Here is a 56451-nt window from a genome sequence, read left to right on the forward strand (position 1 = left end):
CGCAGCGGCCGCTCAGAGGTGGCCGTCCAGGAAATTCCGTAGCTCGGCGATGGTCATGGGCTCCGTGCCGTGCGCCACCGGCTCTCCCTCCTTCAGCAGGACGCAGGACGGGGCGCCGGTGATCCCGTATCGCGCGGTTGCGGCCGGACAACGCGTGATGTCGACGCGGACGGCCGTCAGACGGCCCGTGTACTCGTCGGCGATGCCACCCACGACGAGATCCATCGCCCGGCAGGGTTCGACTGCCTTGGGCCATGTCCCGGTGAAGTACGCGAGGACCGGGACTCCGCTCATCCCGAGGATGAAATCGAATTCCGCGTCCTCACGGGGTCGGTGAACCCGCTTCGCCATGACCGCTCCTGACCTCACGTTCCGTCATTCCCTCCCCATCATCCCCCGCGCGATCTGCCGGGCCGGCCCGTCGGTCGTCCGATCGACCTGTCGGAGGGAAGGCACGGGGCGTCGCGGAACCACGGTGGTCCTCGGCGCGAGCGGCCCGGTCCCCGCCCCTGGGGGTGACCCCTGCCGGGCTTGTCCGGTCTTCACGGCACCCCCTGCCCTCAGCCGGTCAGGCACGGTTCCCGGACCGCTCGCGGACGTGGTCGTGGACGGTCGACGTACGCGTCAGCCGGCCCGAAGACCGACCGCCAGCGTCAGTTCGAGGACCCGGTGTGGCGATGCGAGATCCGGGAACAGCCCCCGCAGCTGCGACATCCGGTACCGGACCGTCTGGGGATGGACGAACAACGCCGCCGCCACCTCGTCCCGCCTGCCCTGATGCAGCAGCCACTCCCGCAACGTCTCCTCCAGCCGCCGTGCGGTCGCGGCGGGCAAGGTCCGCAACGGTGAGAGGGCTCGGGCACGCAGGTCCGCGAACGCGTCCGCGTCGGCGCTCAGCACCAGCTCGGGCAGGTGGTCCTCGGTGTCGCGAATATCAGAGGAGAGGGAGCGCGCGCGTATGGCTCGTGCGTACGAGGCGGACGCGCGAGTCCAGGGGCGGGCCGGGCCGACCACGGCGTTGCGGTCGGTCAGCTGCCGCAGGAGATGTGATCGGTCGGCATCGGGGACGAGCAGCACACCGGTGGCGTCCGGCAGATCGTCGAGGACGAGGGTGCTCGGGTCGAGTGCGCGGTAGACCGGCCGGGCCTGGTCGGCGGGCAGCAGGACCGCGGTGAGCGAAACCGGAGGCTGCCACCCGGCCCGTTGAACAGAGGCCAGCAGCACGTCGGGGCTCGCGCCGGCGAGGAGGTCGCGGGCCAGGTGTTCCAGGTGGCGCTCGTGGGCCCTGCCCCGGGCGGCCAGTTCGTCGGCGTGGCCCGCGGCGCTCGCGGCGGAGAGCTCGTCGATGTAGGCGAACGTCAGCTCGGCGAACTTGGCGACCTCGGCGGCGGGCAGGCCTGCGGGCACGGCACCCGCTGCCAGGCATCGCCAGGCCACGCGGGCGCCGACGCGGTAGGCGCCGAGCAGAGCGTCCATCGAACGGCCGTCGCGCACCTCGCCGCGGCCCAGCTCGTAGGCTGCCTCACCGGCGTCGCCGCCCGTGGCGTTCCCGCTCGCGAGGTCCAGGTAGTGCCCCAGGGCGGTACGGACGGCCCGGCGGATGGTGACGCCCATGCGGCCCGAAAGGGCGTTGGCGTAGGGAGGGACCTCGTCGATGATCGCTTGGACGACCTCCTCCGCGGTGGTCCTCAGCGCGGCCCGAAGTGCGGTGACCGTCGTCTCATCCAGGGCCAGTTCGCTGGCCCTCCGGATTGCATGGCTCACTTTTTGTTCCTTGCGAACAATTCAGTCGATCAGATTTACATCCTGTGGTCAGGACTTTACGCCTGGGGGCGCAGCAAGCTGGAGTCATGACGAGTTCAGCCCTTCGCAGCAGGGCGTGGAAACTGCTGGAGATGGTCACGACGCCGCTGCTGCCGTCGGACTACCTCGACCTGGTCAGCCCGCTGCGTACGGGCGCTGACCTGCGTGGGCGCATCGAGGCCGTGCACCCCGAGACGGGTGACGCCGCGACTGTCGTGATCAGGCCGGGACGGGGCTGGCGCGGCCACACAGCCGGTCAGTACGTGCGGATCGGGGTCGACGTCGACGGGGTGCGCCTGTGGCGTGCCTACTCCGTCACGTCGCCGACCGACCGCCAGGACGGCCGCATCACGATCACCGTGAAGGCGATCCCGGACGGCAAGGTCAGCACCCACCTGGTCCGCAGGGCGAAACCGGGCACGCTGATCCAGCTCGACCAGCCGACCGGTGACTTCGTGCTGCCGCAGGCCAAGCCCGCCAAGGTGCTCTACCTGACGGCCGGCAGCGGCATCACGCCTGTGATGGGCATGCTGCGCGACACCGAGATCGACGATGCCGTCATGGTCCACTGCGCGCCACAGCCGCAAGACGTGATCTTCCGCAACGAACTGCACGACCTGGTCGCGGACAAGAAGCTGCGGCTCACCGAATGGCACACCGACACGGACGGCATGCTCGACATCGCCCGTCTCGACGAACTCGTGCCCGACTGGGCCGAGCGCGAGACCTGGGCCTGCGGGCCCGCGGGCCTGCTCGACGCCGCCGAAGAGCACTGGACCGAGCACGCCGTACCAGAGCGCCTGCACACCGAACGCTTCCGCCCCAGCATCGTCGTCGCCGGCGACGGCGGCGAGGTCACGTTCAGCGCCACCGGCAAGACCGTCGACGCGGACGGTGCCACGCCGTTGCTGGACATCGGCGAGGAGGCCGGCGTGCTCATGCCCTCCGGGTGCCGCATGGGCATCTGCTTCGGCTGCGTCACGCCGCTCAGGGCGGGCGCCGTCCGAGACCTGCGCACCGGCGAGATCACCGAGGCCGAGCCGGGCGTCCTCATCCAGACCTGCGTGTCCGCCGCGGCGGGCCCCTGCGACATCGAACGGTAGGAGCATCTTGACCGCCATCGACCCCACCGCCCACCTGACCGCGGAGCAGATCGACGAGCTCGGTCGCGAGCTGGACGCGATCCGCGACGAGGTGATCGCCGACCGCGGCGAGAAGGACGCCGCCTACATCCGTAAGGTCATCTCGGTGCAGCGTAAGCTCGAGCTGGCCAGCAGGGGTGTGCTGCTGTTCTCGATCTTCCCGCCCGCGTGGCTGATCGGCACCGCCGGCCTGTCCGTGGCGAAGATCATGGACAACATGGAGATCGGCCACAACGTCCTGCACGGCCAGTGGGACTGGATGCGGGACCCGAAGATCCACTCCACCACCTGGGAGTGGGATCACGTCTCGCCGTCCGAGCAGTGGAAGCACAGCCACAACGAGCTGCACCACACGTACACCAACGTGATCGGCAAGGACAACGACCTCGGCTACGGCATCATGCGCGTCGACGAGGACCAGAAGTGGCACCCGTTCCACCTCGGCCAGCCGCTGTGGAACTTCATCAACGCCTGCTTCTTCGAGTACGGCATCGCAGCGTACGACCTTGAGCTCGGCAAGAACCTGCACAAGCGCCGACGCAAGAACCCGGAGTTCCGCGCACGGGCCAAGGCCGTGGGCCGCAAGATCCGCAAGCAGGTGCTCAAGGACTACGTGATACACCCGCTGCTGTCGGGCCCGTCGTTCTTCACCACGCTCGCCGCCACGTTCACCGCGAACCTGGTCCGCAACATCTGGACCCACTCCGTGATCATGTGCGGGCACTTCCCCGAGGGCGTGCAGGTCTTCGAGCGCCGGTCGATCAGGGGCGAGACGCGCGGACAGTGGTACCTGCGCCAGATGATGGGCTCGGCGAACATCAGCGGCAGCAGGGCCATGCACTTCATGACCGGCAACCTGTCACACCAGATCGAGCACCACCTGTTCCCGGACCTGCCGAGCAACCGGTACGCCGAGGTCGCGGTGAAGGTGCGCGCGCTGTTCGACAAGTACGAGCTGGAGTACGTCACCGGGCCGCTGCCCAAGCAGGTGGCCTCGGCGTGGCACAAGGTCTTCCGGCTCTCGCTGCCCAACAAGAAGCCCAAGGCCCATACGCCGGACCGCGACCAGGAGCTCGTCGCGGTCTGATTCCCGGTACGGGGTCAGATCCCTCGGCCGAACCGGCGGCACCGCCGGCTTCGGCGAGTGAAGGTGAGCGTGGACACGACGGCATCTCCACTTCTCCGGGTGCGCTCCTGTTGAGCGCGGGGCAGCAGTCCGCGATCCGAACCAGTCGTCCTCGCTGGTGCCGCGGAGGTTCCTCGGCTCCGCCCGCCGGGCACAGCAGCCGCGTTGGTGAGGAGTTGACGGATGGTCACCTTGCCGAGTGGCCGGTCCTGCACTTCGGGCCAGAGGGTGGTCGTGGGGGCAGGATGCCTGATCGGAGTACCATCCCCGCGAGGTTTTCCGGTCGGGCATCCGTGTGAGAGGGCAGGGCGAAATGGGTGTGGTGGAGAGCTGGTCCCGTGTGATGGATCTTCTGCGGCAGCACGCCCCGGCCGATCACGCGGATCTGCCCGGGCCCGCCACGGAGCAGATGCTCGCGGCCGCCGAGGAACGGATGGGTATCTCCTTCCCGCAGGATCTGCGGGCATGGCTGTTGCAGAACAATCTGGATCTTCCCGAAGAAAATGTGGACGACGATGTGGCATGCTGCGGCTTCGCCGGGTTCCCGGATGAGGGCACGTTCTTTCTGGGCATCCGGGCCGTGGAGGGGCTCTACGCGAACCGCTCCATGCCCGGTGGATTCGACCCTCCGGACCAGCCGGACAATCCGTTCTGGCGTAATGAGTGGATCCCGTTCCTGTCGGATCAGGACGGCTGGACGGGAAAGTTCATCGATGTGCGGGACGGGCGTGTCGGCAGGTGGTTCGTGGGTGAGATCACGATCACGGGCGAGTACGAATCGCTGGCTCACTATTTCGACTCCGTGGCGGAACTGCTGACGAAGATCGCCGATGGAAACCATTTGGTCTGTGAGGTCGCCGAGGGGCGACTCGTCTGGTCGTGAACCCCGTCGGCCCATCCTCCACCGGGTAACCCGGCGCCATATACGACGCCATCAAGTCCGCATCAGCCACTGCAGACAACGCGGACACACGCCACCGGAGGCCAACCACTCGTCACCGCGAAAAACCTTGGGGTACCAGCGCGTACTGCGGGCATGGCGTGGTGAAGCACTGTTTGGGAGCCGGCTCGCAGGTGTAGCCATCAGGTACCTCGATCCCGGCGCACCCATCGACCGCCGGCGGCGGGTGGCTTCCGTGGACCGGCCCGCCGGTGGTGAGGAGCAGCGCCACGACGAACAACGGGATCCCGGCGGAGAACCGTGCGAGGGCATCGGGTGTGCGGGTCTGCTTCATTGCTCCACTGGATCACACGGGCGGGTTGCGGGCCGGGAGCCACCGCCCGTACCGGTCAGGCGTGTGCCCTTGTTCGTCCTCTCCCACTCGTGGGCACCGAGTTCCGAGGCGGACCTCTACGACCGCCACCGGCAGTCCATCCTCACCGGGCCCGCTCTCCGGACCTGCGACGCGCAGGGCTCCGCGTCGCAGGTGGCGGCGTGGACGTCGCACCACACAGCTGCCCCGGAGCGCGATCGGACAACCGACCCTCGGTGAGCCACAACGATCGGTTGGGCACGCCTAGGGTGAAGCAGTGGACACCGAAGCACTGCGATCGTTCGTCCGGGCGGCCGAGCTCGGGCAGTTCCAGCATGCGGCCGACGAGCTGGGCGTGACACAGCAGGCGGTCTCCAAGCGCATCGCCGCCCTGGAGCGTGAGCTGCAGGTACGCCTGTTCACCCGTACCTCCCGAGGGGTCGAGCCGACGCTCGACGGCCAGGCGTTCCTCCCCCACGCGCGGAGCATCGTCGCGAGTGTCGAGCGCGCCGTCACCGCGGTCAGGCCGGGTTCGCGGGCCCTGAGGATCGACGTGCTCGGCCTGCGGAGTGCGCAGGCCGTCGTGTTGCACGACTACTGGCGGTCGCATCCCGAAGTCGATCTCGACGTGGTGACCCTCAGGGCCGACGACCCGCGCGTGGCGGTCGCCGCCGTCGAAGCGGGTGATGTCGACGCCTCGTTCCGTACCGTCACCGACCCGGCCGTACTGCCGCCCGACGTGTGCATGATGCACGCGTTCGACTCCCCGCTGGAACTGCTCGTCGGCCCGGGGCATCCGCTCGCCTCCGCGCGTGAGCTGAGGCCGTCGCAGTTGCGCAAGCACCGGATATGGGTGCCGGGTATCGCAGCAGGAAGCGAATGGGCCGAGTTCTACGACCAGCTCGTCACCCACTTCGACCTGCGCATCGACGCGGCAGGTCCGCACTTCGGGGACGAAGTACTCCTGGACGCCCTGGCGGACTCCTCGGACGTGGCCACCCTCGTGGGGGCACGCGACCGGTATCTGTGGCCGGAGGACCACGACCTGCGCCGCATCCCCCTGGTGAATCCGATGCTCGCGTACCCGCTCTCGCTCATCCTCCCCAGAACGAATCCCCATCCAGGGCTCCGGGGGATCATCACCCACCTCGGAAACCTGCCACGTCCCCATGGGGCGGTCTGGCGCCCGTCGTGGGCGGCGAAGCCATGACGGGGCGTCAGCGACACCGGAATGTTCGCGGGTCCGCAGCGCGACCGGTCGGCTGTATCGGCAGCAATGGCCACCGGTCCCCGGCGAGTCCTGTCCACCTACCGCTACACCAGAAAGGGGGCGCGGCGTGTCCAGCGACCGTCTCATGCGCATCCACAGCGCCGAGTTCCACGCGATGGCGGAACGGGTCCTGCGGGTCACCGAGCTCACCTCCCGCCTGAACGTCCTGCCCTTCGACGACGAAGCGGGCAAGGCGCGACTGTTCGAACAGATCCTCGGCAAGCCGCTGCCGTCGGGGGCCACGATCTATCCGCCCTTCTACACGGACCACGGCCTTCACCTCGACCTGGCCGAACGGGTGTTCATCAACCAGAACTGCACGTTCCTGGATTACGCGGGCATCCGGCTCGGCGCGCGCGTGATGGTCGGCCCGAAGGTCACGTTCATCACCGGCGGCCACCCGGTCGATCCCGCGGAGCGCCGGCTGTACCTCACCGGCGCGCCCATCGACGTGGCGGAGAACGTGTGGATCGGGGCCGGTGCCACGATCCTGCCCGGTGTCAGCATCGGGCGTGACGCCGTGGTCGCCGCCGGTGCGGTCGTGGCCGACGACGTCCCGCCGGCCAGTCTGGTGACCGGCGCCAAAGCCGCCGTGCACCGGAGGTGGTGACGGCCACTCGGGGCTGCACGGGCCGACACGTCCATCGCCGTGTCGGGCGGAAGGTGTCCGTAAGTGCCGGAACCCGCCGGCCCGGCGGACGGTGCCCGGTCACCGAGTCGGCGGGCCGCAGGCGCAACTCCTGGCGCCCCGACGGCGAAAGGTCGCAGATGAAGGAGCCGTATCGGAGCAATCCGCCACGGCCACTGATCATTTCCGGGGACCATGGGGAGGACCAGCAGGACCCCCACCTGACGAAGGGATGGACTCCGTGGAACTGGCCCGTACCGTGGCCCGGCTCGGCCGGTGGCTGGAGGAACATGCCCCCGGCGACTTCCGGCAACTCGCCCCGCCCGCCGACACCGAGCTGATCGCCGCCGTGACGGAGAACCGGTTCGAGCTCCATCAGGACGTCCGGACCTGGCTGGCTCTGCACGACGGCTCGGCCCTCGACCGTGCCGGTGTCGCGGGCACCTTCGTGCCCACCGACTTCCCTCTCCTCGGGGCGGTGGGCATCCGCGACGGGCTGCGTGCCATGGAGGAGGAGTCCGCCCGAGCGGTGGAGGACGACGAGGCCGCCGCGTGCGTCGCCGGTGTCAGGGCGGACGCGCGCTGGCTGCCCGTCGCGCTGAACCACACCGGCGGCCGGCTCGTGGTCGACCACCGGGAGGGCCCCGCGTTCGGCGCCGTCCTGGAGCTGGACCCGTCCATAGGGCTGAACGGGGTGAAGCGTTGGGACAGCCTGTCCCAGTTATTCGACTCGGTCCTGGATGCTCTCGTCCACGGCACGCCGATCGCCACGGCGAGCGGTTCCAAGGCCGTCCCGCGCATCGAGGACACCCGAGGCCTGCCACCCCATGTCGTCTGGGACATCCACCACGGCTGACCGGCCACGGGCGCGGTGCCGGTTGCGACGAGGTGGCCGGCGAGAGGGCTCCAGGCCGTGGACACGGACACACTCCGTGCACCCTGCGGGCGGCTCATCGCTGGTGGGTGCCGTGCCGACGGGGCCTGGGCCGCCGGCACGCGCCGACGTGACGTGTCGCGCGTCGGCGCGTCACGTCACGTCGCGTGGCTCCTCCGGTTCAGGCCAGCAGCTTCGCCTTGGCCCTCTCGTACTCGGCCTGGTCGAGGTGGCCCTTGTCCTTGAGCTCGGCCAGCTTCGCCAGGTCGTCCACATGGCTGTCGGCCTTGCCACCGCCCTCGGGCCCGGCGGCCTGCTTCACGTACTCCCGGAAGGCCGCCTCCCGGTCCTCGGCCTGCTTGACGTCCCGGCCGCTCATGCCCCGGCCCCGGGCGATCATGTAGATGAGCACGCCGAGGTAGGGCAGCACGATGACGAGGACCAGCCACCCCGCTTTGGCCCAACCGCCCATCGAGTGGTCCCGGAAGATGTCTGTGATCACCTTGAAGAGCAGGAAGAACCACATGACCCAGAGGAACAGGTACATCATGGTCAGGAAGACGTTGAGGAGCGGATAGTCGTCCACAGGCCTACTCCGTTCGTGCCGATCGTCCCTCATTCGTACCTCTACTCCCGTCCGCCCGCATCCTTGGCGAAAGCGGAAGCGGAAGCCGAGGGGGATCAGCCGGGAGGGCGTCCAGGGCGGCGCGCGGCTCGTCCCGGTCCGACCGGTCTGCTGCTCCGACGGCGGGGACCTCTCCCAGCGTCTCCCGGACTGCTCGCCCTGGGCCTGCACGGTCGTGAACGCCAGGCGTGCTCACGAGCCCCGGACACGTGCTCGAGGCGTCAAGGCGTGCAGGACGAGGGAGCGATCGCCAGATGGTGCGCCGGAGGGTGCGCGATGCCGAGATCGGGGCGCCAGACGGCGAGGATCTGGGCCGACGGGTGGAACAGCGGGCCCGGCAGCGCGTCGGGTTCGGTCCACCGCCACGCGCTGATGAGGTGCGGCTCGGTGACCTCGGCGACCTCCGCCCCCACCGCCACGTGCGCCGCCATGCTGATCCGGTTGATCCCGGCCACCACGTCGTGCACCATGGCGAAGATCGTCACGGCCTCCTCGGCCACGGTCAGGCCGGTCTCCTCGCGCAGCTCACGTGCCGCGGCCGCGGCGACCGACTCGTGCGTCGGATCGATTTTCCCGCCGGGCAGCTCCCACGTGCCGTCGCGGTGTCTGCCGAGCAGGATCCTGCCGTCCCGGGCCTGTACGACGACCCCCACCCCGAAGCCCGCCTGCGCCTTCGGCGGCAGGGTGTTGCGCGGGGCGGTGCTCACGGAGTCGGCTGCCATGCCTACTGCTCCCTGTACGTGTCGGGCCGGGTGCGGTGCCGGTGGGGCACCGCACCTCATTCTCCGTGACCGCCGCAAGCCGGTGCCGCGGGGAGGCGGTGTGCGGCCGGTCCGCCGGGGGTGTGACCGCTCCCGGGGCTCCGAGGGCAGCGCGTCCCTCCCCGGTACGTCCGCCGGGCCCCGGCCCCATGGACGCGTCCTGTTCCGTCTACGCGTCGGCCCCGTACGTCCCGTAGGCCGGGAGGCCTGTCGATTCGTAGATCTGGATCGCCAGTCCGCCCGGTGTCGTCGCACTGCTGAGCAGCCGCAGGCCGGCCGGGGCGCCGCCGTCCGGGAACAGACGGCGGCCCGTGCCCACGACCACCGGGGCGATCGCGAGGCGCAGCTCGTCGATCAGGCCGGCCGCCAGCAGCGACTGGGCCAGCCGTGCACTGCCGTGGATCTGCAGGTCACGGCCCGGCCGCCGCTTCAGTTCGGCGACCTGGGCGGGGACGTCGCCGGACAGGATCGTGGTGGGGTCCCACCCGGCCCGGTCCAGGCTGTGGGAGGCGACGTACTTCGGCAGGCCGTTCAACGTGCCCGCGAACGGGTGCTCGGTCATCTTCGGCCAGTCGCGTGCGAAGTTCAGATAGGTGCGGCGGCCGAACAGGAACGCGTCCGCCGTGCCGAGCCAGGTGCCCGCCACCCGTTCGAACTCCTCGTCCAGGTGCGGTACGAACCAGCCGCCCCGGGTGAACCCGTCACTGGTGTCCTCGTCCGGGGATCCCGGCCCCTGGCTGACTCCGTCCAGCGACAGGAACTCCTGCAGTACGAGTCTCATCGTGCACCACTCCCTCCGGGTCGGGGACGTGCGTCCCGCCCTGAAGACATCGTGCGGTCCGGAAACTCATCGGTGCGGGAGGAACCGCCGGTGCATACCACCGGCAGTCCTCGTCCGGGTCAGTCGGGCGTTTCGACGTACGACGCCAGGTTGGCCAGCGAGGAGGCGATCCCGGCTTCGTGGTCGGCCCGGCCGATGCCGGGCGGCACGTCCGTGGCCGTGACGGTGACCTCGGTCCCCCCGCCCGCAGCGGCCAGGCGCCAGGTCATCGTCATGGTGCCCGCGTACGACGGGTCGTCGGCTTCGAACACGGCCTGCTGCACCACGCGCTCCAGGGGCACCAGTTCGGCGAACCCGACGTCGACGACATCCGTCGCCTCCGAGGTCTTGCCCGGGGCCTCGGCGGGGTCGAGGTAGGTGAGGACCATCCGGAAGCCGCCACCGGGACGGGGATCCCACCGCTCGATCCGCCCGCGCATACCGTCAGGCGGCAGCCAGGCCTCCAGGGACTCCCGGTCGAGGAGGGCGCCGTAGACGGCCGCCGGTGGTGCCGCGATCACCCGGCCGACGCGGTCGGTTCTGCTCATGGCCCGATCCTAGGGGCTTTCGCCCGGGGCGGGCCCGTGTGCGGCCGACGCGTCCCGGCGTTCACACCACCAGGTTCAACGTGCTGGACGCGATGCCGAACCGGACTGTCTGACCCCAGGTCAGTTCGAGCGAATCAGCCTCCATCCCGTCGCCGAACACCACGATCCGGTCCGACTCGACCGTCAGCGACAGCCCGTCTCCCCGCCCCAGTTCGCCCGCGACCAGTGACGTGCCGGTCGCGGGCGACGGCCATGCTTCGCGCACGAACCAGAGCAGCCGCTGATCCGACGGCCCCGGCAACCGCAGCGCGCTGCCGCGCTCGGCCCACAGGGAGCGCAGCCAGCCCGTCGCACCCGTGCCGGTGCCGACGAGCACGCCCGAGGAAGCCTGCGACTCACCGGCGGACGGGGCGCCGTCCGGGCCGATGCGGTAGCGCGCGGTCTGGTGGCCGGCGGGACCGGAGAAGATCTCGTTCAGGGCGAGAAGCCGCTGGGTGTCGTCGGCGACGGCCTCGACCATGGTGAGCGGGTCCGGACGCCCCCCGGGCGCGACGGCGGCCCGGTACAGCGCCGCCGCGTCGGACACCCGATGACGTACGAGGACCCCCGGGTTGCGGCCGGGGTCGGTGTCGATCCCCACCACCGGCTGGCCGGACAGGTACTTGGCCGCGTTGGCGACCAGCCCGTCCTGTCCGACCACGATCACCACGTCCTCCGGACCGAAGAGGAAGCGGTCGAGGTCCGCGCGCTCCACCCGAGACCTGCGCCATTGCAGGGGCACCGCGGCGGCCGCGTCGGTGAGGGCCTGCCGCATCCGGTGATGCCGCCCGGCCACCTCGTCGATGGACCGGCCGCGGGTGGAGAGGAAGAACGCCGCCTGGCCGTGTGTCCCGTGCCGGGCGAGCAACTCCTCGTACTCGGTGGTGCGATGCACGAGGACCGCACGCGGGGCCAGACTCACGCCCGCGCCTCCGGGCCCGATCCGCCGAGCCGGGCGAGCAGGCCGGTGAGCACGTCGGGGGAGAGGGTGAGGCTGTCGATGCGGGGCAGATTCTCCGCCAGCCGGGTCGCGGCCAGGGCGTGCAGCGTGCGGGGGTCCACTTCGGCATGCGCCCGGAGCCAGGCCGTCTGGGCCTCGGCGCGGGCGGCGCCCAGGTCGCGGGCGGCCTCCGCCTCGGCTCGGGCCAGGCGCACCTTCCGGGCCGCCTCGGCCTCGGTGCGCACACCGTCGGCCGCGGACTTCTCCTCGGCCTCCCGGCGGGCGTTGATACCGCGCTGGTCCACCAACTGCTCCTCGCGGCGGGCCAGTTCGATCTGGCTGGCGAGCTCGTTCTCGGCGATGGTGCGCTCACGCTCGACGGCGACGGCCCGCCGTTCGTACGTCGCCCTGTCGGCCTCCTGCTGGATCTGCTCCCTGGCCGGGGTGCGCAGGGCCCGCTCCACCTCGGCCTCGGGGCGGATGGCGACCACGCGTACGGCCACGACGTCGATGCCTGTGGCGGGCAGCCGGGGTTCGGAGGCGAGGCCGGTGGCGACCCGCTCGCGCACCGAGGCCACCCCGTCCACCAGGGCCACGGCGAGCGGAGTGCGGGCCAGGACGTCCAGCGCGTGCTGCTGCGCGGTCTCGGTGAGCAGGGTGGCGATCTGCTCCAGCGGCGCGCTCCGCCAGGCCCCGGTGTCGGGGTCCACCGAGAAGTCGAGCCTGGTCGCGGCCTCGGCGGGGTCGCTGATCCGGTAGGTGACGGTCGCCTGGACGGTGACGTCCTGGAAGTCACCGGTCCGGGCGTGGAACGCCATCGCCAGCTCGCGGTCGTTCACCGGTACTTCGGAGAGTGCGGCGGACAGCGACCGGTACCAGAAACTGAGTCCCGGGCCGTCGTGGGTGAGCCGTCCCCGCTTGTGGTGGCGTATGTGCGCGGTGGGCGCGGACCGCAGGTGCCGCCAGCCGAAGCGCCTGGTGATGTCGGCCATGTCTGGACCCCCTCTTTCTCGTCATCACGACGATAAGCAATCGAGCGAATAGCGTCAAGGGGACGAGAAAGGGCCCCGGGGACGACATGCGGCCGGCCGGCCGTTTCCGTGGAAACGCCGGCCGGCCGGGTGTGCGCCGTCCCCGTCCCCACGGTTCGGCGCGGTGGGCCGTCGTCATCCGCTCGGACGGCGACCCACGTTCATCAGGACCCCGGTGGGGTCGGTGGAAGACCGAGTGCGGGGAGCACGGAGCACTCGATGAAGTCGGACAGGAACGCGTCGTCCGCGTGCCGCCCCTCCAGCAGGGGTCGGGCTCGCACGACGCCCAGCAGCTGGGCCGCGACGTACTTCGTCGCGGGGTTGTCCGCCGCGACCTCCCCGCGATCGACCGCGCGCCCGACCATGGCGTCGATCGCGGCGATGGACGGTGCGAGCAGTGTCTCGCGCAGGGCGCACAGCAGCTCCGGGCTCTGGAGCGCGGCATGGCTGAGGGCGTGCATGAGGGTGGTGTCGCCGGTGGACGCCTCGTCGATCAGCCGGGCCGCCCTGTGCAGGTCGCCGCTCAGGCTGCCGGTGTCGATGTGCGAGAGCAGGGTCCTGCGGGTGCTGTGCAGCGCGGCGACGACCAGCTCGGGCTTCGAGCCCCACTGGCGGTAGAGGGTCGACTTCCCGCATCGGGTGCGCGAGGCGACACCCTCCATGGTCAGCGACTCGTAGCCGCTCTCCCTGAGCAGGTCGAGCACGGCCGTGTAGAGCTCCTGTGCCCGCTCCGGCGTGATCTTCGACCGGCGTGACGCCAGTGCTGACTCCTGGGCGGAACCGGGCGACGACATCTGCTTCCCTCTCTGCGGATCTGCGACGAGGACCTCGATACGCCAGTGTACCGATACGCGTGTGTACCGATACGTTCGCGTATCGGTACACTGGCGTATCGATACGGCACGAGCTCGGCCCTGCCGTCACGACAGCACTTCGGCAGACAGGAGGCACGGGGGTGATACGCACCCGTAACAAGTCCGCGGACCGGGACCAGGCAGCTTCTGTCCGGCCTCCGCTCGTCCGCGAGCTCCTTCTCGTCGCCGGACTCTTCCTCGTCTACAAACTCGGCCGACAGGCCGCGAACGGCCATGTCGAGGAGGCGTTCCGCAACGCCGGGCACGTCTGGGACCTCGAGCGGACCCTGCACCTCCCCGGCGAGGGGGCCGTGCAGAGCGTGCTGCTGCACAGCCAGACGCTCGTCCAGGTGGCGAACACCTACTACGCGACCGTGCACTTCCCGGCCACCCTGCTGTTCCTGCTCTGGCTGTACCGGTGGCGCCCGCGCCACTACGTCTGGTCGCGGCGGATCCTCGCCGCGCTCACCGGCGCCGCGCTCGCCCTGCACCTGCTCTTCCCGCTCGCCCCGCCGCGGATGCTCCCCCCGGCAGGACTCATCGACACCGGCCAGATGTACGGCCCGACGGTGTACGGGGACACGCCCGCCACAGACTCGATGGCCAACCAGTTCGCGGCCATGCCCTCACTGCACTTCGGCTGGGCCCTGGTGGTCGCGGTCGGCCTGATCGTCGCCACCCGTTCCCGGTGGCGCTGGCTCTGGCTGCTCCACCCGCTCGTCACCCTGGTCGTCATCGTCGGCACGGCCAACCACTACTGGCTCGACGCGATCGTGGTCTCGGCGCTGCTCGGGGTCGCCTTCGCCGCGCTGCGGCTTCCCCGCCCCGCGCCGGTCCGCGCACCTCTGCCGTGGTCGTCGGCCCCGGTCCCCGCGCAGGCCTTCGCGGCCCCCGCGTACGCACGGTCCGCAGGGCCGCGATGAACGCCACACTGATAGCCGTCGCGCTGTCCTTCGTCTCCGCCGGCGCCTACGCGGCCGCCGCCGTGGCCCAGTCCCGGCTCGCCGGCCGCACCGAACCGTCCGACGGACTGCTGCGCCTGCTGGGCCGCGGTGCCTGGTGGTCGGCCGTCGGGCTGAACGCCGGCGGTGCGCTGCTGCACGTCGCCGCGCTGAAGTACGGACCGCTCACCCTGGTCCAGCCGCTCGGCGCGCTCACCCTGGTCCTGGCCGTCCCGCTCGGCGCACGCGCCGCGGGGCGCCGGGTCAGCCGCACGGAATGGCGCGGCACGATCCTCACCCTGCTCGGTCTCGGCGCACTGCTGGCCGCGGCGGGCGGCGCCGCGCCCCGCGACACGCTCAGCCTGGCCGAGGCCCTCGGCGTCAGCGGCGTGACCATGGCGCTCGTCGCCGTGCTCAGCCGGCCCGGCGCCCGTCCCGGACTCCGGCACGCCGCCGCTTCCGGCATCACCTCGGGCGTGGCCTCCGCGCTGACCCAGACCCTCACGGTCGCCACCTCCGGCCACGAGGGGCCGCTCCTCAGCTGGCGGCTGGTGACCGTGGCGCTGCTCGTGTCCGCCTTCGCCATGGGCGGCCTGCTGCTCTCCCAGACCGCATACCGCGGAGGCCTCGGCGCCCCGCTCGCCGTAGTCACCCTCGCCAACCCGGTCGCCGCCGCCGTGATCGGGCTGGCCCTGCTCGGCGAAGGCGTCCAGGGCGGTCCGGCCGGTCTCATCCCGGCGCTCCTGGGCGCGGCGGCCGCCGTACGGGGTGTCGTCCTGCTCACCCGCGCGCAGGCGCGGAGCGCCCCGGAGGCCGCCCACGCGAAGAGCCCTGCCGGCGCCGCGAGCGAACCCGCGCGGGTCGTCATCGGCAGCCCGCGGGCCCTGCGCAGGCGTGTGCCCCGACCAGAACGCGTCAGGGCGCACATCGGCAGTCCCTGATCCCGAACCCGCGGTGCGGTGGTGTCACCGCCCCGCCGCCCGACTGTGCGCCCGGCCCCCGGTGGCCGGCAGCGAGGCGTCCTCCCTTCCCTCTGCCGGGCTGGGAGGACGCAGGGTCCCGTTGGCGTGGCGGCCCCCGGTCCCAGTACCTTCCCGCTGCCCAGTGACGGACGTGCTCCTCGGGGGTCGTCGGTCGGGTCAGCGCGTTCGTACCCGAACGGTCTGGGTGACGCCGCCAGTGGCGCTCAGGTCGCCGAAACGGAGCGTGAGCTCGGAGCCCGTGCGGGCCTCGGCGACCGTGGCCGCCTTGGTCAGCACCGAGCGCACCCGACGCCTCCACGTGAGAGTGAGGGCCTTGACGGTGCGGCCGGGGTCCGCCACGCAGAGCACCGCCGTGCCATCGCGCTTCTCGTGGATCTGCACACTGACCGGCGCGTCGGCCGTCACCGGCCCCACAGTGCCCGATGCGAAGAAGTTGATCCCGGTGAAGCCGGCCGAGGGCACCCGGACGCCCTGCTGGGCGCCGGAATTGGCGAGGATGTCGAGCCAACGGCGGTCGGCCGCCCGAGTGGCGGTGCGGGACCGGCTCGCTCCCGGCAGCACGATGTAGGCGTACGTGGCGTCCGTCGGATCCTCGCCGTGGTCGGCGAGGAGGGTGAGGTAGCGGCGGGTGACCGGATCCGCGGAGCCACCGCCGTTGATCGCCTTCCAGGTGCCGGTGCGCTCCTCGCGCAGTCCGGTCAGCGTCGTGCCGCCGGGGAAGACGTAGCCCGCGTGGCCCGCCAGGTGCGCCCACCGCACCCGGTCCAGGGAGTCGGACCAGGAGCCGCCGGGCTGTGGCCGGCCGTCGACAGTGAGCTCCGCCGTCCCGCCCTCACCCAGCCCGCGGTTGTCGACGACGGTCTCGACCCTGCTGCCGTCGCGACCGGTGATACCGGCCCCCAGACAGACCACGCTGTCGCCGAGGAAGAACCACGACTTCTTGGCCTCCAGAGTCGAGGAGAGCCCCTTGAGGTGCTGGCCCAGACTCGCGTAGGTGCCGTCCGAGGCGCCGCCGGCCCACACGGCGTCGGGCCGCGCGGCGCCCCAGATGCCGCCCTCGCCGTCCGCGAGCGACGTGGCGGAGGCCGTGGTGCCCGGCAGGCGGTAGGGATCCACGGTCGGCCAGTAGCCGTCGCTGTACTGGCCCTCCCCCTCCGGTCCCCACCAATAGAGCATCCCGGAACCGGTGTGCCAGGCCCGCAGATTCTCGCCGTTCCCGTTCTCGTAGTACGTGATCCGGCTGGAGGCCATCGAGACGGAGGCGGTGAAGTCCTTGGTCCGGTGCACTGCGCGGTCCATGCCGGGGAACACTCTGTGGCCGCTCGTCTCCGGGGCGGGCCGGACCGAGGAGTCGTTGAGCAGTTCGACGACCCGTGACAGTGGCGCTACGCCGAGGGTGCGGCCGGTGGTGACCTCGCTGTACCGGTCCCGGGTGAACCAGCCCTTGGCCATCGCCCGCCAGCGGGCGTTCTCCTCGGCGCTCGCACCCTGCCCCAGGAGCAGGATCGACGCGATGACGGCGTGGCCGCGCAGATGGTCGTCCTGCTGGACCTTCGCCGGGTCACCGGCGACGAGTCCGCGGCTGATCGCCCGGCCCGAGACGCCGTCCATCATGAGCCCGTCGTGGAGGAAGGGCGCATAGGCGTGTTCCACGGAATCCAGGAAGATCTGCCGCTGCGGGTCGGTGATGGCCCAGGCGGAGTCGCCGAGCAGCGCGAACAGTTTGCCCAGTCCGTCGATGAGCACAGCGCCGTACGAACCTGTGTACGGAACCCAGGTGTGCTGAACCAGGGAACCGTCCGCGTACAGACCGTCGCCGGATGTGACGTACGGGAAGACCGGTGAGACGGCGCCCCTGGCGAGAGCCAACTTCGCCGCCGTGCCGTCGAGGGCGCCCCGCAGAGCCAGAACCCGGCAGAGGTCGATCCGGTTGGCACCGGTGCTGGTCCCTGTGTACCGCGCCACGGAGGAGTCGGGCACGAAGTGGTCGATGGCCCTGGCGGCCGCCGACCGGCGTTCGTCGGAGAGGTGGTCGTCGAGTATGAGGCAGATGTCCAGCAGCGCCTGGGGAGCGCCGATCTGCCAGTTGTACCAATTGCCGTACCGCGCCCGGGACTCGTTGTAGACCTGGGCACCGAGATGGTCGACGCCCAGGAGGACGGCGGCCAGCAGGGCGGGGTCGCCGGTCAGGCCGGTGCCCGGCTGTGCGAACGCCTCGGCCATCGTCTTCAGCTTGGCGTACGAGTTCTGGATCTGCGCCGAGTAGTTGTAGGACTCGGTGTCCGTGTCGGGGTCCGGGTCCGCATAGACGTTGCCGGGAAACAACGACCCCTCGGAAGGGGCCATGGCGGCCAGGTACCCGCGCGCTGTCGCCCCGAGCGCCGCGAGCTTCGTCCTGAAGGGCTCGGCGGCGGGATTGAAGCCCTGGCCGAGCAGCAGAGCCCGCCACTTCTCCCGCAGGGCCGAGAGATCGTCGGTGATCGGCGCCGCCACGGGCGTCATCCCAAGTGCGGCGGAACTTGTGGCGGGCAGTGCGAGAGCCAGCGCGCCGGCACCGGATGCGGTGAGAGCTCCGCGGCGTGACCAGAAAGTCGTCATGAGTACTCCGAGTTCGAAGGCGGACAGACACCGGGTAGGCGGTTTTTAGCACGCTTCGATCGAACGAACAATGGTGCACACATTATTGATCGATCGAACATCGGGTCGCAGGCTGTTCCGCCTCGTTCTTGTCCGGCGGCAGACCGGGGCGACTCGCGTCTCCGTCCTGTGGGTGCTGGTGGAGCCGCAGTGCAGCCGGGCGCGTCCTGCCTCGGCGGCCGACCGGGCGGCCCGACGCCGGTGTGGTGGTCGCGGGAAACTGACTGGATTCGATCAACAGGCGGATTGTTTGATCGAACAGTTGACTTCGAATGTTCCGTTCTCCAGGATGGCGGACCAACAGGCAGCCCTTGAGCGCCAACTCCGGCCTCCGAGGCTGCTCACTGCCGGCAGAGACCCCCGTCCTAAGGGACGTCGTCGCCCCTTTGAACGCACTCGTGCAGGCGGTCCACGTGCCCCGATGCCCGCTGCTTCGGCGGTTTCCTGGCCGCCCCCAGAGACAAGAGGCCCCCCACATGACGACCCGCGCCCGCAAACGCACCCCGGCGGACCTCGCGGCCACGGCCGCAGCCCTTGCCGCAGCAGCTGCTTGGACCTTGCTGTCTCCCGCTTCCGCCCAGGCGGCAGGCATCTGGGACGGCGACGCCTCCAAGGGCACTGGCGTCTTCGGAAGCGTCGAGTGTCCCGCGCCCGGCAGCCTGATCACGGCCGCCGGTGACAGCGCGCACGGCACCATATTCCGCTACACCAAGCCGGGCGGCGACATCCGCTGTGAATCGCGTGGCATCTCAGTGAACGGCTCCTCGCGCCACGCCTTCTCCGACGACTCCACCTACTACATCGGGTGGGAGAGCCAACTATCGTCCGTGAGCGGTGACTTCGTCGTCTGGCAGTGGAAGTCCTACCCCAACGCCCAACAGAACTACCCCCTCATCATGACGGTCAAGGACGGCTCGGTACGTCTCTTCCACGTCACCACCGGCGGAGACTGGACGCTGCTCTGGTCCGGGCCCGTCGCCGCCGGCGAGTGGAACGCCTTCGCCATCGGGATCCACACGTCCGGCTCGGCCTCCTCGGGCTGGGTGGAGCTGTACTTCAACGGTGGGAAGCAGACCCTCGCCGACAGCGGGACCCGGTATACCTGCCGCACCTGGGACAGCGCGAACGAGCCCAAGTGGGGCGTCTACGACCGCGACGACGGCTCCACCACCCTGATCAACCGCATCGACGGCCTGAGGATGGGCACGTCGTACGCCGACGTCAGCTGAACCCCGCACCGTTCACACGCCCGGCGGAGACAGAAGCCCACGGGGCCTTCGCCGGGCATCGGCCGTCGACTCACTCACGCACCATCCCCTCCGCAGGACCCTGTTCCCCCTCAAGCCGTCCGGGACAGCGCCTCGCCCCGTACGGGGTCGGCGTACGGGAGGCCACGGCCGTACCGCTCCAGTTCGTCCAGCGCGGCATGCGTCATCCTGGCCAGTTCGTTACCGAGCGAACCGGCAATGTGCGGGGTCAGCAGGACGTTGGGGAGATCGTAGAGCGGGGATGCGGGGGGCAGGACCTCCGGCTCGGTCACGTCGAGTACCGCGTCGAGCCGGCCGGACACGAGCTCGTCGGTCAGTGCCGCGGTGTCGACCAGCGAACCGCGCGCCGTATTGATGAGCGTCGCGCCGTCCCGCAGCAGCGCCAGACGGTCCCGGTCGAAGAGATGACGGGTCTGCGGGAGTTCGGGGGCGTGAACGGTCACCACGTCGCTGGAGCGGACGAGCGTGTCCAGTGACACCGCGACCACGCCCAATCGTGCGGCTTCCACCTCGTCGACGTACGGGTCGTACAGGAGGACGCGCAGGTCGTGCGGGCGCAGCAGCTCGATGACCCGCCTTCCGATGCGGGACGCCCCGACGACGCCAACGGTGCGGCCGTGGTTGCCGCCTGACCCGATCACGTCGATGGCGTTCACCCGGGCGCGCTCGCGCCGATAGGTCTCTCGGGCGGCCAGGACCCGTTTCCCGGCGAAGAGGATCGCCGCCACCGTGTACTCCGCGACCGGCCGGGCGTTCGCCCCCGCGGCCGAGGCGACGGTCAGCCCCCGTTCCCAGCAGGCCCCGGTGATGTGCTGTTTCACCGAACCGGCGGCGTGGACCACGGTACGCAGCCGGGGCATCAGATCCAGAGCCTCTGCCGTGAGGGGCGGGCAGCCCCAGCCCGTGAGGAGCGCCTCGGCTCCGGAGAGCGCGGACAGGGCGGACGGGTCCGTGAAGTCGTCGACCACGACCGAGGGATCGGTGTCGGCGACGACGGAGAGCCGGGCGAGCGACTCCTGGTCGAACAGCGCGTCCCTGACCGACGGATCCATCGCGAGGACCGTGCGCGGGCGGTGGTGAGGAGAGGGGGACGCGGACGTCACTTGACGGCTCCTGCGGTAAGGCCCGAGCGCCAGTAGCGCTGCAGTGCGACGAAGGCGATGGCGAGCGGAACGACGGACACCAGCGATCCGGTGATGACGAACGAGTAGAGCTGCGGTTCCTGCGGGAGCGTGGCGTTCCAGTTGAACAGGCCGAGTCCGACCGGGTAGAGCGTCGAGTCGTTCAGCATCACCAGGGGCAGGAAGAAGTTGTTCCAACTGCCGGTGAAGGAGAAGAGGAAGACCGTGACGAAGGCGGGGGAGAGCATCGGAAGGGCGACCGAACGGAAGGCGCGCAGTTCGCTCGCGCCGTCGATGCGTGCCGCCTCCAGCGTCTCGCCGGGGACGTAACTCTCCGCGAACACCCTCGCGAGGTACACGCCGAAGGGGTTCACCAGACCGGGGATCAGCACGGACCAGTACGAGTTGACGAGCCCGACCTCGGACGCCATCAGGTACATCGGCAGAGAAATGACGGTGTGCGGGACGAGGATGCCCAGCAGCACCAGGCCGTACAGCTTCTCCTTGCCCCACCAGTCGTAAGCGCGGAACGCGTAACCGGCCAGGAGCGAGATGAAGGTGGAGGCGAGGGCGCCGATGACCGAGTACAGCAGGCTGTTGGCGAGCCAGCGGCCGAAAACCCCGTCCTGGTAGGTGAAGAGGCCGGTGAGATTGGTCAACAGATTGAACTCGGCCGGCTCGAAGCCGGGACTGGCGAACAGGTCGCCGTTGTTCTTGGTCGCGTTGACCAGCAGCCAGCTCAGCGGCATCAGCGTGTAGACGGCGACGATGGCGAGCAGGGTGTTGACGACGGTCTTCGAGGCCCAGGCCGTGCCGGAGGGCCGCGGCCGCCGGGACGGGACGGTGCTGTCACGGACGGCCGAGGGCCCGGTGGGCGCGGGGGTGTGCGGGGGTGCGGTGGCAGCCATGGTCACGCCTCCTTCCAGCGGTTGCCGAACTTGGTGATCACGAAGGACAGCGCGGCGCCCAGCAGCGCCAGCAGCAGCGAGGCCGCAGCTGCGAGTCCGTAGTCGTGCTCGGTGAAGGCGGCCTGGTAGATGTACATCACCGGACTCCAGTCCTGTGAGATCGCGGACGACCGGCTGCGGAGCACCTCCGGCTCGTTGAAGAGCTGGATCGCACCGACGGCCGTGAAGAGCATGGTGAGGACGACGGAGGAACGGATCATCGGCAGCTTCACCGACAGGGCCGTGCGCAACTGGCCGGCGCCGTCGACCGTGGCAGCCTCGAGGGTCTCCTTCGGTACGGCCTGCAGTGCGGCGTAGAAGATCACCATGTTGTAGCCGATCCACTGCCAGGCGGCGGCGTTGGCCATGGAGAAGACCACTCCGTCCGGGCCGAGAAAGTCCCACTCGACGCCGACGGTCCGCAGGAGATCGACCACCGGGCTGAGTCCCGGCGTGTAGAGGAACCCCCAGATGATCGCGGCGATCAGACCGGGCACGGCATGCGGGAGGAAGTACGCCAGCTGGAAGAACTTCCTCGCCCTGGCCATCGCTGAATCCACCAGCAGGGCCAGCGCCAGCGCCCCGCCGACCATCACCGGGATGTAGATCAGGCAGTAGAGCGTGATGTGCAGGAATCCGCGGTGGAACGACGCGTCGCCGAGGGCGCGCCCGTAGTTCCCGGCGCCGACGAAGATGGTCTCCGTGCCGCCGAATCCGAGTCCGCTCGTGGCCTGTTCGCGGAACAGGCTCATCCACAGGGAGTACCCGACGGGGGCGACGAGCGTGGCGAGGAAGAGGATGAAGAAGGGGGCGACGAAGAGGAGGGGGATGGTGCGCTGCCCGCGGCCGAGCCGGGTAGTCATCGGCGTTAGCTCCTTGGAGGGGTCGGAGCGTCGGGGCGGGGCCGGTCCCCGCCCCGACGGCTCGGGAAAGCGGGGATCAGCGGGCGAGCTTCAGACCGCGGTCGGTGATGGCCTTCTCGGCAGCCGCCTGACCCGCCTGGAACGCCGGCCAGAAGTCGCCGGTCTTCTGGGCCTTGCCGAATGCCGCCTGCATCGTCATCGTCGTGGAGTTGTGCACCGGGCTCCAGGTCCAGCCCTTGGCGATGTTGGGTACCTGGGCCCCGGCGAGGGCGTAGATGTCCTGGCCGGCGAAGAACGAGGTGTCGAACGTGGAACTTGCGGCCGCACGGAGCTTTTCAGCAGCGGGCAGCCCGCTCGAGGTGCCCGCCGCGAGACGGGCTTCTACCGCCTTGCTGTCGGTGGTGGCCCAGGCGATGAACCGGGCCGCGGCCTCGGCCTTCTCGCTGTCCTTCGTTATGGCGAAAGCAGAGCCGCCGACAGCGCCGGTGACCGGTGTGCCCCAGTGGGGGAGCGGGGCCTCGGCCCACTTGCCTGCCTGCCCGGGGTACGTGGTCTTGATGGAACCGGCGCTCCACGAAGCCCCGATCAGTGCGATGGCCTTCGAGTCGGTGACCGCTTTGGTGGCCTCGGGGCTCCACCCCTTGTGGTTGAGGACCAGGTCGTCCTCGACCAGGTCCTTCCAGTAGTCGGCGACCTTCTTGGTGGCCGGGTCGGTGATGTTGACCTTCCATGCGTCACTCGTCGCGCTGTACCACCGGGCGCCGGCCTGCTGGGAGAGGCCGGCCCAGGTGGCGGTGTCGTCGCCCCAGAAGTCGAGCAGCCTCGCCTTGCCTTCGGAGGCCGTCCTGACCCTCTCCGCCGCGGTTCTGAACTCCGCCCAGGTGGCGGGGACTTCGATGCCGTACTGCTCGAAGAGGTCGCTGCGGTAGTAGAGCGTCTGCGGGCCGACGTCATACGGGGCGGCCCAGGTTCTGTCCCCGAGCGTGACCAGGCTCTTCACCGATTCGGGGGCGTAACCCTCGACCAGTTCGCCGAGTTCGGTGCTGGAGTCGCGAAGAAGCCCCTGGGTCACGAAGTCGGGCACGGCCTGGTACTCCAGGTTGACGACGTCCGGTGCGTTGCCCGCCTTGACCGCTTTGGAGATCTTGTCGTAACCGCCGTTGAGTCCGGCGGGGATCTCGGCGTGTGTGACCTTGATGTTGGGGTGCGACGCGTTGAACGCGGCTGCCATGTCGGCGGTGCCGGGCATCCATGACCAGTAGGTGATCTCCACGGGCTTCGCGGCGGATCCGGTTCCGGCGTCCGACGTGGTGGCAGTGTCCTCGCCCCCGCAGGCGGTGACGAGGAGAGCCAGGGAGGCGACCGCGGCCGCGAGGGCCGTGGAGGAGGAACGGGTGCTGGGCTGCATGGCGGTACTCCTACGAGAGACCAACGGTGGCGGCGAGCTGACGACATCTTTCGGCCAGGAACGATCAGAGTCAATAGAAAATGAACAAACGAACATCAAGAACCGATATTGATCGGATTCCGTGATGTGTGAAGGGTGGCCCAGCACCGTGCGCATGGTGCGGCTGTGCGGGAAGCGCGTGCTGCTGTCGCCCGGGTCGGGGCGCCTGGGGAGAGGCGCGCGCCGTGGTGTTCGAAACCGGACCCGGGCACGCCGGCGCCGGTGAACGCCGCACAGCGGGTCGATGCCGGTCGGGGAGGGGCGGTCACGCGGGGGTTCAGCCGAGCTCGGGAACGTCGCACAGCTCGACCATCGGTCGTTCGGCGCCGTCGAGCCCCAGGATCACGATGCTGTTGCGTACCGCGCGCAGGCGCGGCCACGGTTCGTACGGCGTCCGTTGCGGGGCCCCTCGCCCCCCGGTGGCGTTCCGGGCAGACGCCGTTGACCCGTGCCTGTCCCCGGGCCGCGTGAGGTAGGCGTCGCCGTGAACGCACATCGAGGAAACCCCGGTGGGACACAGACCCGATCAGTGCAGCGCACCCGGCAGCGGACGCAGGGGACGGCCGTCGAGGGAGAACCCCTCGGGCGGGATAAGGAACGTCGGAGGCTCGCTCGGGGGTGTACCGCGTGAACGGGGATCAGGTGGAGGCGCGGACGTGCAGCTCCGGCAGGATCGAGAGCAGGTGGCGGGGGCGGCTCGGGTCCGCGACGCGCTTGGCGAGCAGTTCTACGGCGGAGATGCCTACGGCGAGCTTCGGCGGGGCGATGGCGGTCAGTGGGATGTCGGCGAGGGAAGCGACCTCGTCGTCGTAGGCCACGAGCGCCAGGTCGCCGGGCACGTCGACGCCACGGGCCCGGAGGCGCTGGAGCAGCACGAGCGCGTCGTGGTCGTTGTGGATGAGGGCGCCGTCCAGCAGACCGGCGGCGACGGCGTCGGCGAACCCGCCGAGGACCTCCTCACGGCGGACGGCACCGCCGGCCGGTGGTGGCATGCGGAAGACGCCGTCGGCGGGCGCGTCGAGCCCGGCCGCGGCCAGGCCCTTCAGGTACCCGTCCACGAGGGGTTCGCCGTGCGGACTGTCGTCGCGCACCATGAGACCGATCTTCCGGCGCGTCGCGGCGAGGTGGTGAACGGCGAGCCGGGCGCCGTGGACGTGGTCGGTGACGACTCGCTCGGCACCGGAGATCTCGTCCCCCGGGCGGCGTTCCACCCATACGTGCGGGATGGACAGTTCACCGAGCCAGGACGACGCCGCTGTGATGTCACTGGCAGCGATCAGGAGTCCGTCGAGACCGTCGGCCAGCATGCGCTCGACCTGGGCGCGCTCCTCCTGCGGGCTGTACTGCGAGATACCGAGAACCAGCCGGATACCACGTTCGGCCGCGGCTTCCTGGGCGCCTTTGATCACTTCCGGGTAGTAGTAGTCGGCGGCCGGCACGATCAGGCCGAAGGACAACTGCCCGCGGCCCGGCGGGGTCCTGACGGCCGGTTCCGTCCCCGTGGTCGCGGCGCGGGCCGTCGGCAGGACGGCGCCGCCGTGCACGCGGGCGGCCAGACCTCGGTCCGCCAGCGTCTCGATGTCCCGGCGGACCGTGACGGGCGAGACCTGCAACTCCTCGGCGAACTCGGTGACCCGGAGCGTGCCCCGCTCGCGCAGCCTCCGCAGTATCGCCTGGTGCCTCTCTTCGGCATGCATGCCTCAGTACCCCCTCGTCGACGCGTGCCTGAGCGCCAGTCTATCCCTCTTGTGAGCACACGTGAACGTTTCTGTTCGAACTATCATTTCGTGAGTGGGTACTTCGTTCTGATGCTTTGCCTGCGGTCCAGTGGGCCCTTGGGCCGGGTGCGGCACGGTCGGTGAACCCCCGGGGATCGCCTTCGCGGGTGTTCCGCTCGTTCCTGCCGGGGATGGAGCGGTCCCGGCTCTTGGGGACGACGACGTTGCCCCACCGCACATCCGGGATCGCCGATCCGGAGCCCGGCGTCTCACCACTGACCGTCCACGAGCTCGTCAGACCCGGTCCGGCGCCGCGCCGGGCCCTTCCAGGTCGTCGATCGCCCCCGTCAGCCAGCCCGTCCAGAACGTCTCCAGGTCGATGCCCCCGCGCAGCACCAGACGCCGCAGCCGGTCCTCGTCCGCGGTCCGCTCCGGCGGGAAGTCCCGCTTCTCGATCTCCAGGTATTCCTCGAGCTGCCTCCGGTGCAGCGCGAGGTGCCGGTGCAACTCCTCGGCCAGGCCGGGCGCCCCGACCACCGCCGCCGCCCGCATCCGCAGCAGCAGCGGATCACGGACGGGCCGCGGGTCCTCGGCGAGCGCCACCCAGGCCGCAAGCTCCTCACGGCCCGCGGGCAGCACCTCGTACTCCTTCCGCTGTCCACGGGCCGGCTGTGCGGCGGGCAGCACCCGGATGTGTCCGGCCTGTTCGAGCTTCCCCAGTTCGCGGTAGATCTGCTGGTGTGTGGACGGCCAGAAGTAACCGATCGACCGGTCGAACCTGCGGGTCAGCTCCAGCCCCGACGACGGCTTCTCGAGCAGGGCGGTGAGGATCGCGTGCGGGAGTGACATGCAGTGCATCCTAAGGAGGGGCCGGTCAGGAGGTCGCCGGTCAGGAGGTCACAGGCCGGCGGCGAGCTCCGTGCCCTGGCGTATCGCGCGCTTGGCGTCCAGCTCGGCGGCCACGTCGGCGCCGCCGATGAGGTGCACCGGCCGGCCGGCCGCGCGCAACTCCTCGTAGAGCTCCCGGCGCGGTTCCTGGCCCGCGCACAGGACCACGGTGTCGACCGGCAGCAGGTGCTGCTCGCCGTCGACGGTGAGGTGCAGACCCGCGTCGTCGATCAGGTCGTACGACGCGCCCGCGATCATGGTCACGCCGCGGTGGCGCAGCTCGGTGCGGTGGATCCAGCCGGTGGTCTTGCCGAGTCCGGCCCCGACCTTGCTCGCCTTGCGCTGGATCAGATGCACCGTGCGGGACGTCTTCGGACGATCCGGCGCGCGCAGCCCGCCCCGCTCCGCGTAGTCGGTGTCCACGCCCCACTGCCGGAAGAACACCTCCGGGTCGAGGCTCGCCGCGTCGCCGCCGTCGGTCAGGAACTCGGCGACGTCGAAGCCGATGCCTCCGGCCCCGACGATCGCGACCCGGTCGCCGACCGGCGCCCCGTCGCGCAGGACGTCCAGGTAACTGACCACGCTGGGGTGCCCGACGCCCGGGATCGCGGGGGAGCGGGGCTCGACCCCGGTCGCCAGGACGATCTCGTCGAACCCGTTCAGGTCGGCCGAGCCGGCACGGGTGGAGAGCCGGAGCTCGACACCCTCCTCGGCCAGCCGCGTGCGGAAGTAGCGCAGCGTCTCGTTGAACTCCTCCTTGCCGGGGACCCGGCGCGCCACGTCGAGCTGGCCGCCTATCTCGTCCGCCGCGTCGAACAGCGTCACCGCGTGCCCGCGTTCGGCAGCGGTGACCGCGCAGGCCAGTCCGGCCGGACCGGCACCCACCACGGCCACGCGCTTACGGGTACGGGTCGGCGAGAGCACCAGCTCGGTCTCGTGGCAGGCGCGCGGATTCACCAGGCAGGAGGTGATCTGCAGGCTGAAGATGTGGTCCAGGCAGGCCTGGTTGCAGCCGATGCAGGTGTTGATCGCGTCGGCACGCCCCGCGGCGGCCTTGGCGACGAAGTCGGGGTCGGCGAGGAACGGCCTCGCCATCGACACCATGTCCGCACGGCCCGAGGCGAGGACCTCCTCGGCCAGTTCCGGGGTGTTGATGCGGTTGCTGGTCACCAGCGGTACGGACACGGCGCCGCGCACCTTCTCGGTCACCCAGGTGAAGGCGCCGCGCGGCACCGAGGTCGCGATGGTGGGGATGCGGGCCTCGTGCCAGCCGATGCCCGTGTTGATGATCGTCGCGCCCGCCGCCTCGATCTCGCGGGCGAGTCGCACGACCTCCTCCAGCGTGGAGCCGCCGGGCACCAGGTCCAGCATGGACAGCCGGTAGATCAGGATGAAGGCGCTGCCGACCCGCTCCCGGACCCGGCGCACGATCTCGACGGGGAAGCGGATGCGGTTCTCGTAACTGCCGCCCCAGCGGTCGTCGCGGTGGTTGGTCGCGGCGACGATGAACTCGTTGATCAGATAGCCCTCGGAGCCCATGATCTCGACCCCGTCGTAGCCCGCGCTCTGTGCCAGCGCAGCCGCCCGGACGAAGTCCTCGATGGTCTCCTCGACCTCGTCGTCGGTGAGTGCGTGGGGGGTGAACGCACTGATGGGAGCCTTGAGCGCGCTCGGTGCGACCAGGTCCGGGTGGTGCGCGTAGCGCCCGAAGTGCAGGATCTGCATCGCGATCCGGCCACCCGCCGCGTGCACGGCGGTGGTGACCTCCCGGTGCTGCTCCGCCTCGGCCTCCGTCGTCATCTTGGCGCCGCCGATGAAGGAACCGGCCCGCTCGCTGGGTGCGATGCCGCCGGTGACCATGAGGCCCACCCCGCCGCGTGCGCGCGCAGCGTAGAAGGCGGCCATCCGCTCGAAGCCGCGTTCGGTCTCCTCCAGGCCGATGTGCATCGAGCCCATCAGCACCCGGTTGGGGAGGGTGGTGAATCCGAGGTCCAGCGGGCTCAGCAGAGTGGGGTAAGGGCTCATCCGGGTCTCCTCGCACAGTGTCGTCGTGCCAGTTGTAGACGAGACGTACGTCATTGTGCAACTAGTTGCACAATGACGTACGTCGCACTCGGCCGCCCCGGGGCCCAGTCCTCGCAAGGGGCCGACCCCGAACGGCCCAGCTCCGCCGCACGCCGCCGCCCGCGCCCGACGACAGTGGATCCGTGCGGTGTGCGCACCTCTGCTCGATCCGTGTCGACGGGAGACCTCCATGACCTGCATCAACCGGCGTGACCTCGGACTTCTCGTACTCAGGATCGGCGCGGGAGCCGTCCTGGCCGCTCATGGCAGTCAGAAGCTGGCCGGCTGGTTCGGCGGCGGCGGTATCGAGGGCACCACCCAGGGGATGGAGGCCATGGGCTTCCACCCGCCGAAGTACAGCGCCATGGCCGCCGGCCTCGGTGAGGCGGGCGGAGGGGTCCTGCTGGCCCTCGGCCTCGCCACTCCGGCGGCCGGGGCGGCGGCGGCCGGCACGATGGCCGGCGCGGTCGCCGTCCACGCGCCCGCGGGCTTCTTCGCGATGGGCGGCGGCTACGAGTACCCGGCGTTCCTCGGCTTCACCGCCGCCGCGATCGGGCTGACGGGCGCGGGGCGCTACTCCCTGGACCACGCCACCCACCACGTCTTCGACCGGCCGTGGACGCTCGCCCTCGCCTTCACCGGCAGCGCCCTGGCCGCAGCCTCCGTCCTGAGCCGGCGTGCCAAGGGGCAGGCGGCGGCGGCCGTGGACGACGCCTGAGGCATTGGCCGGACGGCGGGCATTGATCGCCGCTTCGGGGGCAACCGCCAGTGCATGAATACGAACGTGGTGTCCACCAGTGGACGTGGTACTGCCAGACGCGCGGCGAACAGCAAGGCTGTGGCCGCGGGCGCCCGCGCAGGATTCGTGGCGCGCGGAGTGATCTACCTCCTGGTCGGACTGCTCGCCCTGCGCATCGCATTCTCCGACAGCGGAGGGAAGCAGGCCGACCGGGGCGGCGCCATCGCCGAGATAGCGGAGAAGCCGTTCGGAGGCGTCCTGCTCTGGGTGCTCGGTGTGGCCCTGGCCGGAATGGCCCTCTGGCGCCTGTCCGAGGCCGTCTTCGGTCAGGCCGGCCCCGACGGCGACAAGCCCGCCAAGCGGGCCATGGCCGCCGGCCGCGCCGTCTTCTACGGCTTCGTGTCGTATTCCGTGCTCTCCTACGCCGCCGGGGACAAGGGCAGCGGCAGCGGATCGAGCGACCAGCAGACCGCCGACGTCACGGCGAAGGCCCTCGAATGGCCCGGCGGCCAGTGGATCGTCGGGACAGCCGGCGCGGTCGTCGTCGGCGCGGGGCTCTGGATCGGCGTCCGAGCCGTGATGCGCAAGTACCACAAGCACCTGAAGATGTCCGAGATGACGAAGCGGGTGCGACGCGCCGTCGACTTCACCGGCGTGTTCGGCGGAGCCATCCGCGGCATCGTCTTCGCGACGGCGGGCGGATTCGCGGTCGCCGCGGCCGTCCAGCACGAACCGGGCCGGGCCAAGGGCATGGACGACACGCTGCGGTCCTTCGCCGAGACCCCCGCGGGACCCTGGCTGCTCGCGCTGATCGCACTCGGCCTGGCCGCCTTCGGCATGTTCTCCTGGGCCAACGCCCGCTGGCGGAAGGTCTGAGCGGCAGCCGCACCGGGTCGGCTCAGTCGAGTCCGCGGGCGTCCCTGAAACGGGCCAGCCCCTCGGCCAGGCCGACCAACGGCTCCGGATAGTCGCACCGGGCACGCTCCTCGGCCCCCAGCTTCCACGGCTCGTGGACGGCGCCGCCGTCGACACCCGCGAGCTCGGGCACCCAGCGGCGCACGTACGTGCCGTCCGGGTCGTACCGCCTGGCCTGCAGCACCGGGTTGAGCACCCGGTTCGGCCGGCTGTCCGTGCCCGTCCCCGCCATCCACTGCCAGTTGAGCTGATTGTTGGCGATGTCGCCGTCCACCAGCAGATCCAGGAAATGGCGCGCGCCCACGCGCCAGTCCACGTAGAGCGTCTTCACCAGGAAGCTCGACGCGAGCAGCCGCCCCCGATTGTGCATCCAGCCCTCGTGCAGCAGTTGACGCATCGCGGCGTCGACCAGCGGATACCCCGTGCGGCCCTCCCGCCAGGCCGCGATGTCGTCCGCCGCGGACTGCTCGGTGCGCCAGCGGTCGTGCTGCGAGCGGTAGTCGGTGCGGGAGGCCGATGGGCGGGCGGCCAGGACCTGGTGGTGGAACTCCCGCCAGCACAACTGCCGTACGAAGGCCTCCGCGCCCGGCCCGGCCGCGGTGCGGGCCCGGTGGACCAGCTCGGTGGGGGACAGCGTGCCGAAGTGCAGGTGCGGCGAGAGGCGCGAGGTGGCGTCGCCGGCGAGATCGTCGTGGCGCTCCTCGTACTGCCCGAGACCGTGCCGGCGCCATGCTGTGAAGCTCCTGCGTCCTTCTGCCTCCCCACCCTGGGCCAGTCCCGCGGACACCCCCGCGACCCCGGCCCGTGCCGGTGGCGCCGCGGACCGGGGTCCGGCCGGGACCCGCACGGTGCGCGGTGCGTCGAAGGGGGTGCGCTGCGGCGCGTCCGACCAGCGGCGGAAGTACGGCGTGAACACGGCGAAGTGGTCCCGGCCCGCACCCGAGGGGGTCACCGTGCCGGGCGCGACGGCGGTGATCACCGCGTCGTGGACGTGCAGCCGGCAGCCCTGGGACCCCAGCTCCTCGCGCAGCCGCTCCTCGCGTCGCTGGGCGTAGCCGCTGACACCCGCCGCCACGTGGACGTCACCCGCTCCGGTCTCGGAGACGATCCGGCAGACCTCCTCCGCCACGTCCCCCGAGCGGATCACCAGGCGTCCGCCCCGGTCGCGGAGTCCCGCATCCAGGTCCCGGAGGCAGTCGGCGAGGAACGCGCGCCGGTTGGGGGCACCGAAACCTGCGTCCTCGATGGCGTCGTCCAGGACGAACAGCGGGACCACCTCGTCCGCCGCCGCCAGGGCCGCGTGCAGCGGCGGATGGTCGTGCAGCCGCAGATCGGAGGTGAACAGGACGACCGAGACGGTCATACGGACCCACCTGCCGCTCGACGGCCCGCCGCCCGGGAGATGTTGCGCGCCATCCCGCCGAAGACGAAGGCGTGGAACGGCGACACGCTCCACCAGTACGCATGGCCCAGCAGGCCGGCGGGGTGGAACACGGCACGCTGCCGGTAGTGCGCCCGGCCGTCCTCGCCGGTCTCCGCGTACATCTCCAGCCAGGCCAGACCCGGCAGCCGCATCTCGGCGCGCAGCCGCAGCAGATGGCCGGGCTCGATCGCCTCCACGCGCCAGAAGTCCAGCGAGTCACCGACCCGCAGCCGTTGCGCGTCCCGCCGGCCCCGGCGCAGCCCCACCCCGCCGACCAGCCGGTCCAGCCGGCCCCTGACCGCCCACGCCCAGGGGAGCGAGTACCAGCCGTTCTCGCCGCCGATCCCCTCGATGACCTGCCAGAGGGCGTCCGGCGGCGCGTCCACATCGAGCTCGCGCACATCCGTGTACAGGCTGCCGCCCGCCCAGTCGGGGTCGGTGGGCAGCGGATCGCTGGGGATGCCCGGGGTGGACGCCGAGGACCACCGCGTCGTCACCCTCGCCTCGCGCACCCTCTGCAGGGCGAGGGAGAGGGCGGTACCGGAGGAGAACGGCTGACCCGGCCCGTCCGGCACGTGGTCGGCGATGTCGTGCTCGTGGCACACCACCTCGTAGCGCAGGGACTCCGCGAGCGGGCGGGCGATCGACGCCGGAACGGGGGTGATCAGACCGACCCAGTGGCTGGACAGCCCCGGGCTCAGCATCGGCACCGGCAGGATCAGCCGCTTCGGCAGCTTCGCCACCTGTGCGTACTGCTGCATCATGTCCCGGTACGTGAGGACGTCGGGACCGCCGATGTCGAAGGTGCGGTTCACTTCGTCGGGCATGTGCGCGCTGCCCACGAGATAGCGCAGCACGTCCCGGACCGCGATCGGCTGGATCCGTGTCGACACCCAGCTCGGGGTGACCATGACGGGCAGTCGCTCGGTGAGGTAGCGCAGCATCTCGAACGAGGCGGACCCGGATCCGATGATCACTGCCGCGCGCAGCGCGGTCGTCGGCACACCCGAGTCGAGCAGGATGCGGCCGACCTCGGCGCGCGAGCGGAGATGCGGGGACAGCTCCCTCGCGGGCACGTCGGCGGGGGTGAGCCCGCCCAGGTACACGATGCGCCGGACGCCGGCGGCACGGGCCTGCTCGCCGAAGATACGGGCCGCCGTGCGGTCCGTCTTCTCGAAGTCCGGCCCGCTGGTCAGGGCGTGCACCAGGTAGTACGCGACGTCGATGTCCCGCATCGCCGCGCCGATGGACTCATCGTCCGTCACATCGCCCTTGGCCACCTCCACCCTGCTCGCCCACGGGTAGTCCCGCAGCTTCTCGGGGCTGCGCGCCAGGCAGCGTACGGCGTGGCCGGCCTCCAGGAGCTCGGGCACCAGGCGGCCTCCGATGTATCCCGTCGCCCCGGTCACCAGGCACCGCAGCCCGTCGTCGTCGTTCGTGCTCTCCATGGCCTCTCCGATCCGGCTCGGATGTCCTTCGTCCACGGTGTCCCCCCGCGGACCGTTCCGCTTGTCGGAGATCGCGGGCCGGGATACCGGCCGCCGTCGTGGGTGCGCAGCCCGGGCGCGGCCGAAGCGCTGCCGCGGTGCGGCCGGGCGGGTGAGGTGGTGGGAGAGCGGGGCGTATGCCGCGTCCTCAGCGTGCCTCGGGCTTCTCCGTGGCGGTACCCCGGATGACGCCGGGCATGTCAGCCCCGGGACGCGTCCGGTCCGCGGGTATGGAGGAGGAGCCGTCCGCCTTCATGGCTTTCGCCTCGCTCTTGAGGATCCGGGCCGACTTGCCCAGGGAGCGGGCGAGTTCGGGGAGCTTCTTGGCGCCGAAGATCAGGATGACGATGACGAGGAAGATCGCGATCTCGCTGATACCGAACATGACGTCTGTGTCCTCCCCTGACCGGCCGGCTCGGCTGTGCCGGGCGGTCCTCGGTGTCCGGGGACCGCCCGACTGAATCTACAGCACTGTAGTAGCTGATGGCGGGGCGTTCCGGCCCTGCCGCGACGACTTCCGGACGAACCGGCGGGGCGCCGGCCGGACCTCAGTCCTCGCCGCCCTCCTCGTCCTCGTCGCCCTCGAAGAAGTCTCCCACCTCGTCGACGACTTCGGCGGCCACCATGCCCCCCACCACACCCACGGCGAGGCCGGCGGCACCGGCGGCGACGACCGTGCCCATGCCGGGCCCGGAGCGGTGCTCGTGGTCGTCGCCGTGTCCGTACGCCCCAGGGGTGCCGTATGCCGCGCGGGTCTCGGTGAGGGCGCGCATCCACGCGTCGACGTCGGCCTTCCAGTCGCGGTCGTGGACCTCGTGGTGTCCGACGGTGAAGTGCCCGACGGCGTCCCCTCCCCCGGAGAAGAGTCCGCCCCGCTTGTCCGCCTCCAGGACGACCTCCAGGCCGCCCGGGCCGGCCAGGAAGGTCAGCTCGACCTCGTTGACCTGGTGTGCGTACTGCGGGGCGGGGGAGAGCTCGATCTCCTGGTAGAACGGGAGCTGCTGGCCGGTGCCGCGGACGTGGCCCAGCTCCAGGTCGGCGGACCTGAAGCCGAAGCCCAGCTGCCCGAGTGCCTCGAGGACCGCCTCCTGGGCGGGCAGCGCCCCCACCGTGAGCCGGTCCAGGTCGCCCTTGTCCTTGGCGCCCGCCACCGCGAGCTCCGTGCGCACGCCGAGGACGATGCCGAGGTCCTGGCCGTAGAGCGCGGTGACCGGGGTCTCCCACGGCAGCACCACGTCGAAGGGCACCGTGACCTCGGCGCCCTCCGGAAGGACGAAGGCACCGCCGACCGTGAAGCGCTCGAAGGCGACCGTCCCCTCCGACTCGACCTCCTCGTGCTCGGCCTCGACGCGGGCGACCAGCTCCAGGGTGATGTGCTCGATCGTGAAGTCGGCGCTGCCGCCCGTCAGGCGGACCTCGCCGCTCAGGCTGCCGCCCGGCAGAGCGGTCGCGGTCTCCAGGACCGTGTCCACGGTCGGGCCGCCGACGCCGAGTGAGCCGAGCAGCTTCTTGAACACCATCGTGGCGTTCACTCCTTCTTCCGTACGCGGGAAACGCGTTCAGTCGCGTCTCTACACAACTGTAGAAGCATAGGGGGGAGATGATCGACGAACGCCCTATTATGGTGCGGTGGACAGTGCAGACGACGCTCGCGACGGATCACGTGCGGACGCGTCCGCCGGCCCGGGGCTCCAGGCCCTCGCGGTGGAGCTGCGCCGGATGAACGGTGAGATCAACCGTCTGGTCCACTCCTTCGCGCACACCCAGGGGCTGCACGCCACGGACGTCCAGGCGCTCGGGGCGATCCTGGACGCGGACGAGCCGCTGACCCCGGGCCGGCTGCGCGACCATCTGGGGCTGTCCTCCGGGGCGGTCACCGCCTGTCTGGACCGGCTGGAGCGCGCCGGTCACATCCGGCGCTCGCGGGACAGTGCCGACCGGCGTGTCGTGCACCTGCACTACGAGCCCACGGCCAGGGCCGCCGCCCGCTCGTTCTTCATGCCCCTCGCCGAAGCAGCGTCGGGGGCCCGCAGGGCGTCCGACGCGCAGGAGCTGGCCGCCGCGCTGCGCTTCCTCGCCCGTATGAATGAGGAACTGGCCCGGATGCAACCCCCCGGGCGCTGATTCACCCCTTCTGGTCATGGCCGGGCCGCCTCGGGGCAGTCGGGTGCCAAAAGCACGCTAATATATTTCAATCATTGAGATACTCGATGATTGAAATAGTTTCCCCCGACCCGGGAGCACCATGCCCATCGCATCGAGGCCGGTCCGCTGGCTCATCCCCGTATTTCTCGTCGTGGTATGGCTGGCCGTAGGCGGCTCGCTCGGCTCGTACGCCGGGAAGCTGGGCGAAGTGGCCACCAACGACCAGGCCTCCTTCCTCCCGCAGAGCGCCGAGTCCACCCGGGTCGTGGAGGAGCAGGAGCCGTTCAGCCGACAGGAGACCGTGCCGGCCATCGTGGTCTGGACATCGGACAAGGACGGCGCCGAGCTCGGACCGGAGGCACTGCAGGCGGCCACGGCGGCCCTGGCCTCGCTCAAGGGCGGGCCGGGGGTGGCGGGTGAGGTGTCCCCGGCGCTGCCGGCGAAGGACGGCCAGGCCCTTCAGGGCATCGTCCAGCTGGACTCCGGCCTCGAGGAGGAACTCCCCGACACGGTCGCGCGGATCCAGAAGGCGGCCGACGGGGTACCCGGAACGCAGGCCCAGGTCGCGGGCCCCGCAGCCAGTCAGGCGGACCTCTCCGAAGCCTTCGCCGGAATCGACGGCATCCTGCTCGGTGTCGCCCTGGTGACCGTGCTGGTCATCCTGCTGCTGGTCTACCGGAGCGTGCTGCTGCCGCTGGCCATCATCCTCGGGGCCGTGTTCTCCCTGGGTGTGGCCTGCGCGATCGTGTACGTCCTGGCCGATCACGACATCGTCCGGGTCGACGGCCAGGTGCAGGGAATCCTGTCGATCCTCGTCATCGGCGCAGCCACCGACTACGCCCTCCTGCTCACCGCGCGGTTCCGCGAGGAACTCGGCCGCCACTCCGACCGGTGGACCGCGATGCGCGCCGCGCTGCGCGAGTCCATCGGACCGATCGTCGCCAGTGCCGCAACCGTCGCCCTGGGGCTTCTCGCACTGCTCCTCAGCGACCTGACCAACAACCGCGCGCTCGGTCCGGTGGGCGCCATCGGCATCGTCTGCGCCGTTCTGAGCACGCTCACCTTCCTGCCCGCCGTCCTGGTCCTCCTCGGCCGGACCGCCTACTGGCCGGCCAAGCCCAAGGAGGGCGAGGCCGTATCCGGTTCGTCGGGGATCTGGGCGCGGATCGCCGCCCTCGTCGACCGCGCCCCGCGCAAGGTGTGGGGCATCACCCTGGTCGTCCTGCTCGCCTGCGCCGCCTTCGTGCCGACGCTCAACTCGAAGGGCGTGCCCCTCGAGGAGATCTTCGTCAACGACGCGCCGTCCGTCGCCGCCCAGCAGACCCTGAGCAAGCACTTCCCCGGCGGATCGGGCAGCCCCGCCGTGATGATCGCGGGCGCGGGTCAGGCCGAGAAGGTGGTCGAGGCCGCCGAAGGGGTCGAAGGCGTCGCGGACGTCTCCGTGGTGACCGCCTCCGGACGGCCGGGTGACGGGGAACCGCTCGTCGTGGACGGCCGGGTGCGCATCGACGCCACCCTGACGAGCGCCGCCGACAGCGACGAGGCCAAGGAGACCGTCACGCGCCTGCGCGACGCGGTGCACGCGGTGCCCGGCGCGGATGCGCTGGTCGGTGGAACCTCCGCACAGCAGTACGACACCCAGAAGACCGCGGAACACGACCGCACCCTCATCGTGCCGGTCGTCCTCCTGATCATTCTGGTCATTCTCATCGGGCTCCTCCGCTCCCTGCTGATGCCCCTCCTCCTCGTCGCGACGGTGGCCCTCAACTTCCTGGCCACCCTCGGGATCTCGTCGCTGGTCTTCCAGCACGTGTTCGGTTTCAGCGGCACGGACTCCTCCGTACCGCTGTACGGATTCGTCTTCCTCGTCGCCCTCGGGGTCGACTACAACATCTTCCTCATGTCCCGGGTCCGGGAGGAGTCCCTGATCCACGGCACCCGGCAGGGCGTGCTGCGCGGGCTGACGACGACGGGCGGGGTCATCACCTCGGCCGGTGTCGTCCTGGCGGCCACCTTCGCCGCGCTGGGCGTGATCCCGCTGGCGTTCCTGGTCCAGATCGCGTTCATCGTCGCCTTCGGCGTCCTGCTCGACACCCTCGTCGTCCGCTCGCTCCTGGTGCCCGCCCTGGTCAGGGACATCGGACGGGTCGCGTGGTGGCCGGGCAAGCTGAGCCGGGAGCCGGAAGTGCCTGCCGGTCACCACGGTCCCGGAGCGGAGCCCGCGGAGCGCCCCGCTTCCTGAAGCGGCGGGCGCCACGGCAAGGCCCGTGCGTGAGCCGTGAACGACCCTGAAGTGTCCCAGTGAGACATGTGTCCCACTGGGACACTTCTGGGTGTACGCTGCATCTGTGAACCGGACAGGAGACGTTCCCGAACGGCGCAGCCGGAAGGCGCGCAGGACTCGGGACGCGCTGGCGCAGGCCGCGTTCGAGCTGGTGCTCGAACGGGGGGTGCGCCATGTGACGGTCGAGGAGATCGCGCAGGCGGCCGACGTCGACCGGCGCACCTTCAGCCGCCACTTCCCGAACAAGGAGGCCGCCGCCCTCGACGCGGTACGGGGCGGCGGCGACCGGATCAACCGGGCGCTCCGCGCGCGGCCCGCCGCCGAACCACCGCTCACCGCCTATCGACGAGCCGTCCTCGACTGGCTCGACGACCCCGGCGCCGAGCCCTGGCACCAGCGGCCGCGCATCTTCGAGCTGCTGGTCATGGCCGAGGAGGAACCCACTCTGTACGCGGCGTACCACCACATCCGTGTGGACGCCCAGGAGGAGTCGGTCGCGATCATCGCGCAGCGGCTCGGCGTCGACCCGCTGCGGGACATCCGTCCCGCCGTGGCCGTCGCCGCGGGAGCCGGTGCGCTGCTCGCAGCCCAGGCGGCATGGGTCCGCGGTGGCCGGCCGGCCGCTCTGCCCGAGTTCGTCGTACACGCCTTCGACGCCCTCTCCGGAGACCTGCAGGAATCCCCGCAGGACGGGTCGGCGCCCCACAGCACCACGCAAGGAAGCACATCATGAGCACCAACCTCCCCACCGCCTACGAGGCGGAGTTCACCGGCAAGGTCGCCCTCGTCACCGGCGGTGCCTCCGGCATCGGCCTGGCCGTCTCCCGTCGGCTGGCCGCGAGCGGAGCGGCCGTCGTCGTCGCCGACTACGACGAGGAGAGCGCCCGCAAGGCCACCGCCGAGCTGGAGGCCACCGGAGCCCGCGCGGCCGCCGTCGCCCTGGACGTCACCGACCCCGCATCCGTCGAGGCCGGCGTGCGGTTCGCCGTCGACACGTTCGGCGCCCTGCACCTCGCCGTCAACAACGCCGGAATCGGCGGGCCCGCCCTGCCCACCGGCGAGTACGGCATCGAGGACTGGAACAAGGTCGTCGCCACCAACCTCAGCGGCGTCTTCTACTCGATGCGCTACGAGCTCCCGGCCCTCCTCGCCGCGGGCGGAGGCGCCGTCGTCAACATCTCGTCGATCCTCGGCACCAACGGCTTCGCGAACTCCCCGGCGTACGCCGCCGCCAAGCACGGCGTCGTCGGCCTCACCAAGACCGCCGCGCTCGAGTACGCCGCACAGGGCGTCCGCATCAACGCCGTCGGTCCCGGCTTCATCGACACCCCGCTGCTCCGCAACACCGACGGTCCGGCCCGCGACCACCTGATCTCGCTGCACCCGGCGGGCCGCCTCGGCACGTCGGAGGAGGTCGCCGAGCTCACGGCGTTCCTGCTCTCCGACCGCGCTTCCTTCATCCACGGCAGCTACCACCTGGTGGACGGCGGCTACTCCGCGTCCTGAACCCCGACTGGCGCACAGGAACCACGGGGGGCACAAAGGTAAGAGGGACAACGAAGGAGAGCCATGAAAGCCGTCCAGTACCGTGCCGTCGGCGCCGCCCCCGAGGTCGTCGAGATCCCGAAGCCCGTACCGGGTCCCGGCCAGATCCTGCTGAAGGTCACGGCCGCCGGCGTCTGCCACTCCGACATCGCCGTGATGAGCTGGCCCGCCGAGGAATTTCCCTACGAACTCCCGCTCACCCTCGGCCACGAGGGCGTCGGGACGGTCGCCGCACTCGGCGAGGGGGCCCAGGGCGTGTCGGTCGGCGACTCCGTGGCCGTCTACGGCCCCTGGGGCTGCGGTACCTGCGTGAACTGCGCGGAGGGCCGGGAGAACTACTGCCTGCGCGCCGCCGACCTCGGCATCAACCCGCCCGGACTGGGCAACCCGGGTGCCATGGCCGAGTACATGATCGTCGACGACGCCCGTCATCTGACGCCGATCGGTGACCTGGACCCCGTCAAGACGGTCTCGCTGACGGACGCCGGCCTCACCCCTTACCACGCGATCAAGCGCTCGCTGCCGAAGCTGCTGCCCGGCGCCACCGCGGTGGTCATCGGCACCGGGGGCCTCGGCCACGTCGCCATCCAACTGCTCCGGGCCATGACAGCGGTCCGGGTCATCGCCCTCGACGTCACCGAGGAGAAGCTCGCCCTCGCCCGTACGGTCGGCGCCCACGAGACGGTGCTCTCCGACGAGCACGCGGCCGCCAAGGTCCGCGAGCTCACCGGAGGCATCGGCGCCAAGGTCGTGTTCGACTTCGTCGGTGCCCCGCCGACCGTGCAGACGGCCGGTGCGGTCGCCTCCATCGACAGCGACATCACCATCGTCGGCATCGGCGGCGGCATGCTGCCCGTCGGCTTCGGGGTCCTGCCGTTCTCCACCTCGGTCTCCGCTCCGTACTGGGGCTCCCGCAAGGAACTCGCCGAGGTGATCGAACTCGCCCACGCCGGTGCGGTCGACGTGCACGTCGAGACCTACTCCATCGACGAGGCCCCGCTCGCCTACGAACGGCTGCACGCCGGGAAGATCAACGGACGCGCGGTCATTCTGCCCAACGGCTGACCGGGACGGACCCGGCAACACGGAACACGGCCGAGGCCGGCGTGCGGGTGCCGGAGGCCACCGACCGGCGCGGAGCGGGCCGAGCGTCGTGCCGCCGCTGCCCGCCGCCCCGCGGAATCCTTGCCGGACGGGCCCGCGACAGCGGCCCGAACAGGCTTTCGTGCCTGCATCTGGTCCATACCAGACCCTTGACACGGGTAGCGTTCACTTCTTAAATCACGTAGTGAAGTAAGTCCCCCTCAGGGCGAGTCGTCACCGCCCACTCCTGGTCGGCGCAGTACGAACCTGAATCGGCACCCGTTCCGTTCAAGCCTGTCATGCGCATGGCTTGTGGGTGTACCCCCACACGTTCCTCGAAGGGAGACCCATGGACGCCTCACGCCTTCCCCGGCGCCTGCTCTCGTCCCTCGTCTCGGTCCTCGCTCTCGCCACGCTCTCCACCGGCATGGCGCAGGGAGCACCCGCGCCCGTGGAGAAGCCTCCGGCGTCCACGGCCGCCGCGGCGGCCGCCGTCACCTTCGCCGACGAGTTCGACGGGCCCGCGGGCTCTACCGTCGACGGCTCGAAATGGCAGACCGAGACCGGCGACAACGTCAGCAACCACGAGCGGCAGTACTACACCGCGGGCAACCGCAACGCCGTCCTCGACGGCCAGGGGAATCTGGTCATCACCGCCCGTCGTGAGAACCCGGGCAACTACCAGTGCTGGTACGGGCGGTGCGAGTACACCTCCGCACGGCTGAACACCGCCGGCAGGTTCACCACGACGTACGGCAAGATCGAGGCCAGGATGAAGATCCCGCGCGGCCAGGGCATATGGCCCGCGTTCTGGATGCTGGGCAACGACATCGGCCAGGTCGGATGGCCCAACTCCGGTGAGATCGACATCATGGAGAACGTCGGCTTCGAGCCGGGCACCGTCCACGGCACCCTGCACGGCCCCGGCTACTCCGGCTCGGGCGGCATCGGCGCCGGCTACACCCTGCCCGGCGGTCAGGCGTTCGCCGACGCCTTCCACACCTTCGCCGTCGACTGGAGCCCCGAGGCGATCACCTGGTCCGTCGACGGCACCGTGTACCAGCGGCGCACCCCCGCCGACCTCGGCGGACGGCAGTGGGTCTTCAACAAGCCCTTCTTCCTGATCCTCAACCTCGCGGTCGGCGGCTACTGGCCCGGAGACCCCGACGGCAGCACGGTCCTCCCGCAGCAGCTCCTGGTCGACTACGTCCGGGTGAGCACCGACAGCGGCCAGCCCGGTGGAGGCGGTCCCGTCACGGGCCTCGCCGGCAAGTGCATGGACGTGGCCGGGGCCAACAGCGCCAACGGCACACCCGTGCAGCTCTACGACTGCAACGGCACCGCCGCCCAGCGCTGGACCGTCGGCTCCGACGGCACGCTGCGCGCGCTCGGCAAGTGCCTCGACGTGGCGTCGGGCGGAACGGCGGACGGTACGCCCGTGCAGCTCTACGACTGCAACGGCTCCGCCGCCCAGCAGTGGGCCGTCCCCGCGGCCCGCGACATCGTCAATCCCCAGGCGAACAAGTGCCTGGACGTGAGCGGCAACAACTCGGCCAACGGGACCCGGCTGCACATCTGGACGTGCACCGGGGCGGCCAACCAGAAGTGGACGGTGACGCGATGACGACCGGGCTCCCGCGCAGGCCCGCGGTGCGCGGGGCCCTGGGCTTGACGGCCGCCGCCGTTCTCCTCACGGGGCTCACCGGTGCGACTTCCGCACCATTCTCGGCTATGCCCAGCAGCGCCGTCCGGCCCGGCTGACCTTCTGGTCGGTCAACCGTGACCGGCCCTGCACCGGCGGCGGCGCGGACACCTGCTCGGGCGTTTCCCAGCAGCCGTGGGACTTCACCCGTGTCCTCGCCCAGTACACCGGCTGACCGTCCCCGCCCGCCCCCGCCCTTCACGCCCCCCACAACCCGCCGCCCCGCCGGCACAGGAGAAGACGTGCTCCGATTCCCCCGACCACCCCTGGGCGGCCGCCGCCCGTCACCGAGCAGGATCACCGGGCCCTGGATCGCCGCCTTCGTGGCCGCGACCACGGCCGCCTCGATCCTCACCGCCGTCCAGCCCGCCCGGGCCGCGACGCCGGAGGCCGCACCGGCAGCCGCCGCCGCCCTGCCCACGAGCTGGTCGACGGTGGTGAACGCGGGCAGCGGCAAGTGCCTGGACGCCCGCGCCGCCGCGACCGCCAACGGCACGGCGGTCCAGCAGTACGCCTGCAACAACAGCACCGCCCAGGAGTGGAGCTTCACGCCGACCGCCGACGGATTCGTACGGATCAACAACCGCAACGACGCCAAGCAGGTCGTGGACGTCAGCGACACGTCCTCGGCCGACAACGCGGCTGTCCACCTGTGGACGTACGGCGGTGGGAACAACCAGCAGTGGCAGGCCGTCGACGAGGGCGGCGGTGCCTACCGCTTCGTCAGCCGGCACAGCGGCAAGTGCCTCGACGTCCCGTCCGCCTCGACCGCCGACAGCGTCCAGCTCGTGCAGTACACCTGCAACGGCTCGGCGGCCCAGCGCTTCCAGGTGGCGCCCGTGAACACCCCACCCGGGGACGTCGACCTCGGTCCCAACGTCGTCGTCCTCGACCCCTCGATGCCGTCGTCCGCGATCCAGAGCCGACTGAACTCGATCTTCCAGCAGCAGGAGACGAACCAGTTCGGCTCCCAGCGCTACGCGGTCATGTTCAAGCCGGGGACGTACAGCAACGACGTCAACGTCGGCTTCTACACGCAGGTCCTCGGCCTCGGACAGTCGCCCGACTCGGTCACGATCAACGGCGCGGTGCACGTGGAGGCGGACTGGTTCCCACCGCAGAACGCCACCCACAACTTCTGGCGCGGTGCCGAGAACCTGTCGGTCAACCCGACGGGCGGCACCGACCGGTGGGCCGTGTCACAGGCGTCCGGATACCGCCGCATGCATGTCCGCGGCAACCTGGAGCTGAGTGACGGCGGCTGGTCCAGCGGCGGATTCATGGCCGACAGCAAGGTCGACGGTCAGGTGCGCTCCGGCACCCAGCAGCAGTGGCTGACCCGGAACTCCCAGCTCGGCAGCTGGACCGGCTCCAACTGGAACATGGTCTTCGTCGGCAGCCAGGGCGTGCCCGGCAACACGTTCCCGAACCCGCCCCACACCACGGTGGCCCAGACCCCGACCGTGCGGGAGAAGCCCTTCCTGTACGTCGACGGCGCGGGCGCCTACAAGGTGTTCGTCCCCGCCGTGCGGACGGCCTCCTCGGGCACCAGCTGGGCGAGCGGCAACGCCGCGGGCAGCTCGCTCGGCCTGGACCGGTTCTTCGTCGTCAAGGCGGGCGCGACCGCCGCGCAGATCAACGCCGCACTGGACGCGGGTAAGAACCTGCTGGTCACACCGGGTGTCTACCGTCTGAACCAGACGCTGCGGGTGACGCGCCCCGACACCGTCGTGCTCGGCCTGGGGCTCGCCACGTTCATCCCCGACAACGGCGTCACCGCGATGACGGTCGCCGATGTCGACGGTGTGAAGGTCGCCGGGGTCCTCTTCGACGCCGGGACCACCAACTCCCGGACGCTGATGGAGGTCGGCCCGGCCGGGGCCGCAGCGGACCACACGGCGAACCCCACCTCACTGCACGACGTCTACTTCCGGGTCGGCGGAGCGGCCGTGGGCAGGGCGACCACCAGCCTCGTGGTCAACAGCGACGACGTCATCGGCGACCACCTGTGGATCTGGCGCGGTGACCACGGAAGCGGCATCGGCTGGAACACCAACACGGCGGACACGGGACTCGTCGTGAACGGCGACGACGTGACCATGTACGGCCTGTTCGTCGAGCACTACCAGAAGCACCAGACCGTCTGGAACGGCAACGGCGGCCGGACCTACTTCTACCAGAACGAGATGCCCTACGACCCGCCGAACCAGGCCGCCTGGATGAACGGCTCCACCCAGGGCTGGTCGGCGTACAAGGTCGCGAACTCCGTCACCAGCCACCAGGCGTACGGGCTCGGCAGCTACTGCTTCTTCAACGTGGACCCGGGCGTGACCGCCGAGCGGGCCTTCGAGGTCCCCGATCACCCGAACGTGCGCTTCCAGAACATGGTGACCGTGTCGCTCGGCGGCACCGGGACCATCCGGCACGTCATCAACGGCAGGGGCGGCCCCTCCAACGCGTCCACCAACGTGGCCAACCTGGTGAGCCACCCGTGAGGCGGCTCGCGATACGGCTGCTGGTCCTGCTGGCGACGGTGCTGGGGCTGACCGCCGCCCCGGCCCACGCCTCAGCCGCGCCCCGGGCTGCGGCGCCCTTCAAGGTGGTCGCCTTCTACAACGGCACCTGGGACGCCGCACACATCGACTTCGTCAAGGAAGCCAACGCGTGGTTCCCGCGGGCCGCAGCGGAGAACGGCTTCACCTACACGGCGACGACCGACTGGCAACTGCTCGCGAACGGAGGGGTGAACGACTACCAGGTCGTCCTGTTCCTGGACGACGCACCCAAGACGGCCGCCCAGCGGTCCGGATTCGAGCGCTACATGCGCGCCGGCGGCGGGTGGATGGGCTTCCACTCCTCGGCGTTCACCACCGATGCCGGGTCCTGGCCGTGGTACCACCACACGTTCCTCGGCAGCGGGAACTTCAGGAGCAACACCTGGGGGCCGACGTCGGCGGTGCTGCGCACGGACGACCGCACGCACCCCTCGACCACCGGACTCCCCGCTACGTTCACCTCGGCGGTCAGCGAGTGGTACAGCTGGTCCGGCGATCTGCGGGCCAACCCGGACATCAGGATCCTGGCGTCGGTCGACCCCACGAGCTTCCCTCTCGGGACGGACCCGAACCAGTCCTGGTACAGCGGGGACTACCCCCTCGTGTGGACCAACGCCCGGTACCGGATGCTGTACGCGAACTTCGGGCACAACGCCATGGACTACGCCTCGGGCACACGGCTCTCCACGACGTTCGCGAGCCCCACGCAGAACCGCTTCCTCCTCGACGGGCTCAAGTGGCTCGGTGGAGCGGCGGGGGGTCCCGCGCCGGAGGATCCGATATCCGGGACGGCGTGGTACTCACTGGCCGGCGACGCGAGCGGTGCCTGCGTCGACGCGCGTGCGGCGGCCACGGCCAACGGCACAGCCGTCCAGCAGTACACGTGCAACGGGACCCTCGCCCAGCAGTTCCAGTTCCGTGCCACCGACGGCGGATACAGCAGGATCGCGATCCGCGGCAACCCGCAGCAGGTCATCGACGTCGCCGGCGTGTCGACCGCCGACAACGCCCCGTTGCAGCTGTGGTCCTACGGAGGCACCGGGAACCAGCAGTGGCTACCGGTGCGCGAGGCCTCCGGGAGCTACCGCTTCACCGCACGGCACAGCGGCAAGTGCCTGAGCACGACGGGAGGTACGGCCGACGGCGTGCAGCTGGTGCAGCGGGCCTGCGACGGTTCGACCGCGCAGAGCTTCCGCCTCGCCGCCCGGCCCTGAGGCACCGCACCGGGACCTCACGTCCCAACGCTCCGGCCCTCACGTCCTGAGGGACGGTTCCGCCGCCCGGGAGCACCGTCCCGGGCGGCGGAACCACGTCCCGCCTCAGCCGACCCGGGTCAGATGGACGAGGGTGCTGGCCCAGTCCCCGGGCGGCAGGCCGAGGGCCAGTCCGTAGTCCTCCAGTACGGCCCCGTGGTGGACGGCACCGGTACGGGTGTCGCGGTAGCGCGCCCCCGGGTCGAGACCCCGTAGCCGGACCGGACGCACGGGGGCTCCGTGCCGGTGCGTGCACCGCCAGGCCAGCAGCATGGTCTCGCCGGCGTCCGCGGCGGCGTACTGCACGACCGTGGTCTCCTCGCCCTCCGGGCCCGAGAGCCGGTGCAGGGCCCCGTGCTGCACCAGGTGTCGTACGGCCTTGTACTCGGCCACGAAGGCGGCCGCCCCGGTCATCTCCTCCTCGGACCAGGCGTGCAGATCGCCCCCGATGGCCAGGAGGCCCGCCATGGCGACGTGGAACCGGAAGCGCAGCGGGACGTGCCGGTGGGTCAGCTGGTTGGGCACGTCGGTGACCCAGGCGCCCATGGTGCGCGCCGGATAGATCTGGCCGAAACCGTGCTGGATCGAGATCCGGTCCATGGCATCGGTGTTGTCCGACGTCCAGACCTGGTCGGTACGGGCCAGGATGCCGAGATCGATCCGGCCGCCGCCGCCGCTGCAGGACTCGATGCGCAGGCCCGGGTGCCGGGCGCGGAGCCGGTCGATGATGGAGTACAGGTGGTGCACGTACCGCGCCCACAGCCGGTCGTGCCCCTCCGTCCCGTCCGGCCAGCCCGCCTCGCTGAAGGCGCGGTTCATGTCCCACTTCAGGAAGTCGATGCCGTGCTCGGTGACGAGGCGGTCGAGCCAGTCGTACGTGAACTCGGCGACATCGGCCCGGGCGAGGTTGAGGACCAGCTGGTTGCGCAGTTCGGTACGTGAGCGGCCCGGGACGTGCAGGACCCAGTCGGGGTGCGCCCGGTACAGGTCGCTGTCCGGGTTGACCATCTCGGGCTCCACCCACAGGCCGAACCTCATCCCCAGGCGGCGCACTTCCGTCACCAGCGGGCCGAGACCACCGGGGAAGCGGTCCGGGGACGGGGTCCAGTCGCCGAGGCCGGCACGGTCGCTGCGGCGGCCCCCGAACCAGCCGTCGTCCAGCACGTACAGCTCGACGCCCAGGCGCGCGGCGCGCGCGGCGAGCGCCATCTGGCCCGCTTCGTCCACATCGAACCCGGTGGCCTCCCAGGAGTTGTAGAGCACGGGAGCCGTCTCGTCCCCGTGCGGCAGGACGTGCGAACGGATGTGGTCGTGCCAGGCGCGGGTGGCGGCACCGAACCCACCCTCGCTGAACAGGCCGGCGAAGACCGGGGACACGAACTCCTCGCCCGGCCGCAGCGGAACGACCGTGCCGTCGTGCCCGGCGCCACCGGTGAGACCCGCCCGGCCGTCGGGGGTGCGCTGCGCGGTGATGCGCCAGGTGCCGCTCCAGGCCAGGGCGGCGCTCCACACCCTGCCCTGGTGCTCCGTGGTGCCGCCGTCGTCGAGCATCACCCACGGGTTGGCGTGATGGCTCGTGGTGCCGCGCCGGCTCGTCAGGACGGTCTCGCCGTGGGGGAGCGGTTGCCTGTGCAGCAGGCTCTCCGCCGACCACTGCCCGGTGACGTGGCTGAGGCGGTAGCCGGGCAGGGCGGGCAGGGACCAGGCCGCGGAGTCCGCGCGGAGCAGACGCACCGGGCGGTCACCGTCGTTGCGCACGGTGACGTGGCGCTCGATGACGTCGCTGTCCTCCCGGACGCGGTAGTGCAGGACCGTCCGCAGCGGATGGAGCCGGTCCCGGAAGGCGAGTCGGAGCTCGTGGACCCCCGGCTCGGGCCGGTGGACGCGGTGTTCCTCCGGCTGCCACTCGAAGGCCCGGGAACCGTCGGCGAACCGGACCTGCAGCGAAGGAGGGCCGTAGCGGGCGCCGCCGTCCACGGGAAGTTCCTCGCCGACCCCGGACGTCCCCTCGAAGCTGCTCGCGGGCACAGCCGGAGCTGTGGCGAGCTCTGCCGCCTGAGCCGGGGTCAGCCGTGGCCCCCAGGCCACATGGCACGGGGCCCCGGTCCCGTCCACCCGCACCGCGTACGAGGTGCGCGGGGTGCGGATCAGCCAGATCCCGGTGTCCGGGTCGTAGGAGATCACCGTCGTGGTCCTCACTCGAGAGCGTTGCGCAGTCAGGTGCCACCCAAGCGCCACCTTGGAAGATCTGTCAATCCCCTCACCTGGGCTTCGTTCATGTGGGTGTGAAGTGGTGGGGAGGGGAGTTCGAAGGAGAGGACTTCTTTCATTGACAACAGAAAAGAATGAACCGTAGATTCCCCGCCATGCGAACGACCCTCCCCGAGGCGTTCCCGGCCCACACGCCGGCCGTCCCGCAGATCTTCACCATCGTGCTCTCCCACGGGCCTGTGACGCGTGCGGAGATCGCCCGGCGGGCGGGCGTCTCCCCGGCGGCGGTGACGAAGGCCGTCCGGCCGCTCATCGAAGCCGGCTACCTCGTGGAGGAGGCGGGTGAGGATCTCCCCCCGGCCCTCGGACGGCCGGCCAACGCCCTGCGGGTCGACGGGGGGCGCGCCCTGTTCATCGGCGTCAAGGTCACCGGTGACTCCGCCATCGCGGTCCTGACCGACCTGCGCTGCCGCATCCGCGTCACCCGTCGGGCGCCCCTCGACGACCGGTCGCCCGACGGCGTGCTGGCCACGACCGGTGACCTCGTCACGGAACTGCTCGTCGAGGCCGAGGGGTTCGGGGTCCAGGTCAGGGGCATCGGCTTCGCGGTATCGGGGGATGTGGTGCGCACCGACGGCACCGTGCGCTACTCGCCCTTCCTGGACTGGCGCGACGTACCGCTCGGGGAACGGGCCGCCGCGGCCACCGGGCTCCCGGTCACCGTCGAGAACGATGTGCGGGCCCTCACCGTGGCCGAGCAGTGGTTCGGAGCCGGTGCGGGCCTCACCGACTTCGCACTGGTGACGGTCGGCGCGGGCATCGGCTGCGGTCTCGTCGTCGGGGGCCGGGTCGTCTCGGGAGCCCACGGCGTGGCCGGTGAGATCGGGCACCTCTCCATCGATCCGACGGGTCCTCCGTGCCACTGCGGCAACCGCGGCTGCGTGGAGGCGATCGCCTCCGACCCGGCGATCGTGCGCGAGGTCCGGGCCCGCACCGGTATCCACGTGGCGGATGCGGCCGAGGCCCTGGCCCTGGCCCGCGGCGGCGACACGGCGGCACGCCAGGTGTACGCGCGAGCGGGCGAGGCGATCGGGCGGGCCATCGGGTCACTTGTCAATCTGCTGGGCCCGGAGCGCGTGATCATCTCCGGCGAAGGCCTCGCCGCCCACGACCTGTTCGCCGACCGGATCCAGGACGCCTTCACCGTCTCCGCCTTCGGCACGGCGGCTCGGTGCGAGGTCAGCACGCACCCGCTGCCCTTCGAGGCATGGGCGCGGGGGGCCGCGGCCACCGCCATCCAGTCCTTCATCGGCTCGGACTCGCGCTCGGGCGGCAGCGGGTGGCGATGAGCGGCGGAGTCCCGGTACGCGGCTCCACCGCCCGCTCCCCGTCGCGCGAAGTTCGCAGCGGAGGCGAGCGAATGCCACCATGGGATTCATGCTACGCAAGGCGCTGATCGTCACTGACATGATCAACAGTTACGATCACCAGGATGCCGAGCTTCTCCTCGAATCGGCAGAGCGCGCGGTTCCCGTCATCACGGAGCTGCTGCGGGCGGCGCGGGCGAACGGCACCCCGGTGATCTACGCCAACGACAACTTCGGCGAATGGCGGTCCCACCACGGGGAGATCGTGGAGAAGGCGCTCTCCGGCGCGCGGCCCGATCTGGTCGAACCCCTGCAGCCGGACGAGAAATCGCTTTTCGTGGTGAAAGCCAGACACTCGATCTTCTATGAAACACCCCTCCCATATCTGCTTGACCAGCTGGGGGTCAACCATCTCGTCCTCTGTGGTCAGGTGACCGAGCAATGCATTCTCTACTCGGCGCTCGATGCGCATATCCGTCACATAGGTCTTACGATTCCTGAGGAGGCAGTGGCCCATATCCATCCGGATCTCGCGCAGGCGGCCCTTCGGATGATGGAGCGGAACATGGGTGCCCGGGTATGCGCTGCCGAGGCGGTCGCATTCTGATCCCCGGGGCGCAGCGCCGCACCGCTTCCGTGCACAGCCGCCGATGGAGGAGGGAGCGGGTATGACACGTGCCGCTCTGTTCGATGTGGACGGGACCCTCGTGGACACCAACTACCTCCACGTGGTGTCGTGGTGGGAGGCGTTTCGGCAGGCGGGCCACACGGTGCCGACGACCGCGGTGCACCAGGCCATCGGGCTCGGCTCCGGCGACCTCGTCGAGCACCTCCTCGGCCCGGACCGGGACCGCGAGCAGGACGCGCGGATCAGCGCCGTGCACTCGGCTCTGTACGCCACGTACTTCGAACGGCTGGCACCGCTGGAAGGGGCCGCGGACCTCCTGCGCACCCTGTCCGCACGGGGCTGGACGGTGGTTCTGGCCACATCGGCCACCGGTTTTGAGCTCACCTCCCTGAGGGCGGCCCTCGGGGCCGACGACGCCATCGCCGACACGGCGAGCGCCGACGACGTCGACGAGGGGAAACCCGCTCCGGAGCCGATCCGGCACGCGATGGAGCTCGCCGGTGCGAGTAGCGGCGAGACGGTGTACGTCGGCGATTCCGTATGGGACATGAAGGCGGCGACCAGCGCCTCGGTGGCCGCTGTCGGGCTCCTGTCGGGCGGAATCCCCCGGGCCGACCTCGAACGTGCCGGGGCGGTGGAGGTCTACAGCGGTCCCGCAGATCTTCTCTCCCGCCTGGACACCGGCGTCATCGCCCGCATCGGCGCGGCTGCCTGACGCGGGCGTGGCGGCAGCGGGACGGGACGCGCTCCGCGCGCCGGACGTCCGATCGCTGGGCCATTGATCTGAACGTGCGTTTCGGCAGCGCACAATCGGAAACTCGTCACCTATGGTGCAATTCGGATACACGATGATGACCGAACAGGCCGGGCCCAGGGCGCTCGTCGACGACGTGGTCGCCGCAGAGCGTGCCGGTTTCGACTTCTCCGTCACCTCGGACCACTACTTTCCCTGGCTGGAGTCACAAGGACACGCCCCGTACGCATGGAGCGTGCTCGGCGCGGCCGCGCAGGCCACGTCCAGCATCGGGCTGATGACGTATGTGACCTGCCCGACCGTTCGCTACCATCCCGCGCTCGTCGCGCAGAAGGCGGCGACGCTGCAACTGCTCTCCGCGGGAAGGTTCCGGCTCGGGCTGGGTTCGGGCGAGAACCTCAACGAGCACGTCGTCGGTGCGGGGTGGCCGGCCGCGAACGTGCGGCTGGAGATGCTCGAAGAGGCAGTGGAGATCATCGGTGCCCTCTTCGACGGTGGATACGTCAGTCGGCACGGCACCCACTTCGACGTCGACAACGCCAAACTGTGGGACCTGCCCGAGGTGCGCGTACCCCTCGGCATCGCGGTGTCGGGCGGGCGGTCGTGCGCGATCGCGGGCCGCCTGGCCGACCTCGTCATCGCCACTGAACCCAAACCGGAACTGCTGGCGGACTTCGACCGGCACGGCGGTGCGCGAAAGCCACGGGTCGGTCAGCTCCCGGTCTGCTACGACCTCGACCGGGACACGGCGGTCGAGCGGGCGCACGATCAGTTCCGCTGGTCGGTCGGCGGCTGGAAGGTGAATTCCGAACTGCCCGGCCCGGCTGCCTTCGACCAGGCCACCCAGTACGTCCGGCCCGAGGACGTGGCGCAGTCCGTCCCGTGCGGCGACGACCTCGAGGAGTTCGTCGAAGCGGTGCGCGCCTATACCGAGGCGGGGTTCACCGAGGTCGCGCTCGTCCAGGTCGGCGGTGCGCATCAGCAGCCCTTCATCCGCTGGGCGCACGAAGAGCTCCTGCCCGCGCTGCGCACACTCTGAGGCGTCCTCCTGGCAGCCGATCCAGGGCCCGCGCGGAATGGTCTCCAGGACTCCGGGGCCGCCGGCCGGGACGGGAACGGGCCCGCCCGCAGGGACGGCGAACGTCCTGCGGGCGGGCCCGCGCGCCTCGCTGCCGGCGGCTCAGCGGCTGACGGCCTTGAGGAGCTGTTCCTTGTTCATCGTCGAGCGGCCCTCGATGTTCTTCCTCTTCGCCTCTTCGTACAGCTGGTCCCTGGTACGGCCCTGCGCGCCCTTGTGCGAGCGCTCACCACCGCGCTGCGAGGCCGACTTCGGGTCGCGCGTCGACGTCCGGCTCGCGGTCGCGGACTCACCCGAGCGCGCGCGCTCCTTGTTGACGGTGCGGGCGGCGATCTCCTTCGCACGCTTCTCGGACGTGCCGCGCTTCTCGGCACTCTCCTTGACGTGCTCGTACTGGCGCTCACGCTTGGGGCTGGATCCTGCCGGCATGGCGTCATCCTCCTCGTTCTCGTCGGGGGCTCGGCCCGGAGGTGCACGGGGTGGGCGGCACGGGGACGAAATGCCGTCCTCCCTTCCGGTTACCGCTGGTGCACGTCGGAAACATGGCACCCCCGGCAGGGCTCCGCCCGTCGGGCCGTGCGCTCGGGTGACCTCCGGACGCAGGTGGCCTGCACCTCCCTGCACGCAGTGCACCGAAGGAGGCCCTCCGGGACCTCGCGGGTCGTCGGCGGCCGGTGGAAATCCGCCGGCATGCGAAGCCGCGCCGTTGCAGCCTCTGGGATGGTGAACAGCATGTGGAACGACCTGGGGACAACGGGCTACGACGAATCACTGCACGCCTGCGCGCGCTCGGGGGTCCTCCGCCCCGCGGTCGCTCCGACGGGCAGGCCCACCGGACCGGGCCTGCCCGAGCGGTGGGCGGACCCGGACACGACGCCCTTCACCACGTCCGGCAGCTCACGTGTTTCCGTGGGGCAGGAGCCCTCCCACGCGCCGGTCGCCGATCATGACCGGTGACTGGCGGCAGGACCGGATCGGCAGCGCACGCAGGGGCGGCAATCCGACGGTTCTCCGGAGGATGGAGGCAGGGTTCGCGGTGATCGGGGATGTGCAGTTCCTGCCCGGATACTCGGTGCTGCTCGTGGACGATCCCGCTGTGCGGAGGCTGTCGGAGCTTCCTCGCGGCAAGCGGCTGGCGTTCCTGTCCGACATGGAGATGCTGGCGGAGGCCGTCGAACGCACCTGCGCACAGTCCGACCCCGCCTTTCGGCGGGTCAACCTCGAGATTCTGGGGAACACCGACCCGTTCCTGCACGCGCACGTCTGGCCGCGGTTCGCATGGGAGCCGCCCGACCTCGTGCGCAAGCCCGTGTGGCTGTACCCGCAGAGAGGTGGAGCGACGAGCGCCACCGGCTCGGCCCGCGGCACGACGCACTGCGCAGGGCGATCGGCGAGGAGCTCGACCGGCTCAGATCCTGACACCAGGAGCCGGTGCCCGGCCCTGTTCACCGCAGTGTGCGACCAGGCGTTCGGCTCCGGCCGTTCGGGGGACGCACGGGCGGTTCAGGTGCTTCTGCCGCCCCGCGAGGGCACCCCTCGTGAGACGAAGGAGAGACACCATGCCCCTCTATCTGTCGAGGTTCAGCTACACGCCCCGGACCTGGGCACGGCTGATCGACCACCCCGAGGACCGGGCGGAGGCCGCCCGGACGTACATCGAGTCCGTCGGTGGCAAGCTCCACGGCTTCTGGTACGCCTTCGGTACGCACGACGGCTACAACCTGTGGGAAGCCCCGGACAACGTGTCCATGGCCGCGGTGGCACTGTCGATCGGCGGAGGCGGCGCGCTCAGCTCGTTCGAGACGACCGTTCTCCTGACCGTCGACGAGACGATCGAAGCCCTGCGGAAGGCCGAGGGAATCCAGTACCGGGCTCCCGGCGGGCAGCGGTGAGCGACGGTCGGAGACTCCGGACCGGCCCACTCGCCGGGCGGCAGTCAGCGGAGCGGGTCGTCCGACGGGGTCCGCCTACTCGACGCCGGGTGTTGCGCTGCGCGCTGCAGTGACGGCTTCGCTGCCGGCGCTCAGCTGTAGTACGCGATCTTCTCGTCGAGGACCTTCATGGCCCGGCCCAGTGCCGCCACCCGTTGCTCCAGTGCGGCACGGCGATCCTGGAGGAAGGCGACCCGGTCCTGCGGAGGGTGCTCGGCGCGCAGGATGGCGACGAACCCCCGCAGGTCCGCGATACCGAGTCCCGCCTCGCGGAAGCACGTGACCAGGCCGATCCAGAAGACGTCCTCCTCGGTGTACTCCCTGCGCCCTCCGCCGGTGCGTCGAATCGGTCCGATGAGCCCCTCACGCTCGTAGTAGCGCAGCGTGTCGATGGAGACGCCGGTGCGGTCGGCAGTCGTTGCCGGGGTGAGAGTGGTCGTCGGACTCATCGGACTCCTTCTGGTGAGGGCCGCTACCGCGCTTCGGCGAAGCGCGCCACGTGCTCGTCGCTCAGCCGTACACGGCGTGCGGCAAGTGCCTCCTCGATCTGCTCCACCCGGCTCGCACCGACGATGGGCTCGATCCCCTGACGCATGAGCCACGCGAGGACGACCTGATTCCTCGTGGCCGAGAGCTCGCCGGCGACGTCGTCCAGGACCGCGAGCACCCGGGTGGTCCCGGGGTGATCATAGGTTCGCGGAAGCGGCTTGTCCGCGCGTACGTAGGAACCCCACAGCAGCGAGCTGTACGACCACACGGCGAGCCCCTCCGACCGTGCGAGGTCCAAGTCCTCGGCCGTCAGCAGGCGGTGGCCGCCCTCCGCGACGGGGGAGAGGGGGCGCGGCTGCACGAGCGAGTGGCGCAGTTGCAGGGCCGACCACAGTTCCACGCCCTGCTCCCGCGCGAGCGACCGCGCGCGCTCGACGCGCCAGGCGGCATGGTTGGCGGCGCCGACCCGCAGAGCCACTCCCTTCGCGACCAGGTCCCCGAAGGCGCCGACCGTCTCCTCAAGCGGTACGGTCCGGTCCTCGGCGTGGGCCCAGAGCAGGTCGACGTGATCGACCCCGAGACGCTCCAGGCTCTCCTCGACGCCGGTGTGGACGGCGCGGGCCGAGAGTCCTTCGGCGCTCTCCGGCCAGGAGTGCGGAACCAGCGGATTCTGCCGGACCTTCGTCGCGATCCGCACCGAGTCGCGCGCACCGGGGCGGGCCCTGAGCCACGCGCCGATGACGCGCTCGCTGGCGCCGCCCGCGCCGCTGGGATCGGTCCAGAAGGAGTAGCAGTTCGCGGTGTCGAGCCAGGTCCCGCCGCCGGCGACGAAGGAGTCGAGGATCGCGAAGGCCCGGTCGGAGTCGACGCGGGTGCCGAAGTCCATCGTCCCGAGGACGATCTGGGGGTCGTTGGTGTTCATGTCCCCATGCTCGGACCTGGAGCGCGCACCAGGTCAAGAGCAGGTCTGGGGACGTTCCGGCACTCGGCCTCCGCACCCGCGTGACGGCGCCGTCGTGACACCTCCGTGCCCCCGGCGCCCCTGTGCGGGCAGCGGCGCGCGGTCGTACGCTGCCCGTGTGCACAGTGTGGAACTGCTGCCCGACCGGGCGACCGACCGTGCCGTCCGGGACGTGTGGCGCCGGCTGGCGGACGAGGGCCTGCCCAGCCAGGCCGCGCACCGGCATCCGACCAACCGGCCGCACCTCACCCTCGCCACGTCGGATGCCCTCCCCGCCGAGGTCCGTGCCCGGCTCGGAGAGGTGTTCGCCGGTCTGCCCGTCCCGCTGCACCTCGACGGGCTCCTGCGCTTTCCCGGCCGGACGCGGGTACTGGCCTGGGCGGTCCGGCCCGACGACGTTCTGCTGCACCTGCACGAGACGGTGTGGCGGATCGTGCGCGAGGCGCCGGAGAGCGGCCGTCCCAACCCGCTCCTCGACCCGGCGCGCTGGGTCCCGCACATCACCCTCGGCCGTGGACGCGACGCGGTGTGGACCACTTCGGACGACAGGCTGCTTCCCGCCACGGTGGACGCGTCGACAGCTGCGACGGGCCGGTGGACCGAAGCCCGGTACTACGACTCGGTCGCCCGCACCACGGGCCGTCTGGGCCCGCGCCCAAGGCCCTGATGAGCGGGCTTACAGGGCCGGCCCGCCTCGCGGGCAAGCCGCGCCGCTCGCGCTCCGGGGTGACCGCCGGCTGTCGACGACCTGGCTCAGCCCGTCACCGGCGGCAGCGGGGGGCGGATCCCGGCGGCAGCGCGCGATGCCGCCCGGCCCATGGCTACCGGTGGGCGCCCCGTCGGCGTTCGCTGCGCCGTAGTGCGCGACGCCGGGCACCCGGCAGGGCGTCGGCCAACTCGCCCACCAGGGCGACGTCATGGCACACGCTGTCCCGGCCGCCGCGGCACCACCACACCGGTGGGCCGGCCGCGTCCGTTGCACCCTCGTACCAGCCGTCAGTGGTCCCCGCGGGGCGAGGGTGCATCCCGATCCTGTGTTCCGGGCAGACCGGCCACACCTGTCGGAGCAACTCCATGACGGTCGACTGCGCCGCGTCGGCGACCACCGTCAGGACCGTCGTCGCATCGTCCGGCTCCGGCGGGTCGCCCTCCTCCGGATCGCACGCATTCACCTGGTTGCCGTGCCAACGGCCGTCCGGCATCGCCACGTAGACCTGATCCGAGTCCGCCCCACCCGGCTGCACAGGCTGCCCGGACGCGGACGGCACGACGAACAGCACCAGCGCCTCTCGACCCGGCATGGCCGCCAG

53 protein-coding genes and 1 pseudogene (1 of these 54 cut by a window edge) are annotated in these 56451 nt (G+C 70.8%); 27 read left to right on the forward strand and 27 right to left on the reverse strand.

What is annotated here, in order from left to right:
* Positions 1 to 12 precede the first annotated feature (12 nt).
* Together OG927_RS29800 and OG927_RS29805 are read right to left on the reverse strand one after the other, a co-directional pair.
* Complete coding sequence (locus OG927_RS29800; RefSeq protein WP_056800486.1) at positions 13 to 351, reverse strand: thioredoxin family protein; 339 nt, start codon at positions 349 to 351, stop codon at positions 13 to 15.
* A gap of 273 nt (positions 352 to 624) precedes the next feature.
* Complete coding sequence (locus tag OG927_RS29805; protein ID WP_330321089.1) at positions 625 to 1764, reverse strand: PucR family transcriptional regulator; 1140 nt, start codon at positions 1762 to 1764, stop codon at positions 625 to 627.
* Between the two features lie 86 nt (positions 1765 to 1850).
* On the opposite strand from OG927_RS29805, the gene OG927_RS29810 reads away from it, so the two are divergent.
* From OG927_RS29810 to OG927_RS29820, 3 genes are all read left to right on the forward strand, one after another.
* Positions 1851 to 2906, forward strand: coding sequence for a ferredoxin reductase (locus OG927_RS29810; protein ID WP_056800479.1), 1056 nt, complete (start codon positions 1851 to 1853; stop codon positions 2904 to 2906).
* A 7-nt stretch (positions 2907 to 2913) separates the two neighbouring features.
* On the forward strand, positions 2914 to 4032 hold the full coding sequence (locus OG927_RS29815) for a fatty acid desaturase family protein (protein ID WP_056800476.1): 1119 nt from the start codon (positions 2914 to 2916) through the stop codon (positions 4030 to 4032).
* 352 nt (positions 4033 to 4384) lie between these two features.
* Positions 4385 to 4954, forward strand: a complete 570-nt coding sequence (locus tag OG927_RS29820) for an SMI1/KNR4 family protein (RefSeq protein ID WP_330321090.1) — start codon at positions 4385 to 4387, stop codon at positions 4952 to 4954.
* A gap of 112 nt (positions 4955 to 5066) precedes the next feature.
* On the opposite strand, the gene OG927_RS29825 is transcribed toward OG927_RS29820, so the two are convergent.
* A complete protein-coding gene (locus tag OG927_RS29825; RefSeq protein WP_124280421.1) occupies positions 5067 to 5306 on the reverse strand; it encodes a hypothetical protein in 240 nt (79 codons plus the stop codon).
* Positions 5307 to 5601: 295 nt separating this feature from the next.
* Between OG927_RS29825 and OG927_RS29830 the strand changes: the two genes are divergently transcribed.
* From OG927_RS29830 to OG927_RS29840, 3 genes are all read left to right on the forward strand, one after another.
* Positions 5602 to 6534, forward strand: coding sequence for a LysR family transcriptional regulator (locus tag OG927_RS29830; RefSeq protein ID WP_330321091.1), 933 nt, complete (start codon positions 5602 to 5604; stop codon positions 6532 to 6534).
* A gap of 127 nt (positions 6535 to 6661) precedes the next feature.
* Positions 6662 to 7204 carry a DapH/DapD/GlmU-related protein gene (locus OG927_RS29835; protein ID WP_124280419.1) on the forward strand — a complete coding sequence of 181 codons (543 nt, stop codon included), beginning with the start codon at positions 6662 to 6664 and terminating at the stop codon, positions 7202 to 7204.
* Between the two features lie 259 nt (positions 7205 to 7463).
* Entirely contained in the window at positions 7464 to 8078 is a 615-nt protein-coding gene (locus OG927_RS29840; protein WP_330321092.1) for an SMI1/KNR4 family protein, read from the forward strand.
* Positions 8079 to 8277: 199 nt separating this feature from the next.
* Here the strand turns inward: OG927_RS29840 and OG927_RS29845 are convergent, their stop codons facing one another.
* The 7 genes from OG927_RS29845 to OG927_RS29875 all read right to left on the reverse strand — a co-directional run bounded on the left by OG927_RS29845 (position 8278) and on the right by OG927_RS29875 (position 13654).
* Complete coding sequence (locus OG927_RS29845; RefSeq protein ID WP_209471804.1) at positions 8278 to 8682, reverse strand: SHOCT domain-containing protein; 405 nt, start codon at positions 8680 to 8682, stop codon at positions 8278 to 8280.
* Between the two features lie 260 nt (positions 8683 to 8942).
* The gene (locus tag OG927_RS29850; protein ID WP_124280417.1) at positions 8943 to 9443 is read right to left on the reverse strand and encodes a nucleotide triphosphate diphosphatase NUDT15; all 501 of its coding nucleotides are present in this window, start codon (positions 9441 to 9443) and stop codon (positions 8943 to 8945) included.
* A gap of 208 nt (positions 9444 to 9651) precedes the next feature.
* On the reverse strand, positions 9652 to 10263 hold the full coding sequence (locus OG927_RS29855) for a dihydrofolate reductase family protein (RefSeq protein WP_209471803.1): 612 nt from the start codon (positions 10261 to 10263) through the stop codon (positions 9652 to 9654).
* A 119-nt stretch (positions 10264 to 10382) separates the two neighbouring features.
* Entirely contained in the window at positions 10383 to 10850 is a 468-nt protein-coding gene (locus tag OG927_RS29860) for an SRPBCC family protein (RefSeq protein ID WP_124280415.1), read from the reverse strand.
* A gap of 61 nt (positions 10851 to 10911) precedes the next feature.
* Entirely contained in the window at positions 10912 to 11811 is a 900-nt protein-coding gene (locus OG927_RS29865; protein WP_056800448.1) for a hypothetical protein, read from the reverse strand.
* Positions 11808 to 12821, reverse strand: coding sequence for an SPFH domain-containing protein (locus OG927_RS29870; protein WP_319103493.1), 1014 nt, complete (start codon positions 12819 to 12821; stop codon positions 11808 to 11810). The genes OG927_RS29865 and OG927_RS29870 overlap by 4 nt, the downstream gene beginning before the upstream one ends.
* A 203-nt stretch (positions 12822 to 13024) precedes the next feature.
* Complete coding sequence (locus OG927_RS29875; protein ID WP_056800441.1) at positions 13025 to 13654, reverse strand: TetR/AcrR family transcriptional regulator; 630 nt, start codon at positions 13652 to 13654, stop codon at positions 13025 to 13027.
* 161 nt (positions 13655 to 13815) lie between these two features.
* On the opposite strand from OG927_RS29875, the gene OG927_RS29880 reads away from it, so the two are divergent.
* Together OG927_RS29880 and OG927_RS29885 are read left to right on the forward strand one after the other, a co-directional pair.
* A complete protein-coding gene (locus OG927_RS29880; RefSeq protein ID WP_319103494.1) occupies positions 13816 to 14637 on the forward strand; it encodes a phosphatase PAP2 family protein in 822 nt (273 codons plus the stop codon).
* Complete coding sequence (locus tag OG927_RS29885; RefSeq protein WP_319103495.1) at positions 14634 to 15596, forward strand: DMT family protein; 963 nt, start codon at positions 14634 to 14636, stop codon at positions 15594 to 15596. The genes OG927_RS29880 and OG927_RS29885 overlap by 4 nt, the downstream gene beginning before the upstream one ends.
* A 198-nt stretch (positions 15597 to 15794) precedes the next feature.
* Here OG927_RS29885 and OG927_RS29890 read toward each other — a convergent pair whose 3' ends face one another.
* Entirely contained in the window at positions 15795 to 18236 is a 2442-nt protein-coding gene (locus OG927_RS29890; RefSeq protein WP_330321093.1) for a polysaccharide lyase 8 family protein, read from the reverse strand.
* A gap of 515 nt (positions 18237 to 18751) precedes the next feature.
* Between OG927_RS29890 and OG927_RS29895 the strand changes: the two genes are divergently transcribed.
* Positions 18752 to 19504 carry a heparin lyase I family protein gene (locus tag OG927_RS29895; protein WP_330321094.1) on the forward strand — a complete coding sequence of 251 codons (753 nt, stop codon included), beginning with the start codon at positions 18752 to 18754 and terminating at the stop codon, positions 19502 to 19504.
* Positions 19505 to 19614: 110 nt separating this feature from the next.
* Here the strand turns inward: OG927_RS29895 and OG927_RS29900 are convergent, their stop codons facing one another.
* From OG927_RS29900 to OG927_RS29930, 7 genes are all read right to left on the reverse strand, one after another.
* Positions 19615 to 20595 carry a hydroxyacid dehydrogenase gene (locus OG927_RS29900; RefSeq protein WP_124281577.1) on the reverse strand — a complete coding sequence of 327 codons (981 nt, stop codon included), beginning with the start codon at positions 20593 to 20595 and terminating at the stop codon, positions 19615 to 19617.
* A 47-nt stretch (positions 20596 to 20642) separates the two neighbouring features.
* Positions 20643 to 21572: a carbohydrate ABC transporter permease gene (locus OG927_RS29905; protein WP_124280408.1), complete on the reverse strand. Its 930-nt coding sequence runs from the start codon at positions 21570 to 21572 to the stop codon at positions 20643 to 20645.
* Positions 21573 to 21574: 2 nt separating this feature from the next.
* On the reverse strand, positions 21575 to 22474 hold the full coding sequence (locus tag OG927_RS29910) for a carbohydrate ABC transporter permease (protein ID WP_209471796.1): 900 nt from the start codon (positions 22472 to 22474) through the stop codon (positions 21575 to 21577).
* A 76-nt stretch (positions 22475 to 22550) separates the two neighbouring features.
* Complete coding sequence (locus OG927_RS29915) at positions 22551 to 23882, reverse strand: ABC transporter substrate-binding protein (protein ID WP_330321095.1); 1332 nt, start codon at positions 23880 to 23882, stop codon at positions 22551 to 22553.
* A gap of 677 nt (positions 23883 to 24559) precedes the next feature.
* Entirely contained in the window at positions 24560 to 25618 is a 1059-nt protein-coding gene (locus tag OG927_RS29920) for a substrate-binding domain-containing protein (protein WP_330321096.1), read from the reverse strand.
* Between the two features lie 315 nt (positions 25619 to 25933).
* The gene (locus tag OG927_RS29925; protein ID WP_124280404.1) at positions 25934 to 26488 is read right to left on the reverse strand and encodes a PadR family transcriptional regulator; all 555 of its coding nucleotides are present in this window, start codon (positions 26486 to 26488) and stop codon (positions 25934 to 25936) included.
* Positions 26489 to 26536: 48 nt separating this feature from the next.
* On the reverse strand, positions 26537 to 28552 hold the full coding sequence (locus tag OG927_RS29930; RefSeq protein WP_124280403.1) for an NADPH-dependent 2,4-dienoyl-CoA reductase: 2016 nt from the start codon (positions 28550 to 28552) through the stop codon (positions 26537 to 26539).
* Between the two features lie 229 nt (positions 28553 to 28781).
* Between OG927_RS29930 and OG927_RS29935 the strand changes: the two genes are divergently transcribed.
* Positions 28782 to 29309 carry a DoxX family protein gene (locus OG927_RS29935; RefSeq protein WP_124280402.1) on the forward strand — a complete coding sequence of 176 codons (528 nt, stop codon included), beginning with the start codon at positions 28782 to 28784 and terminating at the stop codon, positions 29307 to 29309.
* A gap of 54 nt (positions 29310 to 29363) precedes the next feature.
* The gene (locus OG927_RS29940; RefSeq protein ID WP_079099571.1) at positions 29364 to 30206 is read left to right on the forward strand and encodes a DUF1206 domain-containing protein; all 843 of its coding nucleotides are present in this window, start codon (positions 29364 to 29366) and stop codon (positions 30204 to 30206) included.
* A gap of 22 nt (positions 30207 to 30228) precedes the next feature.
* On the opposite strand, the gene OG927_RS29945 is transcribed toward OG927_RS29940, so the two are convergent.
* From OG927_RS29945 to OG927_RS29960, 4 genes are all read right to left on the reverse strand, one after another.
* Complete coding sequence (locus OG927_RS29945; RefSeq protein WP_056800422.1) at positions 30229 to 31608, reverse strand: cryptochrome/photolyase family protein; 1380 nt, start codon at positions 31606 to 31608, stop codon at positions 30229 to 30231.
* Positions 31605 to 33116, reverse strand: coding sequence for an SDR family oxidoreductase (locus tag OG927_RS29950; protein WP_056800417.1), 1512 nt, complete (start codon positions 33114 to 33116; stop codon positions 31605 to 31607). Before OG927_RS29950 ends, OG927_RS29945 begins: the two co-directional genes overlap by 4 nt.
* Before the next feature lie 187 nt (positions 33117 to 33303).
* A complete protein-coding gene (tatA, locus tag OG927_RS29955) occupies positions 33304 to 33540 on the reverse strand; it encodes a Sec-independent protein translocase subunit TatA (RefSeq protein ID WP_056800414.1) in 237 nt (78 codons plus the stop codon).
* Between the two features lie 163 nt (positions 33541 to 33703).
* Positions 33704 to 34675 (reverse strand): sporulation protein, encoded by a 972-nt coding sequence (locus OG927_RS29960; protein ID WP_330321097.1) that lies wholly within the window; start codon positions 34673 to 34675, stop codon positions 33704 to 33706.
* A 109-nt stretch (positions 34676 to 34784) separates the two neighbouring features.
* Here OG927_RS29960 and OG927_RS29965 point away from each other — a divergent pair, with 109 nt between their 5' ends.
* The 8 genes from OG927_RS29965 (at position 34785) to OG927_RS30000 (ending at position 45683) form a co-directional block, all read left to right on the forward strand.
* Positions 34785 to 35279 carry a MarR family winged helix-turn-helix transcriptional regulator gene (locus OG927_RS29965; protein ID WP_056800410.1) on the forward strand — a complete coding sequence of 165 codons (495 nt, stop codon included), beginning with the start codon at positions 34785 to 34787 and terminating at the stop codon, positions 35277 to 35279.
* A gap of 121 nt (positions 35280 to 35400) precedes the next feature.
* Positions 35401 to 37542 (forward strand): MMPL family transporter, encoded by a 2142-nt coding sequence (locus OG927_RS29970; protein WP_124280398.1) that lies wholly within the window; start codon positions 35401 to 35403, stop codon positions 37540 to 37542.
* A gap of 106 nt (positions 37543 to 37648) precedes the next feature.
* Positions 37649 to 38317: a TetR/AcrR family transcriptional regulator gene (locus OG927_RS29975; protein WP_056800403.1), complete on the forward strand. Its 669-nt coding sequence runs from the start codon at positions 37649 to 37651 to the stop codon at positions 38315 to 38317.
* Entirely contained in the window at positions 38314 to 39090 is a 777-nt protein-coding gene (locus OG927_RS29980) for an SDR family NAD(P)-dependent oxidoreductase (protein ID WP_056800399.1), read from the forward strand. Before OG927_RS29975 ends, OG927_RS29980 begins: the two co-directional genes overlap by 4 nt.
* A 63-nt stretch (positions 39091 to 39153) precedes the next feature.
* Positions 39154 to 40194, forward strand: coding sequence for an NAD(P)-dependent alcohol dehydrogenase (locus OG927_RS29985; RefSeq protein WP_209471791.1), 1041 nt, complete (start codon positions 39154 to 39156; stop codon positions 40192 to 40194).
* Between the two features lie 367 nt (positions 40195 to 40561).
* Positions 40562 to 41836 carry a lectin gene (locus tag OG927_RS29990; RefSeq protein ID WP_319105627.1) on the forward strand — a complete coding sequence of 425 codons (1275 nt, stop codon included), beginning with the start codon at positions 40562 to 40564 and terminating at the stop codon, positions 41834 to 41836.
* A 374-nt stretch (positions 41837 to 42210) separates the two neighbouring features.
* Complete coding sequence (locus tag OG927_RS29995; RefSeq protein ID WP_056800608.1) at positions 42211 to 44409, forward strand: RICIN domain-containing protein; 2199 nt, start codon at positions 42211 to 42213, stop codon at positions 44407 to 44409.
* On the forward strand, positions 44406 to 45683 hold the full coding sequence (locus OG927_RS30000; protein ID WP_124280395.1) for a ThuA domain-containing protein: 1278 nt from the start codon (positions 44406 to 44408) through the stop codon (positions 45681 to 45683). Before OG927_RS29995 ends, OG927_RS30000 begins: the two co-directional genes overlap by 4 nt.
* 105 nt (positions 45684 to 45788) lie before the next feature.
* Here the strand turns inward: OG927_RS30000 and OG927_RS30005 are convergent, their stop codons facing one another.
* Complete coding sequence (locus OG927_RS30005; RefSeq protein WP_274923042.1) at positions 45789 to 47921, reverse strand: alpha-galactosidase; 2133 nt, start codon at positions 47919 to 47921, stop codon at positions 45789 to 45791.
* A gap of 167 nt (positions 47922 to 48088) precedes the next feature.
* On the opposite strand from OG927_RS30005, the gene OG927_RS30010 reads away from it, so the two are divergent.
* The 4 genes from OG927_RS30010 (at position 48089) to OG927_RS30025 (ending at position 51721) form a co-directional block, all read left to right on the forward strand.
* Entirely contained in the window at positions 48089 to 49282 is a 1194-nt protein-coding gene (locus OG927_RS30010) for an ROK family transcriptional regulator (protein ID WP_330321098.1), read from the forward strand.
* Between the two features lie 88 nt (positions 49283 to 49370).
* The gene (locus OG927_RS30015; protein WP_056800605.1) at positions 49371 to 49907 is read left to right on the forward strand and encodes a cysteine hydrolase family protein; all 537 of its coding nucleotides are present in this window, start codon (positions 49371 to 49373) and stop codon (positions 49905 to 49907) included.
* Between the two features lie 61 nt (positions 49908 to 49968).
* Positions 49969 to 50643, forward strand: coding sequence for an HAD family hydrolase (locus tag OG927_RS30020; RefSeq protein ID WP_056800377.1), 675 nt, complete (start codon positions 49969 to 49971; stop codon positions 50641 to 50643).
* 112 nt (positions 50644 to 50755) lie between these two features.
* Positions 50756 to 51721: an LLM class F420-dependent oxidoreductase gene (locus OG927_RS30025; protein WP_330321099.1), complete on the forward strand. Its 966-nt coding sequence runs from the start codon at positions 50756 to 50758 to the stop codon at positions 51719 to 51721.
* Positions 51722 to 51862: 141 nt separating this feature from the next.
* On the opposite strand, the gene OG927_RS30030 is transcribed toward OG927_RS30025, so the two are convergent.
* Positions 51863 to 52189: a hypothetical protein gene (locus OG927_RS30030; protein ID WP_056800369.1), complete on the reverse strand. Its 327-nt coding sequence runs from the start codon at positions 52187 to 52189 to the stop codon at positions 51863 to 51865.
* A gap of 303 nt (positions 52190 to 52492) precedes the next feature.
* Between OG927_RS30030 and OG927_RS30035 the strand changes: the two genes are divergently transcribed.
* From OG927_RS30035 to OG927_RS30045, 3 genes and pseudogenes are all read left to right on the forward strand, one after another.
* Positions 52493 to 52717, forward strand: a complete 225-nt coding sequence (locus OG927_RS30035; protein ID WP_330321100.1) for a hypothetical protein — start codon at positions 52493 to 52495, stop codon at positions 52715 to 52717.
* A pseudogene (locus tag OG927_RS30040) lies at positions 52707 to 53179 on the forward strand (diadenosine tetraphosphate hydrolase). The gene OG927_RS30035 and the pseudogene OG927_RS30040 overlap by 11 nt, the downstream one beginning before the upstream one ends.
* A 140-nt stretch (positions 53180 to 53319) precedes the next feature.
* The gene (locus OG927_RS30045) at positions 53320 to 53652 is read left to right on the forward strand and encodes a GYD domain-containing protein (protein ID WP_056800359.1); all 333 of its coding nucleotides are present in this window, start codon (positions 53320 to 53322) and stop codon (positions 53650 to 53652) included.
* Positions 53653 to 53783: 131 nt separating this feature from the next.
* On the opposite strand, the gene OG927_RS30050 is transcribed toward OG927_RS30045, so the two are convergent.
* Positions 53784 to 54140: a MerR family transcriptional regulator gene (locus OG927_RS30050; protein ID WP_056800356.1), complete on the reverse strand. Its 357-nt coding sequence runs from the start codon at positions 54138 to 54140 to the stop codon at positions 53784 to 53786.
* A gap of 23 nt (positions 54141 to 54163) precedes the next feature.
* Positions 54164 to 55102, reverse strand: coding sequence for an aldo/keto reductase (locus OG927_RS30055; RefSeq protein WP_330321101.1), 939 nt, complete (start codon positions 55100 to 55102; stop codon positions 54164 to 54166).
* Between the two features lie 157 nt (positions 55103 to 55259).
* On the opposite strand from OG927_RS30055, the gene OG927_RS30060 reads away from it, so the two are divergent.
* A complete protein-coding gene (locus OG927_RS30060) occupies positions 55260 to 55808 on the forward strand; it encodes a 2'-5' RNA ligase family protein (RefSeq protein ID WP_056800350.1) in 549 nt (182 codons plus the stop codon).
* A 154-nt stretch (positions 55809 to 55962) separates the two neighbouring features.
* Here OG927_RS30060 and OG927_RS30065 read toward each other — a convergent pair whose 3' ends face one another.
* On the reverse strand, positions 55963 to 56451 hold the 3' portion of the coding sequence (locus OG927_RS30065) for a hypothetical protein (protein ID WP_056800347.1). The gene runs 129 nt beyond the window's last position; only the last 489 of its 618 coding nucleotides appear in the window; its start codon lies off the right edge, out of view — the gene reads right to left on this strand; its stop codon occupies positions 55963 to 55965.

Origin of the sequence: Streptomyces clavifer (assembly GCF_036345975.1) — a bacterium.
In the GTDB taxonomy this organism is placed as follows: domain Bacteria; phylum Actinomycetota; class Actinomycetes; order Streptomycetales; family Streptomycetaceae; genus Streptomyces; species Streptomyces clavifer.

Bases quoted from the DNA above. Each gene is read 5' to 3' on its own strand.
- OG927_RS29900 (WP_124281577.1), bottom strand. From the start codon at position 20,595: ATGGATCCGTCGGTCAGGGACGCGCTGTTCGACCAGGAGTCGCTCGCC.
- OG927_RS29915 (WP_330321095.1), bottom strand. From the start codon at position 23,882: ATGCAGCCCAGCACCCGTTCCTCCTCCACGGCCCTCGCGGCCGCGGTC.
- OG927_RS30025 (WP_330321099.1), top strand. From the start codon at position 50,756: ATGGTGCAATTCGGATACACGATGATGACCGAACAGGCCGGGCCCAGG.
- OG927_RS30035 (WP_330321100.1), top strand. From the start codon at position 52,493: ATGTGGAACGACCTGGGGACAACGGGCTACGACGAATCACTGCACGCC.
- OG927_RS29925 (WP_124280404.1), bottom strand. From the start codon at position 26,488: ATGTCACTCCCGCACGCGATCCTCACCGCCCTGCTCGAGAAGCCGTCG.
- OG927_RS30020 (WP_056800377.1), top strand. From the start codon at position 49,969: ATGACACGTGCCGCTCTGTTCGATGTGGACGGGACCCTCGTGGACACC.
- OG927_RS30010 (WP_330321098.1), top strand. From the start codon at position 48,089: ATGCGAACGACCCTCCCCGAGGCGTTCCCGGCCCACACGCCGGCCGTC.
- OG927_RS30045 (WP_056800359.1), top strand. From the start codon at position 53,320: ATGCCCCTCTATCTGTCGAGGTTCAGCTACACGCCCCGGACCTGGGCA.
- OG927_RS29855 (WP_209471803.1), bottom strand. From the start codon at position 10,263: ATGAGACTCGTACTGCAGGAGTTCCTGTCGCTGGACGGAGTCAGCCAG.
- OG927_RS29950 (WP_056800417.1), bottom strand. From the start codon at position 33,116: ATGGAGAGCACGAACGACGACGACGGGCTGCGGTGCCTGGTGACCGGG.
- OG927_RS30055 (WP_330321101.1), bottom strand. From the start codon at position 55,102: ATGAACACCAACGACCCCCAGATCGTCCTCGGGACGATGGACTTCGGC.
- OG927_RS29910 (WP_209471796.1), bottom strand. From the start codon at position 22,474: ATGACTACCCGGCTCGGCCGCGGGCAGCGCACCATCCCCCTCCTCTTC.
- OG927_RS29985 (WP_209471791.1), top strand. From the start codon at position 39,154: ATGAAAGCCGTCCAGTACCGTGCCGTCGGCGCCGCCCCCGAGGTCGTC.
- OG927_RS29820 (WP_330321090.1), top strand. From the start codon at position 4,385: ATGGGTGTGGTGGAGAGCTGGTCCCGTGTGATGGATCTTCTGCGGCAG.
- OG927_RS30030 (WP_056800369.1), bottom strand. From the start codon at position 52,189: ATGCCGGCAGGATCCAGCCCCAAGCGTGAGCGCCAGTACGAGCACGTC.
- OG927_RS29990 (WP_319105627.1), top strand. From the start codon at position 40,562: ATGGACGCCTCACGCCTTCCCCGGCGCCTGCTCTCGTCCCTCGTCTCG.
- OG927_RS29930 (WP_124280403.1), bottom strand. From the start codon at position 28,552: ATGAGCCCTTACCCCACTCTGCTGAGCCCGCTGGACCTCGGATTCACC.
- OG927_RS29860 (WP_124280415.1), bottom strand. From the start codon at position 10,850: ATGAGCAGAACCGACCGCGTCGGCCGGGTGATCGCGGCACCACCGGCG.
- OG927_RS29875 (WP_056800441.1), bottom strand. From the start codon at position 13,654: ATGTCGTCGCCCGGTTCCGCCCAGGAGTCAGCACTGGCGTCACGCCGG.
- OG927_RS29970 (WP_124280398.1), top strand. From the start codon at position 35,401: ATGCCCATCGCATCGAGGCCGGTCCGCTGGCTCATCCCCGTATTTCTC.
- tatA (WP_056800414.1), bottom strand. From the start codon at position 33,540: ATGTTCGGTATCAGCGAGATCGCGATCTTCCTCGTCATCGTCATCCTG.
- OG927_RS29945 (WP_056800422.1), bottom strand. From the start codon at position 31,608: ATGACCGTCTCGGTCGTCCTGTTCACCTCCGATCTGCGGCTGCACGAC.
- OG927_RS29895 (WP_330321094.1), top strand. From the start codon at position 18,752: ATGACGACCCGCGCCCGCAAACGCACCCCGGCGGACCTCGCGGCCACG.
- OG927_RS29870 (WP_319103493.1), bottom strand. From the start codon at position 12,821: ATGGCCGACATCACCAGGCGCTTCGGCTGGCGGCACCTGCGGTCCGCG.
- OG927_RS29905 (WP_124280408.1), bottom strand. From the start codon at position 21,572: ATGGCTGCCACCGCACCCCCGCACACCCCCGCGCCCACCGGGCCCTCG.
- OG927_RS30015 (WP_056800605.1), top strand. From the start codon at position 49,371: ATGCTACGCAAGGCGCTGATCGTCACTGACATGATCAACAGTTACGAT.
- OG927_RS29920 (WP_330321096.1), bottom strand. From the start codon at position 25,618: ATGCATGCCGAAGAGAGGCACCAGGCGATACTGCGGAGGCTGCGCGAG.
- OG927_RS29825 (WP_124280421.1), bottom strand. From the start codon at position 5,306: ATGAAGCAGACCCGCACACCCGATGCCCTCGCACGGTTCTCCGCCGGG.
- OG927_RS29960 (WP_330321097.1), bottom strand. From the start codon at position 34,675: ATGGTGTTCAAGAAGCTGCTCGGCTCACTCGGCGTCGGCGGCCCGACC.
- OG927_RS29980 (WP_056800399.1), top strand. From the start codon at position 38,314: ATGAGCACCAACCTCCCCACCGCCTACGAGGCGGAGTTCACCGGCAAG.
- OG927_RS29940 (WP_079099571.1), top strand. From the start codon at position 29,364: ATGAATACGAACGTGGTGTCCACCAGTGGACGTGGTACTGCCAGACGC.
- OG927_RS29800 (WP_056800486.1), bottom strand. From the start codon at position 351: ATGGCGAAGCGGGTTCACCGACCCCGTGAGGACGCGGAATTCGATTTC.
- OG927_RS30050 (WP_056800356.1), bottom strand. From the start codon at position 54,140: ATGAGTCCGACGACCACTCTCACCCCGGCAACGACTGCCGACCGCACC.
- OG927_RS29935 (WP_124280402.1), top strand. From the start codon at position 28,782: ATGACCTGCATCAACCGGCGTGACCTCGGACTTCTCGTACTCAGGATC.
- OG927_RS29850 (WP_124280417.1), bottom strand. From the start codon at position 9,443: ATGGCAGCCGACTCCGTGAGCACCGCCCCGCGCAACACCCTGCCGCCG.
- OG927_RS29890 (WP_330321093.1), bottom strand. From the start codon at position 18,236: ATGACGACTTTCTGGTCACGCCGCGGAGCTCTCACCGCATCCGGTGCC.
- OG927_RS29885 (WP_319103495.1), top strand. From the start codon at position 14,634: ATGAACGCCACACTGATAGCCGTCGCGCTGTCCTTCGTCTCCGCCGGC.
- OG927_RS29810 (WP_056800479.1), top strand. From the start codon at position 1,851: ATGACGAGTTCAGCCCTTCGCAGCAGGGCGTGGAAACTGCTGGAGATG.